The sequence below is a fragment of the Bacteroides sp. HF-4919 genome (assembly GCF_018860125.1).
In genome coordinates, this window is sequence record NZ_JAHKNF010000001.1 from 230,687 (window position 1) to 288,357 (window position 57,671).

Annotated in this window: 48 protein-coding genes, 5 pseudogenes and 1 riboswitch (1 of these 54 cut by a window edge); of the genes and pseudogenes, 14 read left to right on the plus strand and 39 right to left on the minus strand. The window is 38.2% G+C overall.

Annotation, left to right across the window (positions count from 1 at the left end; translation table 11 throughout):
• The 6 genes and pseudogenes from KO473_RS01005 to KO473_RS01030 all read right to left on the minus strand — a co-directional run.
• A protein-coding gene (locus KO473_RS01005; protein ID WP_005819859.1) for an RloB family protein crosses the window boundary here: on the minus strand, window positions 1–173 show its 5' portion. It extends 463 nt beyond the left edge of the window; only the first 173 of its 636 coding nucleotides appear in the window; its start codon is at window positions 171–173; the stop codon falls past the left edge of the window.
• 3 nt (window positions 174–176) lie between these two features.
• Window positions 177–1,397, minus strand: a complete 1,221-nt coding sequence (locus tag KO473_RS01010; protein WP_005819858.1) for an ATP/GTP-binding protein — start codon at window positions 1,395–1,397, stop codon at window positions 177–179.
• Window positions 1,398–1,651: 254 nt separating this feature from the next.
• A complete protein-coding gene (locus tag KO473_RS01015; protein ID WP_005819857.1) occupies window positions 1,652–2,035 on the minus strand; it encodes a helix-turn-helix domain-containing protein in 384 nt (127 codons plus the stop codon).
• Complete coding sequence (locus tag KO473_RS01020) at window positions 2,032–4,101, minus strand: toprim domain-containing protein (protein WP_005819856.1); 2,070 nt, start codon at window positions 4,099–4,101, stop codon at window positions 2,032–2,034. The genes KO473_RS01015 and KO473_RS01020 overlap by 4 nt, the downstream gene beginning before the upstream one ends.
• Entirely contained in the window at window positions 4,094–4,432 is a 339-nt protein-coding gene (locus KO473_RS01025; protein ID WP_005819855.1) for a helix-turn-helix domain-containing protein, read from the minus strand. The genes KO473_RS01020 and KO473_RS01025 overlap by 8 nt, the downstream gene beginning before the upstream one ends.
• A 369-nt stretch (window positions 4,433–4,801) precedes the next feature.
• Window positions 4,802–5,050: pseudogene (locus KO473_RS01030) on the minus strand (YWFCY domain-containing protein); the annotation flags it as partial.
• Window positions 5,051–5,394: 344 nt separating this feature from the next.
• Here KO473_RS01030 and KO473_RS01035 point away from each other — a divergent pair.
• The gene (locus KO473_RS01035; RefSeq protein ID WP_005819852.1) at window positions 5,395–6,714 is read left to right on the plus strand and encodes a hypothetical protein; all 1,320 of its coding nucleotides are present in this window, start codon (window positions 5,395–5,397) and stop codon (window positions 6,712–6,714) included.
• A 1,057-nt stretch (window positions 6,715–7,771) separates the two neighbouring features.
• Complete coding sequence (locus KO473_RS01040; protein WP_005819851.1) at window positions 7,772–8,983, plus strand: site-specific integrase; 1,212 nt, start codon at window positions 7,772–7,774, stop codon at window positions 8,981–8,983.
• Between the two features lie 488 nt (window positions 8,984–9,471).
• Here the strand turns inward: KO473_RS01040 and KO473_RS01045 are convergent, their stop codons facing one another.
• The 6 genes and pseudogenes from KO473_RS01045 to KO473_RS01070 all read right to left on the minus strand — a co-directional run bounded on the left by KO473_RS01045 (window position 9,472) and on the right by KO473_RS01070 (window position 14,489).
• Window positions 9,472–10,317, minus strand: coding sequence for an RteC domain-containing protein (locus KO473_RS01045; protein ID WP_005819850.1), 846 nt, complete (start codon window positions 10,315–10,317; stop codon window positions 9,472–9,474).
• 30 nt (window positions 10,318–10,347) lie between these two features.
• Window positions 10,348–11,037 carry an MBL fold metallo-hydrolase gene (locus KO473_RS01050; RefSeq protein ID WP_005819849.1) on the minus strand — a complete coding sequence of 230 codons (690 nt, stop codon included), beginning with the start codon at window positions 11,035–11,037 and terminating at the stop codon, window positions 10,348–10,350.
• A 485-nt stretch (window positions 11,038–11,522) separates the two neighbouring features.
• The gene (locus KO473_RS01055; protein WP_005819847.1) at window positions 11,523–11,834 is read right to left on the minus strand and encodes a hypothetical protein; all 312 of its coding nucleotides are present in this window, start codon (window positions 11,832–11,834) and stop codon (window positions 11,523–11,525) included.
• Between the two features lie 136 nt (window positions 11,835–11,970).
• Window positions 11,971–12,801 (minus strand): annotated as a pseudogene (locus KO473_RS01060) (DnaB-like helicase C-terminal domain-containing protein); the annotation flags it as partial.
• Window positions 12,802–12,986: 185 nt separating this feature from the next.
• On the minus strand, window positions 12,987–13,814 hold the full coding sequence (locus tag KO473_RS01065; protein WP_005819845.1) for a DUF6591 domain-containing protein: 828 nt from the start codon (window positions 13,812–13,814) through the stop codon (window positions 12,987–12,989).
• A 30-nt stretch (window positions 13,815–13,844) separates the two neighbouring features.
• Window positions 13,845–14,489, minus strand: a complete 645-nt coding sequence (locus KO473_RS01070; protein ID WP_005819844.1) for a DUF1643 domain-containing protein — start codon at window positions 14,487–14,489, stop codon at window positions 13,845–13,847.
• An 87-nt stretch (window positions 14,490–14,576) separates the two neighbouring features.
• Between KO473_RS01070 and KO473_RS01075 the strand changes: the two genes are divergently transcribed.
• On the plus strand, window positions 14,577–14,810 hold the full coding sequence (locus KO473_RS01075; RefSeq protein WP_005656981.1) for a helix-turn-helix domain-containing protein: 234 nt from the start codon (window positions 14,577–14,579) through the stop codon (window positions 14,808–14,810).
• 45 nt (window positions 14,811–14,855) lie between these two features.
• Here KO473_RS01075 and KO473_RS01080 read toward each other — a convergent pair whose 3' ends face one another.
• The 7 genes from KO473_RS01080 to KO473_RS01110 all read right to left on the minus strand — a co-directional run bounded on the left by KO473_RS01080 (window position 14,856) and on the right by KO473_RS01110 (window position 20,793).
• Entirely contained in the window at window positions 14,856–15,161 is a 306-nt protein-coding gene (locus tag KO473_RS01080; RefSeq protein WP_005656986.1) for an HU family DNA-binding protein, read from the minus strand.
• 23 nt (window positions 15,162–15,184) lie between these two features.
• Window positions 15,185–15,481: a DUF4406 domain-containing protein gene (locus KO473_RS01085; protein WP_005819843.1), complete on the minus strand. Its 297-nt coding sequence runs from the start codon at window positions 15,479–15,481 to the stop codon at window positions 15,185–15,187.
• Window positions 15,482–15,630: 149 nt separating this feature from the next.
• The gene (locus tag KO473_RS01090; protein ID WP_005819841.1) at window positions 15,631–16,632 is read right to left on the minus strand and encodes a hypothetical protein; all 1,002 of its coding nucleotides are present in this window, start codon (window positions 16,630–16,632) and stop codon (window positions 15,631–15,633) included.
• 121 nt (window positions 16,633–16,753) lie between these two features.
• Complete coding sequence (locus KO473_RS01095) at window positions 16,754–17,122, minus strand: hypothetical protein (protein WP_005819839.1); 369 nt, start codon at window positions 17,120–17,122, stop codon at window positions 16,754–16,756.
• Window positions 17,119–18,561, minus strand: a complete 1,443-nt coding sequence (locus tag KO473_RS01100; RefSeq protein WP_005819838.1) for a phage/plasmid primase, P4 family — start codon at window positions 18,559–18,561, stop codon at window positions 17,119–17,121. Before KO473_RS01100 ends, KO473_RS01095 begins: the two co-directional genes overlap by 4 nt.
• Before the next feature lie 6 nt (window positions 18,562–18,567).
• Complete coding sequence (locus KO473_RS01105) at window positions 18,568–18,855, minus strand: helix-turn-helix domain-containing protein (RefSeq protein ID WP_229088300.1); 288 nt, start codon at window positions 18,853–18,855, stop codon at window positions 18,568–18,570.
• A 603-nt stretch (window positions 18,856–19,458) separates the two neighbouring features.
• Window positions 19,459–20,793, minus strand: a complete 1,335-nt coding sequence (locus KO473_RS01110; protein WP_005656998.1) for a site-specific integrase — start codon at window positions 20,791–20,793, stop codon at window positions 19,459–19,461.
• Between the two features lie 217 nt (window positions 20,794–21,010).
• Between KO473_RS01110 and KO473_RS01115 the strand changes: the two genes are divergently transcribed.
• The 4 genes from KO473_RS01115 to KO473_RS01130 all read left to right on the plus strand — a co-directional run bounded on the left by KO473_RS01115 (window position 21,011) and on the right by KO473_RS01130 (window position 23,662).
• The gene (locus tag KO473_RS01115; RefSeq protein WP_005656999.1) at window positions 21,011–21,337 is read left to right on the plus strand and encodes a hypothetical protein; all 327 of its coding nucleotides are present in this window, start codon (window positions 21,011–21,013) and stop codon (window positions 21,335–21,337) included.
• A 174-nt stretch (window positions 21,338–21,511) separates the two neighbouring features.
• A complete protein-coding gene (locus KO473_RS01120; RefSeq protein ID WP_005657001.1) occupies window positions 21,512–22,075 on the plus strand; it encodes a hypothetical protein in 564 nt (187 codons plus the stop codon).
• 2 nt (window positions 22,076–22,077) lie between these two features.
• Window positions 22,078–22,611 (plus strand): ImmA/IrrE family metallo-endopeptidase, encoded by a 534-nt coding sequence (locus KO473_RS01125; protein WP_005657002.1) that lies wholly within the window; start codon window positions 22,078–22,080, stop codon window positions 22,609–22,611.
• Window positions 22,601–23,662, plus strand: a complete 1,062-nt coding sequence (locus KO473_RS01130; RefSeq protein ID WP_005819835.1) for a hypothetical protein — start codon at window positions 22,601–22,603, stop codon at window positions 23,660–23,662. Before KO473_RS01125 ends, KO473_RS01130 begins: the two co-directional genes overlap by 11 nt.
• Before the next feature lie 3 nt (window positions 23,663–23,665).
• On the opposite strand, the gene KO473_RS01135 is transcribed toward KO473_RS01130, so the two are convergent.
• Window positions 23,666–24,295 carry a sce7726 family protein gene (locus KO473_RS01135; protein WP_005657005.1) on the minus strand — a complete coding sequence of 210 codons (630 nt, stop codon included), beginning with the start codon at window positions 24,293–24,295 and terminating at the stop codon, window positions 23,666–23,668.
• A 413-nt stretch (window positions 24,296–24,708) separates the two neighbouring features.
• On the opposite strand from KO473_RS01135, the gene KO473_RS01140 reads away from it, so the two are divergent.
• The 4 genes from KO473_RS01140 to KO473_RS01155 all read left to right on the plus strand — a co-directional run bounded on the left by KO473_RS01140 (window position 24,709) and on the right by KO473_RS01155 (window position 29,512).
• The gene (locus tag KO473_RS01140; RefSeq protein ID WP_250735816.1) at window positions 24,709–25,521 is read left to right on the plus strand and encodes an AraC family transcriptional regulator; all 813 of its coding nucleotides are present in this window, start codon (window positions 24,709–24,711) and stop codon (window positions 25,519–25,521) included.
• Window positions 25,522–25,636: 115 nt separating this feature from the next.
• Window positions 25,637–26,728 carry a YhcG family protein gene (locus KO473_RS01145; RefSeq protein ID WP_005819833.1) on the plus strand — a complete coding sequence of 364 codons (1,092 nt, stop codon included), beginning with the start codon at window positions 25,637–25,639 and terminating at the stop codon, window positions 26,726–26,728.
• 11 nt (window positions 26,729–26,739) lie between these two features.
• Window positions 26,740–27,771, plus strand: coding sequence for an SIR2 family protein (locus tag KO473_RS01150; RefSeq protein ID WP_005819832.1), 1,032 nt, complete (start codon window positions 26,740–26,742; stop codon window positions 27,769–27,771).
• A gap of 13 nt (window positions 27,772–27,784) precedes the next feature.
• Entirely contained in the window at window positions 27,785–29,512 is a 1,728-nt protein-coding gene (locus tag KO473_RS01155) for an ATP-binding protein (RefSeq protein ID WP_005819831.1), read from the plus strand.
• 423 nt (window positions 29,513–29,935) lie between these two features.
• Here the strand turns inward: KO473_RS01155 and KO473_RS01160 are convergent.
• Window positions 29,936–30,888: pseudogene (locus tag KO473_RS01160) on the minus strand (transposase).
• A gap of 25 nt (window positions 30,889–30,913) precedes the next feature.
• On the minus strand, window positions 30,914–31,255 hold the full coding sequence (locus KO473_RS01165) for a hypothetical protein (protein WP_005819829.1): 342 nt from the start codon (window positions 31,253–31,255) through the stop codon (window positions 30,914–30,916).
• A gap of 244 nt (window positions 31,256–31,499) precedes the next feature.
• On the opposite strand from KO473_RS01165, the pseudogene KO473_RS01170 reads away from it, so the two are divergent.
• Window positions 31,500–31,625: pseudogene (locus tag KO473_RS01170) on the plus strand (site-specific integrase); the annotation flags it as partial.
• Between the two features lie 86 nt (window positions 31,626–31,711).
• Here KO473_RS01170 and KO473_RS01175 read toward each other — a convergent pair.
• From KO473_RS01175 to KO473_RS01195, 5 genes and pseudogenes are all read right to left on the minus strand, one after another.
• Entirely contained in the window at window positions 31,712–32,731 is a 1,020-nt protein-coding gene (locus KO473_RS01175; protein WP_005819827.1) for an HNH endonuclease, read from the minus strand.
• Window positions 32,728–34,773 (minus strand): AAA family ATPase, encoded by a 2,046-nt coding sequence (locus tag KO473_RS01180; protein WP_005776749.1) that lies wholly within the window; start codon window positions 34,771–34,773, stop codon window positions 32,728–32,730. Before KO473_RS01180 ends, KO473_RS01175 begins: the two co-directional genes overlap by 4 nt.
• A gap of 262 nt (window positions 34,774–35,035) precedes the next feature.
• A pseudogene (locus KO473_RS01185) lies at window positions 35,036–35,539 on the minus strand (conjugal transfer protein TraG); the annotation flags it as partial.
• Between the two features lie 35 nt (window positions 35,540–35,574).
• The gene (locus KO473_RS01190) at window positions 35,575–35,985 is read right to left on the minus strand and encodes a hypothetical protein (RefSeq protein ID WP_005819825.1); all 411 of its coding nucleotides are present in this window, start codon (window positions 35,983–35,985) and stop codon (window positions 35,575–35,577) included.
• Window positions 35,986–36,006: 21 nt separating this feature from the next.
• A complete protein-coding gene (locus KO473_RS01195; RefSeq protein WP_005819824.1) occupies window positions 36,007–36,261 on the minus strand; it encodes a hypothetical protein in 255 nt (84 codons plus the stop codon).
• Between the two features lie 159 nt (window positions 36,262–36,420).
• Here KO473_RS01195 and KO473_RS01200 point away from each other — a divergent pair, with 159 nt between their 5' ends.
• Window positions 36,421–36,732 carry a hypothetical protein gene (locus tag KO473_RS01200; protein WP_005776745.1) on the plus strand — a complete coding sequence of 104 codons (312 nt, stop codon included), beginning with the start codon at window positions 36,421–36,423 and terminating at the stop codon, window positions 36,730–36,732.
• A gap of 126 nt (window positions 36,733–36,858) precedes the next feature.
• Window positions 36,859–37,050: a hypothetical protein gene (locus KO473_RS23300; protein ID WP_232303439.1), complete on the plus strand. Its 192-nt coding sequence runs from the start codon at window positions 36,859–36,861 to the stop codon at window positions 37,048–37,050.
• A 369-nt stretch (window positions 37,051–37,419) separates the two neighbouring features.
• On the opposite strand, the gene KO473_RS01210 is transcribed toward KO473_RS23300, so the two are convergent.
• The 12 genes from KO473_RS01210 to KO473_RS01265 form a co-directional block, all read right to left on the minus strand.
• The gene (locus KO473_RS01210; RefSeq protein WP_005808712.1) at window positions 37,420–38,469 is read right to left on the minus strand and encodes a ribonucleotide-diphosphate reductase subunit beta; all 1,050 of its coding nucleotides are present in this window, start codon (window positions 38,467–38,469) and stop codon (window positions 37,420–37,422) included.
• A gap of 19 nt (window positions 38,470–38,488) precedes the next feature.
• Window positions 38,489–41,005, minus strand: coding sequence for a ribonucleoside-diphosphate reductase subunit alpha (locus tag KO473_RS01215; protein ID WP_005819821.1), 2,517 nt, complete (start codon window positions 41,003–41,005; stop codon window positions 38,489–38,491).
• A gap of 60 nt (window positions 41,006–41,065) precedes the next feature.
• A riboswitch (cobalamin riboswitch) is annotated at window positions 41,066–41,285 on the minus strand.
• A gap of 340 nt (window positions 41,286–41,625) precedes the next feature.
• The gene (locus KO473_RS01220) at window positions 41,626–43,902 is read right to left on the minus strand and encodes an SLBB domain-containing protein (RefSeq protein WP_005819819.1); all 2,277 of its coding nucleotides are present in this window, start codon (window positions 43,900–43,902) and stop codon (window positions 41,626–41,628) included.
• 80 nt (window positions 43,903–43,982) lie between these two features.
• A complete protein-coding gene (locus KO473_RS01225; RefSeq protein ID WP_005819817.1) occupies window positions 43,983–44,906 on the minus strand; it encodes a hypothetical protein in 924 nt (307 codons plus the stop codon).
• Between the two features lie 27 nt (window positions 44,907–44,933).
• Window positions 44,934–46,034: a fibronectin type III domain-containing protein gene (locus KO473_RS01230; protein ID WP_005819815.1), complete on the minus strand. Its 1,101-nt coding sequence runs from the start codon at window positions 46,032–46,034 to the stop codon at window positions 44,934–44,936.
• Between the two features lie 8 nt (window positions 46,035–46,042).
• Complete coding sequence (locus KO473_RS01235) at window positions 46,043–47,230, minus strand: DUF4856 domain-containing protein (protein ID WP_005776737.1); 1,188 nt, start codon at window positions 47,228–47,230, stop codon at window positions 46,043–46,045.
• Window positions 47,231–47,247: 17 nt separating this feature from the next.
• Complete coding sequence (locus KO473_RS01240; protein WP_005819813.1) at window positions 47,248–47,883, minus strand: hypothetical protein; 636 nt, start codon at window positions 47,881–47,883, stop codon at window positions 47,248–47,250.
• A gap of 21 nt (window positions 47,884–47,904) precedes the next feature.
• Window positions 47,905–48,930, minus strand: coding sequence for a DUF4302 domain-containing protein (locus tag KO473_RS01245; protein ID WP_005819811.1), 1,026 nt, complete (start codon window positions 48,928–48,930; stop codon window positions 47,905–47,907).
• Between the two features lie 5 nt (window positions 48,931–48,935).
• A complete protein-coding gene (locus KO473_RS01250) occupies window positions 48,936–49,940 on the minus strand; it encodes a putative zinc-binding metallopeptidase (RefSeq protein ID WP_216035073.1) in 1,005 nt (334 codons plus the stop codon).
• A 38-nt stretch (window positions 49,941–49,978) separates the two neighbouring features.
• Window positions 49,979–51,484, minus strand: coding sequence for a RagB/SusD family nutrient uptake outer membrane protein (locus tag KO473_RS01255; protein WP_005819807.1), 1,506 nt, complete (start codon window positions 51,482–51,484; stop codon window positions 49,979–49,981).
• Between the two features lie 10 nt (window positions 51,485–51,494).
• Window positions 51,495–54,872: a SusC/RagA family TonB-linked outer membrane protein gene (locus KO473_RS01260; RefSeq protein WP_005819805.1), complete on the minus strand. Its 3,378-nt coding sequence runs from the start codon at window positions 54,870–54,872 to the stop codon at window positions 51,495–51,497.
• A gap of 44 nt (window positions 54,873–54,916) precedes the next feature.
• Window positions 54,917–57,148, minus strand: coding sequence for a TonB-dependent receptor domain-containing protein (locus tag KO473_RS01265; protein WP_005819803.1), 2,232 nt, complete (start codon window positions 57,146–57,148; stop codon window positions 54,917–54,919).
• Window positions 57,149–57,671: the final 523 nt, after the last annotated feature.

Genomic DNA, 57,671 nt, shown 5'->3' on the forward strand with positions numbered 1-57,671 from the left:
CCGATAGCTTTCACATTGGCAGAAGTCAAGCGGAAAGCATTAAAATAGTCCGGCTCAGTATTAACCCCTTCGCAAATAATTAGAAATGTTTGTTTCACTTCACGCACACCACTAATACGGGTTATTTTTCTTTCGATACGCGGATTTATATTTTTCCTTTTTGTAGCCGCCATAGTTTATTTTTCTTGCGTATTAAACAAACGGGTTAAATCTCCGACAATTGGAATAGCTCCGTACTTTCCGGATAAGTAATCTTTTTCAAACGAAGCATCATTACGAACTTTATACTCTGCTAATGAATAAAGTTCGGTTGCCCCATAACGGTCTTTTTGTGTGAACCAAATCTGATCCCGTCGGAATATATTAGCACTCAACAAATTAGTATCGTGAGTAGTGAAAATCAATTGAGCATTTTTCGGATTTGTTTCTTTTGAATTAAACAAGGCAATAATTCTACACGTAAGAAGTGGATGCATCTTAGAATCAAATTCATCTATAATCAGACGCTTTCCATTATCCAAAGCATCAATAATAGGATATGCTAAAGAAAAATACTTTATTGTACCTTCCGATTCATTTTTCCTGAATGGGAAAGTAACAGCTTTGACTTCATTACCTTCATCATCGTACTGCGTATGCGTACTGACAATAGTATTATCAATTTTTTCAATATTCTCAATACCTAAATCAGCATAGCGTGAAAACTCTACGATTCTCTGTTTCATTTTGATGTCATCCAGTTGGATGGTGGCGGTATTCCATATCTTCTCATCATTAGAACCAGAAATAATAGTGGTATCGTTCAACCATTTCATTATCTCCACTGCTGTCGGATCATTAAATTGTGCCGCAACAGAAAGCAATAATGCATTCGCTCTCACCATTCGTTTACCTGCAAGCTCTCTACCAACGACAAACTTGGTATGAATATCGAAGCTATCTTTTTCCCGGTAGAATAGTTCCACCTCCTTAGCTCTCTTTTTATTAGCTTTTTGATAGAGCCATTCCGAATGTACCAAAGAATTATCAGCTTCAAATCCATAACGATATTGATTATCTTCATCACAGAATATGGCTTCAAAATAACTTGGTTCACCCGCAGTAAGTGAATTTAACCGAAAACTTTCTATATTAACACGTTCCCCCGCCTGAATATCCTTTGATGAATTTATCACATACCATTTAAAGAACTCAAAAGCCTTAATGAAATTGGATTTACCGGATGCGTTGGCACCGTAAACCACCGCACTTTTCATTAATGACAATCCGGTAGTCCCTACACTAAAAATTATATCTTCAGCCGGAACCTGTACTTCTTTCAAAGCCGATGCCGCTAATGACAATGTAAATTGTTCTTTAAAAGATAGAAAGTTTCCTATTGTAAATTGAATAATCATATTTTAATTGCTTTATTCGAGATTTTATCACAAATATAGCTTTTATTTTTCAGAAAAGGACACCTGTCAGATGAATTATATTATTTTATGCCTAATAACATGTATTCCTACTTTCATTTTCAAATTTTCGGCAGTATTTACCTGTTACTACCAAAACTTTGAAAAAATATCCCGCCCTATCATCACGACAGTATGGGATACACCCACAACGTCAGGTTATCGGCTAAATCTGCTTAAATGGAAATTATAACAACCTAAATATCTTCTGTAGGCTCGTTCTCATCATCGCATAGCATGCCATCCTCTGTACGTTCATCTTCTTTACATTCCTTCGTTTTACCTTTCCCTACATTCTCTCCATCGAAATACCTCCGTATAAACTCGTGCAAGTCCTTCTCCCCATAATACGTCTTATGCAGGATCGTGTGATACTTCAACCCATTATCCCTATACCGTTGCAACGTCCGTTTGCTGATGTTCAGCAACAGGCAAACGTCCTGGTTATCGTAAAGCCGTTCCCCGTTCAGGTAATTTTGCGGCTTCTTGTTCTTCTTGTCCAGTACGCCTACAACTCTTTCCACTTGTTCAAGCAACCGTTCCATATACGCCTCGAATGTTTCTTTATCCAATGGTATCATAACCCAGCCAGTTTTAAATTCCCGATGATATAATAGCTCTGGTTCGACGGGTCTTTCCGTATGATTTCCTTCTCCCGCATGAACTTGATATAACTTTTCGCCGTGCGTTCCTTCACGTCCAGTATCGCTTGAATCTGTTCCGCCAAATCCACATAAGTGATAAAGTCCTGCCGTCCGAAAATATCCCGTGCCACTGCCACAAGCTCATCCTCTTTCCGCTTCTCCTTTTCCTCTTTCGGTTTTTCTCCCAGATACACATGCATCCCGGCATTCTTATCCCATGCAAACTGCATAATAGGCACATCCAGCGGACTGCCGTCGCGCACCTTCAGCGCCTTCACCACCGACACCGACGGATCAGTATCTTTCTCAATAGAAAGAATTGCCGCCGCCTTTCGTTGCAACTCACTGCCCAAATGCCCCCGCAATTTCAGCCCCGAAGGAATAAAATGCAGGATAGTAACGATACAAGTATTGTAAATCCCCGCCAGCCGATACAATTCCTCCACCACGGCAATACTTTCCGTTTCATCATTTGCACCCTTAATCAAGTCTGCAATCCCGTCGATCACCACCATGTGAATCCCCCTGAACTGATAATGAAACTTATCCATACTTTGGATAATCGCCTGCAAACGCTCTTTCCGGCTCATTCCCGTCAGGCAATACGCTTTCAGGTATTCCGGCATCGTTTCCCGTCCGCAACGCCTTAAAAGGGTTGTAATGTTCTTGTACGTCTGCACCTCCGACTGTTCCGTATCATAAAACAGAATCGCCTTCCGCTTGCTGTTTTCACAGACCGACACCCCCAACGTATCCATCACCTTATCCTTATTCTTATCGGATTGTCCGATGGCACCGGCTATTAATGCCGTCACATAATTACTTTTTCCGGTTCCCTCACCACCGGTAATACAGAGGATATTCCCTTGCGTGCCTAACGGCACATCATTCACCGACACAACCATTTGTGCCACGGGCGGCGGATTATTAAAATCCACCTCACAAGATTTCAGAGCAGACATAGTTTCACTGTATATTGTATCCAGATAATCCAGAAATAGTTTAATCAAATCCTCCCGGCTATTTCCCAAACGGAAAAAGTCCGAAATATCCTTTTCCACCTTCGTTCCCGCCAGTGGTAGCAACAATCGTTTCACCCCATAGTTCTTCAACGCCAGTTCTTGTTTTGCCGAACTGTCCAGCCCCGCTTTATCCACATCATAGAGTAGGACAATATGTTTGAACCGGAAAGAGAGCCTATGAATAATTCCCACAGGAATAGTCACCGTTTCCGAATTGAAGCAGATAGCATGGAACCCGTAAACCGTCAGGCTCATCACGTCCTTCTCACCACCTGTAATAAAGAGCAAATCCCCCTTAGCAGGCAACTGTTCCAACCCGAAGCAGTAATTCTCCCCAAAATCCCCGGCATATAAAAAACGCATCTCCGAGTGCGGGCGGTACACCTTCACATATTGCTTCGCCGTATATCCGAACACCGGTTCTTTATCCGTCGCCGCAATGCTGAACGGTTTCCCTTCGTTATTTTCACTGCTGAACTTCTTCAACGAAACCACCCGGAACAATTTCAGCACCTCTTGCGTGATACCGCTTTCTCCCCAAAAGGCAAGTTCCGCAGCCGTAAAGCTCTTTTGCGCCAACGTATAAGGTCTTGCTTTCTTCCTTTTCGATACATGTGTAACTTCCGCAATCACCGGAACAGGTGTAGTAGAGGAAATTCTCATTTCAGGCTTGTCAGATAAGCCCAAGTGCATATCCCGGTCAATGATAGCCAGTATTTCCACAAAGTCTTTAGCCTCTTTACAATTCAACCCGTTTAGCTTGCCGACCAAGGCAAAACAGTCCCCTGAATAATCATCATTCCCAAAATCCTTCATTTTGTACATTCCGTTTCTTCGGTCAAAATACACATTACACGAAGCCTTGCTATCTTTGTACAGCGGATTTAAGAAATTACGTCCGAGCTTAAAAGGAAATGGGATATAATACTTGAAAACCGCCAAGCCTTTATTTGTTAGTAGAAGAATATCCTCTTTATTCATTCTCATTATCATTCAAAAAATAATTCCTCCGAAAATTCTCTCTGTCCTGTGGTTTGCATTTGATGATGCGTTCATTCAGTCCACGTTCTATTTCCGAAAGTTTATAAAGGCACCGTCCTCTCAACATAGAGTAGCTTATCAGGTTTTCGTTTCTCAATCGTTGTAATGTGCGTGTACTTATATTCAGGGTATCCGCCACCTGATTACTATCCAGCCACACCTCATTTTCCTCTTTAGGCATAACTTGTGCCTTTGCCACGAAGTCGGCTATTCGCTGAATTTTCCCGATAAGGTCTTTATACACCTTGCTATCCATTGTTATTACTTCCATATTACAGTTATCGTTTTAATTTGCTGCAAAGTTCATCCAATAGTGCCGGAGCATTTGCCAACTTGTTACCAACTTGGCATAACTTTTTTTCAATATCTGAATATGGAGCATAGCGGGAGGGAGGTACAGTGCAGTCAGAATCTGGTAAGCCTATACTTATGTATATAGGCTCGCACCAAGTATTCAACATCATATCTGAATTCAATATTGTATAGTTGTGTACCCTAATAAAATTTGCTGGAAGATTTATTCTATAAAATAGTGTGAACAACAGTAGGCTATCTCCTACCATAGCCAATCTCATTTTGCAAATTTGACTTTTCAGAAAACTTCCAAAAAACTTTTCAGAAAAGCAGCACTGGCAATCCCCCCTTGTCCCCATAAATAGTAGAGTGCCAGAAACACCACCGAAAACAGTTTGGTAAACAGAATATTGGAGAACAACCCGGCGGTATGCAGGAAGTTCAACAGGCTTATCAATCACCCCTATATTGATACCCATTTCCGGAACGACTGGTAACAAAACCAGTAAATGTTAATCACCACAAATAAAATACAGATAACCCGCATAAAATCCATGACCTTTGCCAGCCCTCTTAAATCATTTTCATTCTGCATAATTGATCTGTTTAGAATTAATAAATACGTCTTTTTTTCTTCTGGGGTGTCGAAAATTGGCTGTAATCCATTTAAGCAAAACGTTAGTAAATGCGGGAGATTCGTTTAGTATGGGCAAATATTGCCTGTGTAGGAAACAGCGGGCTTACGACAGGCTACCATCCGCACTATGAAATCAGGAAAGGCAACCACTTTTTGAATCCGACAGAATGGTGCTGGTGTTTGCTCGAAGTATTAAAATCTCAATAAGCAACTTTAGGCAACTTGCGGAAAAATACTTGATAAATAATTTCATCAGGTGTTCTTTTATAGGTAATTTTGCAGAAAATTTTAATTGCAACTTTATGGATGACAAGCGTTATCTCAATTTAGAAACATTAGGCTTCTATATGCCCAATATGTTCCATTTGCACATAAGAGGATCTGTTGATTTATCGAAATGGAAAGAATGGGATAAAGAAACGCAATGTACTTTCTTCCATGAATATATCCATTTCCTGCAAGATATAATGACAAGTACTGGATTATATAATATTTATGTAAATGGAGAATACTTGTCTTATGCTACAAATCACGTCTACAAACTACCTAAAGGAGAATTTGAAAGACCAATCACACCAAAACAGGGAGTTGATAATGTAGCATATAATATAGCTATAAATAAATTTGTCAATGGACAAATAGGCTTGCCTGAACATGTTGACGTAAATAATTTTAAAATAACGGGGAAACCGATTGTTAAAGACAATATTAAAAACTATAATGGGCAACAAATCAATCTAAAAAAAATATGCATTCCTTTTTCTGACAATGGAAACTTCCGTCTTTTTAGATTAGGTGGTTATCATATTAGTGAAAGTATGGCATATTTAGCTGAACAGATTACTTATGGAAATCCTTACATGGCTAAATCGCCCAATTATCCATACTGTATTGTTAAGCAATTAGTCGATTATTATATTCCTCAATTAAGCGATAACAAACAGTTTTTATTTGCATTATGCGACTTGGCGATGAATTATTCCCATCCAGCAAAAGTGCTGGTTGATTACTTGGAAATAATTGAAAAAAAGGGAATATATACAAAATGGGAGGATATTATAGGTGATTTTATTTCAAATAGCATAAACGTTTCGGGAAATGGTAATACTTTTTCGTATATTGATGGACTCTGTGAAATAAAGAATATGGCAATTAAAAGTCTTAACAAGCGATTTGCAACTATAGACCATTATCTTTTAAGAAAGTGGATAAACATTATTATTGAAACGGCTTTCGAATGGAGAAAAAATGACCCTTTGATTTTATCAAAACTTGTTTCAGGAGGTCAATTGGAAAGTAATAATGTATTTAATGATTTTATTACTTTAATAGGAACGCCACTTTTGTCTAACAGTAAAAATGAAACGTTTTTTTACAACAGTATAGACAAGAAGCTAACTAAAAGAAAACTGGCATGTATAACAGCCGCAGGCAGTATTATGTATATCATGAAAGGATTCAATGATTGCGATTTATACGAGTACTGTAAGGCTGACAATAGATGTGTAAGTGAAACTTGCAAAACAAAACCGTGGAAAAAAGCCCGTTTTCTATGTGCCTGCCCTTTTGGACATTTGTGGTATGGCTGGAAATTAAAAGAATATTTCCCAAAAATCAATTAATGAGAGCGGCTTTTTGTTTCTTTTTTACCGCATTATCTTTGGCTCATGGAAAAAGAAACGGGTGGAAAACCCGCCCGCACCTGTATTAGTCAATCCCCATCTCGAAAAGGTCATGAAAGAAGCGCAATATCTCATCCCGCTTTAGAGTGTCCCAATACAGGGAGCGGGGTGATAGGTTTCAATACGCCCGATTTCATAGCCCATATCCTCTTTTGTGAGCCGTTGCCCTGTTCCATTTTCGTTTGGTACTCGCCAGCAAATTACCCTTTCTTTGGCTTCTTTCCAGTTATTTTAACTGCTCCAACATAAAAGGCATGGTCTGCGATGGTCTTTGCCTATGATGTGACCGGATGAGGTCTTAAAAGGGCTGTTTTTGCACCTTTCGCATTATTCGATGGCGGCATCAAGGTTAGTCTGTTGTGGATTAAGGAATCAGATAGCATTACAAAATTGATAATTTCTTCTATTTAACCTGTAACAATTCCTTAAACACCTCAAACATCCTTGGACAATCCGGTGCAATGTGCAAGCCTATACCTATATATAGGCTCGCACATTGCACTGGAAAAATATTTTTATCTATTTAATACTCAAATGGTTTGGTAGATTAAAATGAAAGTTGTAGTTTTGAACCCAGAAAGTTAAGCAGACATAACGGTGTCATAAGCAGACAAATCAACATTTTGGAAATCGTTACTAAATCGTTACGGTACGATTTTAGTAGTTTAGAAAGCGTTTGTGTTTCAAACACATACAGCCATAAAGTGAAAATCCCAGGCGGATCACTGAAAGACAAGTCAAAACAAGACTTAAAGAAGACAACTCCTACAATATCAAGGTATTGCAGGAGTTTTTTCTTTGTATATGTCCGTGACCAAAGACACCAAAAGGTCACGAAAAGACACACTTCTATGACCAATTCGTGACCAATACAAAAGCATGGAAAAATAGGTCACGGAATGTCCCAAAATGGCTAATCTCTGTCCACATTTGTCTACCCTGCAAATATCTCATTTACAATCAATAAAATTAATTTTGCAACTAAAAAAATGAGATTATGAGGACTACTTTCAAGCTCCTATTTTTCGTCAAGCGAAATGCAGCGAAAAAGAACGGTAATGCACCAATTATCGCGCGTATCACCATCGACCAAATTGTGTCGCAGTTCAACACACAAATGGAAATAAACCCTGCCAACTGGAATGTCAGTACAGGAAAGGCTTCCGGTAGAAGTGCAGAAGCCGCAAGTATTAATTCAATGTTAGACAGCATCCGCAGTACCGTACACCAACATTACCATACTCTATTGGAGCAAGACGGTTATGTGACCTCTGAACGGGTAAAAAATGCCTTTTTAGGTAAGATTGAACGGGGTAAAACATTAATTGAGTTCTTTGAGATGCACAACGAGCAATATCTTCAAAAGGTAAAAATGAACACTACCGACAAAACGTATTCACGTTACGAACTAACAAAGAAACGTCTTATCGAGTTTATGAAGTTCAAGTATTCGGTTTCGGATATGCTTATCAAAGAGATAAATGTTGTGTTCATTGATAATTTCCTGTTGTTCATCAAAAACCATCATGGATGCAGCCACAACACAGCGATGAAGTTTATACAGCGTTTCCGCACGATTATAAACTTTGCCAAGAACACAGGGTTGGTTACTGCTGATCCTTTCGGGAATTATAGGGTTAAGTTTGAGCAAACCGACAGGGATTATCTGACGATGGAAGAGATAACCACCATCTACAACAAGAAGTTTGCTTCTAAAAGGCTGGAACAGGTACGAGATTTATTTGTGTTCAGTTGCTATACGGCTCTCTCGTACATTGATGTATGCGAACTTACCCAAGAAAACATTCGCACCGCATTTGATGGCAATCTTTGGATTATGACCAAACGCCACAAAACCAATGTTGCATCTAACATCCGACTGCTTGATGTGCCTAAAGCCATTCTTGAAAAGTACAAAGACCAGTTACCAAACGGGATGATTTTGCCAATTATAAGTAACCAAAAAGTCAATGAGTACTTGAAAGAGATTGCGTCTATTTGCTCTATAAATAAGAGCCTTACATTTCATGTGGCACGTCATTCATGCGCGACTTCTGTCCTGATAGCCAATGGAGTACCGATTGAAACGGTATCTAAAATCTTAGGGCATACCAATATTAGAACCACTCAAATCTATGCACGAATTACTGATGTGAAGGTTAGCAATGATATGGAATTATTGGTGCGTAAATTAGATATGGCTAAATGAATTTCAGGTGACTGAAATTGGTTATCGTCAGATAACAGCAGCAAGGTGTGTTCAGAGCTGCTGAGATTAATTCCAGCAGCTCTGAACTCTTTTAGAAAAGCACTCCAAAGTCGTGTTTCCAATGAAAGAAAAATTACTCAAATAAACATCTTTTTCGCTCATCGGGACGGGTGGTCCCGCCCCTTGCCGCTGGGCGTTCCCCGACCGATGAGTTTTTAGCATTGTATTGAAATATTGTTTTCTTGAAATATTGTTTTCTTGAAATATTGATAGCTTGATTTATTGACAACTTGTTTTCTTGCTTTCTTGATTACAAGATGTCAAGATTGCAAGGCTGTATGAAAGTAAGACTGAAAGAAAGAAAGGTAGGTAAACATCATTCTATCATTCATGTATAGACAAAAAAATATTTTCTCTTTTCAAAAGTCCATGTAATTTATGAGGGACTTGCGAAAAGAGAAAATAATCGGTAGAACCTTAAAGGGAGATTAATTGTCGTTTTCGTCCATCTTCCGAAGGAGTTTTTCTATTAAGCTGTTGAGGAAGGCTGTTCTATCCCTTTTGCGCTCCCTGATGGTGAGATAAGTACGATAGTAATCACCTAAGTCTATTTTGAAAGACGCTTCTATATAGGTCATTATTTCCTTTATGTCGGTATTTCCATTGTTCAGTACTCCGGCAGCATATATGGCATACCCCAATTCAATGGCAGCAATCTTTGTGCCCGTCCATCGAAATGGGTTATCAGGAAGAGAAGCTCGACTAGTTTCTACTACTTCTATCCTTTCTACGTCTTGTAATCGCTGTTGCAGGTAAATTTCTAGCATATCATAAGCCAACATCTTGGCTACTCTATGATCACAGCAGGTAGAAAACAAAGGATCTTTGTCCAATAGCCCACAATTATGGCACAACTTGTAGTTCTCATGCCCTCTAAGGAAATAGTATCGGTCTAAATGTGTCGCTTTAGAACGATAATACTGGTAAAAATCAAGATTGTTGTTGCAGAAATCTGTTATTGTAGTCTGTTTTTTCTTGTAATACTCCTTAACCACTTCTTTATTACCATTAGGCTTTCTCAATTCAAGCGTATAAATATCATTGTAATATATTAATTTACTTAGAATTAATGGTTTAATGTTTTTGAAGAAATCTATTTCTTCTTCATTATTCAGAAAGCTATATTTGTGAATATACTCTCTTAACTCTTCAAACAAAGGTCTGATGAAGTTAATCATATGCAGAGCCTTATCAGAAGGTATATCATTATCAATACAGGATGCTTCTATCTCTGCATTGATTTTAGTTCTTATTTCATCTGAAAATTGCTTCATTTAAATATGTTAATTATAAATACAAGTAAGTTACTCTATTGCATCTTCAATTATTTTTTTGTTTATAGGGTGTCCATGTGATGGAAAAAGCACAGTAGCCCCCAAGTTTAAGAGTTTTCTTAAACTATGCTTAACTTGTGAATAATCTTCTGCTTCTATTGGAAATGGTATATTCCCTATAATCTTCATGTTAGACATATTCATTACTAAATCTCCAACATAAGTATTTCCATTATCAAGCAATACAGAAATAGAGTCATGAGAATGTCCAGGAGTTGTAATTATCTTCCCTTGAACACCAATATCTCTTAAAATATAATCATCAATATCAGAATTGACTATAATATCCAATTCGTTAGGATTAATGGCTGGATATTGATATTTAATAAAAGGTCTTGTTATTCTATCTATCATCCATAATAGCTTATTATATTGTTTCAAATTCTTATAATTTGTAACTCCTTTTTCTATATAAACTAACTGATCTTTATATAAAATTAGCTTAGCACCAGTAAGTTCCTTTAATTCAGACACAATTGCAGTATGGTCATGATGATGATGTGTCAATAGGATATACTGAATTTGTAGAGGCTTAACTCCTATTTGATGTAGTTTTTTGAGAAAAACATTTAGTTGTCCCTTCCACCCCGCATCAATAAGCAAGAAACCACCCTTACAGGGCTCTAAATAAAAATTCGTCGAGTTATATGTTATTTCCATATCTTATTATTCGCTATTTTAAACTCATTTGAAATCAGGTGCAAAATTAATCTTGTTTCTAATTTGCCATATTGAAAAATATGCCATACTTTTGTCCAAATACGACATTTGAACTTATGTATATAACCGTTGGAGTATTCAATACAATTCTAAAGCAATTTGAGGATATTGATTTAGACAAGGATGATATTTTTTCATCATTCAATGTACAACTTGAAGTTCTGGTGGCACCACAAACGAAAGACGAAAAGCCTTGTAAGACAAGAACTTACAAGGCTTCTTCTTTTTGGGAGCCCAAATGGGTGCCCACTCCGATATTTCGGAATAATCTACTGATATACAACCTTTTATGCTTTGTATTTACACTTGTCTTGTAATGAATCAACCCTCAACCAGCAGGCTGATTAAGCCAATAACTCAGTTGCGTATTGGGCTCCGGCAGAGCCCGCACTACCCAACAGAGAAGGCATTCAATGCCTCTTCAGTCAGTACAACAAGAAGTATCCTACCAGATTCTCATCTTCTTCATTGAGCGGTTTCTCAATAATATCCCATGATAAGGGACTAGAGACAAGTGTTTGGATTTTCCTGCACAGATTATACAGGTCTTCAAGTTCCAGATCACAGGATTCATTTCCTATTATATGGAATTGATGCCTTACAAGCAATGAGCTGGCTTCTTGCTGCTGCATCCATGTTTTGATTTCTCTGATAGAGGTTTCCGTATTGTTCAATTGTAAGTCACTGCTATCTTTTGTATTGCAGTTAATGAACCTGATTATGTAGTCTTGCTTCATACCTTTTGATAGTTGAAAGAGCTTTATAATTCTTACCACATGAGATTGAGAGGTAATACATTGAATCCGAACAATCTTCCAAACCAAAGACCATCCGGATTCTACTTACCTATGATTATTTTATATATTAAGTCATATTCTGGAAGCTGGTTGTGTCACTCAAAAACTTTAATAAAGTATTTCCCGTCTTTCCATTACGATTCTTAGCAACTATGATTTCAGCCATCCCATGTAGGTCATTCCCTTTTTCATCTTGGTATATATGGTAATATTCGGGACGATGAATAAAGCAAATCATATCCGCATCTTGTTCAATAGTTCTGGATTCTCGAAGATCACTTAATTGAGGACGTTTTCCATTAATGCCTTCACGTGATTCTACACCACGATTTAACTGAGAGAAAGCAATGATAGGAATATTCAATTCCATAGACAATGCTTTGAGTGAACGAGTAATTGCACTAACCTCTTCTTCACGATTACCAAAAGTCATACCACCGGCATTCATCAATTGGAGATAGTCAATTATTATTAGCTTTACTTGATATTCTCGCACAAGGCGAAATGCTTTAGTACGAAGTTCATAAATTGATAACGCAGGCGTGTCATCCAAAAAGACAGGAGCATTGTCTATTACTTTTTCTGCCTCATCCAATAAGATTTGTTCTTTTTTATTGTATAATTTAGACTTGAACCGTTCGATACCACTTATGTTTGATAAAAACCTATTCATAAATTGTACAGTAGACATTTCAAGGCTAAAGTAAGCAACTGGAACCCTATTAAGAATAGCGATATTTTTTATCATCGACAATCCAAATGCCGTTTTTCCCATTGCCGGACGTCCGGCAATCACAATTAGTTCCCCATTTTTCCAACCGCATGTGATGTTATCCAATTCTGTAAAACCAGATTGTATAGCATCCTCACTTACATGTTTATACTTGAATATATTTAACCTTCTCATATTCTTTTCCTTATTTAGTCTTAATGTCGCAAAGTAATCATAGTGCATATATCATTTCCTACATAGCTCACAGAAAAAGCCGCTACAATGATGCTGCAGCGGCTTCTCTAAAAATATATCTATACCTTATTTTAGGATTTTTCAATAAGGTTTGTGGGGACGCCATAACTTCAATGTCTCGCTTCTCACAACTCGCTGTCATCATTCATTTCAGACATGGCATTCATCATTTTGACTTGAATTTTAGCCATCCGTTTCACTTGTTTTGAGCTTAATGATTTTGATGTTTCAGCTTCTTTCAAGCTCTTCTCTAACTTCTTTGCTTTTTCAAGTAAGTCGGGATAATCAAATAATGCGTCCAAGCTATCATCATCATTTACCTTTTTCATCATTGTTATATACTTATCAGCGTATGCTTCGTAGTCGTCTAGCATTTTGTCCCATTTTTTATCACCTGTATCAGAGAGTGTATCATCTTCATCGTTATCTTCGCTTTCATTATTACGACTTGCTAATGAGCCCCTCTTATCTTTTTCAATCTTTTTGCTAGTGATAAAAAATGTAGCAGCATCTTCGGGTAGTATGTCCTTTAGGAAATCTTTAAATAGTATCCAATTTTCATCCCCTTCTTTAGAGACCATATCTTTTAGAAGCCCATCAGCCTCAAAACTACTTGGTATATCCGTAAAATTAGCTATAGGTTGTCCTTCCTTATTACAAACGGTTAAGAAGAGTGGTCCATGATTGCCATCATGGAATCCATAATCTGATGGCTCTCCTTTACCTATGGATTTAATTTTTATTTGTATTTGTCCTTCAAGAAACATATTGCGTTTGCATTCCATTTTATATGTACCTTCAACAACCTCAAAGACATCCGACAAATAACCTTTTACTTTTTTCTCATAAGGTTTCAACTCAACAGTCTTATCTTCCGATTTCGTCTGTTTATTACCTCCACAAGAAGCTAAAAACAAAGCTCCTACAACCATAAAAAACACTTTTACTTTCATAATTTGTTGTTTAATAAATTAATAATTTTATTAGTTATCGTATAATACTTTTTTAATTCTATCTGATAATTCTTCCAATCCCACTTCGTTTAAAACTTTCAATTTGGCTTCTTTTTCTATCAAAAGGGGATGCTTGGGATAGCCCTTTATAGTAGCCCCATATGCTTTGAAATGATAATTTCCACTGAACAAACTGATTATACCTTGTATGTTCTTATCTTCATTTCCGAATAACAGTTCAGACAAGTATGTCCGTTTTGTATCGTCAATAACCGCACCCCAAGCGCACCACACATCTGCCTGTTCAATAGTAGATAACAGTTCTTCTATGGCTGCAAGATTACGTAGATGAATCTCCATGCAATAATTATCATCTGTATCCATATTATTTGGATTAGTCGCTCTTTGCGGATAGACATTCAACATGTACCATGCTCCATATTCACCGCTTTTTTTTGTATAGGCTTGCACTCTCCTTAGTGTTGGATCAAGGAAGTTTGGCATTGCCATACTAGGATTGACGCCAATACAAATCAATACATTCCGTTTATCCGTATCGAATTGTTCCCCTAACACGTAACGCACATCTGTAAGTTCGCAATTATAGCTTCTTCGATATTTTTCTTCAACCTCATATTCATAAAACCAACCCTTTTGCATTATTTTTTTGTTCATACTCATAGTTTTTCTTGCGTCGCTTAGTATTTCTAAGCACAAAGATAAATCTTTTTTTCATCTTTACAAATTCAAAAACAATGTTTTATGAAGTCAGAGATCGATTTATTTGTGATTAATAAGATTAAAGAAAAGAGGAAAGAACTAAAAGTATCTCAGCGAGGTATGGCTGAGATATTAGATTGTTCCGCTGGTTTCATAGGACAAGTTGAAAGTGAAAACTCTGATACTAAATATAGTGTACATCAACTTTATCTCATTGCTAAAGATTTTAATTGCTCACCTGCTGATTTTTTCCCTCCGATCAACTCTAAAACTTAATAGCTTACAGGAGCGGCAAGACACAACTGGTTCAGCAAATAAACTTTAGTTTCTGACTATCCGCTTTCGTCCTCTTTTTCGCTTCAACAAAGAATTCAAATAAGCGCTAGGTCTAAAATACACAACTCTCTTTGCAGGTATCTCAATAGGCACAAAAGTGCTAGGGTTCATTCCCCTCCTTGCAGGCTTTTGTTTTACAAAGAATGTTCCGAACCCCATAAGAAGCAGTTTCCCATCTTTTTTCATCTCTTCAATGACAATACCAATTATTACGTTAAGTAGCTTTCGAGATTCTTTTTTATTCATTCCCGTTTCCTCTGCAATGGCATCTACCAATTCCTTTTTATTCATACAATAATGTTTTTAGTTAATAATTATTCTATAGTCTCTATTATACTCATTCCAAGCTTTTTCGCAATATAATATTCGATTCTTGCCCCTTTAGACATCTGCCAATTATCAATAAGATAAATCGCCTCACAATCAAATAAAAGCCTCAAATCATCTATCATGTAATCTTTCCATGATTTATTTTTTATCGGAGGATTGATACGCATTGGATTTACCGGATTATAACCTTTTTCTAGTAACATTTTTTCAGCTCTGTCAAAATAGATTTTTGCCTCTTTTTCTTTCAGTCCTGTTATCTGTCCTGAGATGTATATTTTCATTAGTTATTGCTTTATATTCAGAGAAGATTTTCAAGAATCGTTCCGTCTTTATCAGATATGACGAGGCGTCATATTGTGATTTTCAAGTATATGACTTTACTAATCCAATATGACGCCTCGTCATATGTAGCACGTTTATACCTTATTAGTTATTGGCTTAATAGACAGCGTACCTTTTCAAGAACAACATCCTTTTCCATTTCCTGATTACCCCATATTTGAGCCATTTCCTTTATCCGTTTCATTGTCCTTCCGAAAGCGGCTCTTGATCCTTTTCCATAAATTCCCAAATCTTTTATTTCTTGCTCAATAGCCTTTAGATTTCCATTATGATTACAGACAATATTCCATATGCCAAAGTCCAAAAGGGTTTCTATTTTCACTTTGTTTGAGATGGCTCTTTCCGTAAATATCTTATCAAATTGAGAAAGAACTACATTTTTCTTTACACTAAACACTGATTTTAAGCTAGTATCTTTAATTCCTAGCTCTTTCTTTATTTTGCTCATATTTTCAAGTTTAACTTCAAAGCGGGTTTTCCCAACAAAATATTCAATAATCTTATCAGCATTTTCTACCAACCCCAAGAATCCTCTATTTTTAGCTTGCACTATTTCCACTCCCTTATCGTAGATACTTATCGCTTCTTTACTATTCGATGATTTAACATTCTTGGAGAACAAAATAGCTGTTTTATAGCGTTTCCAGTCATATCGCCGAAAATTGCCTGTACAAAGATTCAGGCTATCCAATATAGCTGGCGTAAGTTCTAATTCAACATCTTTAGTAATATGTAATTTGGTAACATAGCAGTCTTCCATGATACGGTCAATATCCAATGCACAGATTCCTGTTTCGTTTATATTCTGCAAACACTGAGCAAATGTTTCAGAAGATATTAATTTAGGATAATCTTCCCATAATACTTTAGAAGAAAATTCAATGCTCATCTTTCCTGATAATAAATTGGCATGGATATACAATTCAAATGGAACAATAGTTCTATTTCTCTGAGAATTAAAGGTTACTGACCTTATAGTTCTTTCATCCGACAAATCAATATCAGTTGTAAAGGCTGATTTATCCAATGCTTTGAGATAGGTACTATGTGTCACAATCTTTATTGTATCAAATACTAAGAATTCATTCATAATAATCATAGGTTTTTACTTATATATTTGGAGAGTAAAAGGATTAGATCACACGTTACCGAAGAAGATACGAATGTTAAACTTGATAGGGAGAATGAAACGCCTCATTCTCCCTATCTTTTCAATCATACCACAAGTATTGATAGCTTTCATCCGGCAGAATCAGCTCCATTGCAACAGCCTTTAGCTTATCTCTATTTTCTGAGACAATGTACTTTGTACAATCGTCAACAATCTCAATTACTGCATCTTTATCAAATCCGCACCCCTTAGTCAATACGTGAATATATTGCAGGATAATATAAGGAGGCAATGTAATCTTTTTCCTATTGCGATCTAAGCAATAATATCTTTTAGCCTTTTCACTTCGGTTTACATGTCCACATTCACTTCTCCTTATACAAGCAACACAAGATTTAGTATGCTCGCACTCTGTTTTAATATCCAATATCTCACTTTTTGCAAGCTCATCATAGTAATCTCTTTTCATATAAATATGTTTTTTAATGAATAATCTTCTTCTAAAGTCCATTCCTTATTCGATTTAATTTCTTCTGCAGCAGTAACATCAAGAGGTACTTTTTTAATAAAAACAAACATGCCCTGTGACTTACGAACTAATTGAAACCCCAGCCCTTTTAAACGTGACGAAAATGTCTTGCGTGAACACGCATGGCAGTTTGATTCGCTACAATAATTCATGTATTCCTCAAACAAATATTTGAGCGCCATACAGTCTTTGTTTTCTGTTGATTTTTCATAGTTACTATCATCAATGAAAGACGCTACACTATCAGCGTCAACCCGATACTCGGCTAACGCTCTATCTACCAATTCACTTTTAGAGAAACAACCTTGTGCAAGCAATCGCTCTGCACCTTTGATTATCCAATTCAAGATTCCGCTCAGTTCATTTTGTATAACTCTTTCGCCAAGTGTTCTATCTTGCTTTTCTACCGGAATTTGATTGAGAAAAGGTAGAATCATCAATCTTCTAAAATACGCATTCGTATATTCTATATTCTTAGGTAGTTCATTACAAGCAAACAGTAGGCTTGCATAATCATATATAGTATACGGATCCATATATAGGCGCTTGGCAGTCATGGGTTCTTTGGATACCAGCCTTTTAAAGTTGGATATATTAAATTTAGAACCCATTTCATAGCATATATTCAATAGTTTGTTTTCCAAATCAGCAACTGTACGGCTCTCTTCTGCACACAAACTCTCAACAGAACGCTCTACAACATTATCTCGCCCTAAGGCAGCAGAGATAATATTTATTATCAAACTCTTACCTTCTCCACCATGTCCATATAAAAGCAAAGCCTTCTGATGGTTGAAACGAGGAAAGAAAATGCTGGCAATATATTCTTGTAATATCATTTGTCCGTCCAAAGGCAAAGCTTCATTCAAAACTCGCTGGAATTCAGGAGCAGTGGCATCAGGTTTATAGCTATAATTCAACTTATAAAAGAAACAATCTCTTTTATCAAAAGGACGTAGTTCTACAAAATTAACTCCAAATACAACTGTTCCATTGTCGCAATTTATTTTAACAACGTCTGTATTTTGAGTCTCCATGTCTTTCACGACCGAGCGGAATTGCTTATACAACTCTTCCCCAAACCGATGGTGTTTTGCCTTATACTCATGGATTTCCCCAAGATTAGCAACAGTTGTAAGAAGCTGAGTTATTTCTTTAGAAGTAATCTGCTCCCAATGGGTTTTCACATATATATAATGTGTACCACCTCTCCACACAAAATCAGATTCTGCTTTATCAGCCAACCACAAGACAGTATTTACCACCTCTACGATCAAACCAGCTTTACTTTTATCATTATCCAGACTTTTGAAAGAGATGTTATGTTCTTGGACAAGTCTACAGAGCTCATTCAGTACGTTTCTTTTTACTGCATCCATTGTTGTTTACTGATTAAGCGTTAGCACTACTTTTTCTAAATCTGAGAGAAGAAAGAGAGACCTACGACCTACTTTTCTACATTTTAGATGTCCTTGTTGGACTAACCGTCCTAAAGTAGAGAGGCTAATTCTTAACAGTTCGGCTGCATCATTGCGCCCCAAGTAAGCGGGAGCAACATTTCTCTTTTGAGATTGCTTGTTTTGAGCACTCAATACAGCAGTAACAGCCGCTTCTACTTCCGCTCGTACTAGAGCTTGAAGTTCTTTTGCATCGCATACAATAATATTTGCCATAAGCATTTTAATATTAAATTTTTGATGCAAAACTACAATAGTAAAAAATAGCAAGCAAACATTTATACACTCTTAAACACTAATACAACGTCTGATAATCAGACACTTAAACAGGTTGCATTAAAGTCGAAGCGCCCAGCGGGAGCTAGAGAAAACAAATCCAATGTTAATAATAATTAAATAATTTCCGTTTAACAAAAAGAAGCATTTAAAAGGTCATAATGGTTGATATTTTACTCAGCAGAGTATCCTCTTTCTTCATATGAACTTCATTATCATGCAGGAGAAAGGAATTGTTCAAGATGAACATTCTATATTATCCATATACACATCTAATTTTTCCAAAAAGGAAAAGTACATACCAATGATTAAGCCGCTCTCTCTTTGAGAGACCGTCAGAACAGATTGTAGACGTAGAACGCCTTTGGGAAATAGGAGATATTAATTAGGGCAGGTTGTGCGGCGTTCTACGCCCACAACCTGCCCTCCGCTCTCTCAAAGTAAAATTAATATTAAAAGAAAAAACACTTTATTTTGGAAAAAGAAAAAAGAATAAGTATAAGAAAAAAACTACATTTGCTACATTATCTACATCAATGAGGATTAGACGAAGAATTCGTGTGTTTGCAACAACTGGGCATTTTCCTCTTTACTAATGCGGATGTACTTCATGAATGAAGTTTCAGTCTTATGCCCAGTAATTGCCATTATTGCTAGCGTAGGCACGTTTCGTTTATACGCATTGGTAGCAAAACTCCTACGGGCTGTATGGGTAGTAACTTTGTCACATTTACGGGCTGTACATTCCTTATGTGTTCCACCAACGGTTTCGGTATATGATATAATTTCCGTAATACCAGCCTGTTCACATAACTTTTTAAGCATTCGGTTCGTTGATTGGTTACATTGCGGTTTCGGCAGTTTGTTTCCATAGCGCTCCAATATCTCCTTTACAATTCGATGTATCGGGATCACGACTTGATTACGTGTTTTATAAGTAACTATTGTTATTGTGTTTTTTTCCAGATTAATATGCTCCATACTTAGTCTGGATATGTCAGAATATCTTAGCCCCGTATAACACGAAATCAAGAAGCAATCCCTAACCTCTGCCTGATTAGTTGGCAATTCAAGAGCATACAAGGCAGCTAACTCGTTTTCGGTAAGGTAGATTGTATTTGCTTCTTCCTTTAACGGAACGAAGTCCTTCTTGAATACACTATTATTTGTAGTGACATTGTTATCGAAAGCATGGCGCATGAACACCTTAATCGTCTTTATAAACTTACCAATTGAGTTCAGTTTGTATTCACCGTTATGATGCTTTATATCATATAGAAAGTTTATGAAGTCATTACGAAATTCTAGATTAACAGCTTCTATCTTTATCGTTATATTACGGGCTGCTGCATATTTCTTTAAAATATTCCTTGTGGATTTATAGGTAGCTAAGGTAGCTGGAGACAATTTTGTACCATCCACATTTAGTATTTTACCTTGTTTGCATAAATCCATGTAATAGTCTATATAAGATATAAAGTCGGGGAATATCGGTTTCTCTTCTTCCTTCTTCTTCTTAAGTGCCTTTATTAACTCTTCCTTTATCAGACTGGCTGTCGGAGTTATGTCCCGACTTTTGTAGCTCTCTATTATTTTAATTAAGGTATTAGTCGTTTTTTCAATTTCTTTATTGATGTTACGCAGCGCAACTTGCAGCATGGGATTGCCTTTTAGCTCGTTATTCCTTTTGACATCTTCTATGGCTTTTCCTGCTTCCTTATCCCAATATGAAGATTTGATTTTGTATTCCACTGGTAGGCAGTAGCTAAAGCGAACCCCACCAATCGTCATACGCAGACGTATCAAGGAGAACTCTTGCGTTGCATTCTTCAGTGAGTATTTGACGCAGTTCTGAGTAAAGATATTCTTATTATTCATATATTTGTAGGTTTATAACTAACAGAACTTTTTCAAGAGTCGTTCCTTTTTATATAGACCTTAATTTCTGTTTTCAAATGATTTGCGAACAATGGAACTCCACAATATGACAGATACGTCATAGTGCCCCAAAGTTACACATTTATTGCATAAAAAGTTAGAAACCTATCAATCAAGTCCTTGTTTTTTCATACTTTTACGGGAAATATGAAATGATATGTCTACAATAGAATTAACAGAACAGGAATTGACTATCAGAAAGCAACTTATTAAGGTCGCTTCTGAGGGGAAGACATTATATTATTCCGACTTAGTGAAAGAAGAAGATGCTACTCTTGTATATAGTCTGGGAACAATATTAGAAAAGATTACCCGATACGATATAGAGAACAAACAACCTATCTTGGCATCTATTGTTGTACTCAAATCCACAGGTTTACCTAGCGAAGGATTCTTTGAGCTCTGCGACACACTGGTTATAGATGTTCGTTTAAGTGATTTACAGAAAGAATGTTTTGAGTATTGGAATAGACACAATATATAGCTTGATATTTAGAAATGGAGGAAATCACATGCAAAGAACTTTTGAGCTTCAACAAACAGGCAATTCTAATTTTACAACTTGTTCTGCTAAAAAGTAAATTGTAAAAGAGATAACTAAAATATGGATAAACCAAAATTATAATTATCTTTGTGATTAGGTATAAAAATAATAAAAATGAGAGGATTTGTAGGTGGTTTTATCGGAGGTATAGTTTTCATATGCATTGCTATAGCAATATGTCTATTTTGTCATAGACATAATTCTGTCATACACCCTATACACATTGCAAATATTGAAGCTGTGCATGATTCTATTTCAATCGAAGAAATTAATGCAAAGATAGAATCAATAAACAAACTTAAAGAACAAGGTGTATTGTTAACGCCACAAGAGTATACAAACAATGTTGTTAATTACTATAATACAGTTATAACATTTTTAGTTGCTTTACTCGCAATATTTTCTTTGGTTACATTTTTTCATTTAAAATTCATTACTGTAGATGAAGTAAAGAAGCAAGTAAAAGAGCTATTGAGGAAATCCCCAGATATACAAAATGTAATTATTGAAAATACAAAAGGCAAGATAGAAGAACTTCTTTTTGATACTACAGAAAGAATTAACAAATTAGAAGCCGAGCTGAAAGACCTAAAAGAGTCATCAGAATGGGATGAATTTGAAGATGATAGCGAAGTTAAAAATAAAGCTGATTTAAAAAGATTGAAAGTAAAAAAATAATCATGGGAGTTCGAGGAATAAGACGAAAAGGAGCTTCTCCAATTAAATTGAATGCAGAAGCGATGTTAGATTATGCATCTCATAATGATTTGATTATTAATAATCAATTAGATATAGATCGCTTAATTAAAGATTATAATATAACAATTAGGAAAGCCCCCTTGTCACCTGAAATATCAGGTAAATTGGAAAAAGAGGGGGAACAATGGACAATAGTAGTGAATTCTAAGCATAATGACGCTAGGCAAAGATATACTTTAGCGCACGAATTCGCCCATTATTGTTTACATCGGAATGATTACTCAGTATTTGAGGACACGGCTTTTTTTAGAAAAGAGGAAAATAAAACTATGATAGAGTATGAAGCAAATCAATTTGCTGCAGAATTACTTATGCCTGAGAAATCTATAAAAGCAGCAATATCAGAAGATATTTTATCTTTAAAAGAGTTAGCTAAAAGGTTTGGAGTATCTCTTATTGCTATGAGAAACAGACTTATTGATTTAGGTTATAAATTGATTGACGATGAAGAATAAATATGGACTTTTGTTTAAGACTGGAGATTCAGAGATAAGGGCTCTTAGAAACTTTTCTAATAAAAAAGGAATATTTCCTATTATAGAATTAACAAGAGGTCGAAAAACTAAGAAAGACACGATTGGAGATATTCAAAAGCGGATAGATCAGTTAGCAGAATGTTTTGGCAACATGGATATTATTTTAGATTTAACTACGGAGCCAGCATTGTCCAGTACTCAAATTGATATGTTTTATATACCAGATAACGGATATAAAAACTGGATTAACTTTTTAATAGAAATAAAGGAGAAAGATATATTCAAAGACATTTATCCTTCAATATTATTAAATGTTGATGATGATTATTTTGAAGATAATTTAGAAAAACAAGTATCTTCAATTTTGAAAAAATTTAGCGGAATTTCCTATAGATGTAATATTGAAGATGAAGGATATAGCGATGATATAGATATTATATCAAAATCAATATCAAGTGACAAAAAATTCTTTTTTATTATTGATTGTAGCTATATCCGAGCTTCTGAATTATCTTCATGCAAAGAACAAGCTGTGAGGATTATTGAAGATGTTTATAATAAAATACCTCATGTAAACTTCATATTGGCATCAACATCATTTCCTGACAAAATCGGTGAGGATGATTCATCTACACTTCAACTAACAGAAATCCGCTTATACCGAGAGGTTTCAAAGGCTATTCCAGATATAAGTATCATGTATAGTGATTATGGTAGTATAAATCCTATTAGAAATGATAATGTCATAATGGCAAATGGCTGGCGACCAAGAATTGACGTTCCTTTAGAAACAGAAATTTTTTACTATCGGAGAAGAAAGGTACCTAAAGGATATGCTGTAACCTATTCCTTAGTAGCTGTAGATGCAACAAGAGATAGGAGATTCCCGTCTGAAATTAAAAATTGGGGAATAAACCAAATTATTATTGCAGCAGATGGCGCTTCTCCAGGTTCATCACCTTCATTTTGGATATCTGTCAGAATGAATATTTACATCGAGCAACAATTAAGACGTCTATCGTTAAGATAATATTCATTTTAAAACAGAATAGTTTCTTAAAGAAAGGATTGATACATCTTCAAAATGTACCACCTCACCTTTATTCTCAATAAAGTTTTCATACTTATATGATATTATACTTTTCATATAAGAGTGAAGGCTATTTTTCACTATTTCTCTTTTACAATTCATCAATTTTCCTCTTACTTGATCTGCAGTCAATGTAGAAGGGAGTGAAAAATATTTTTTTAAAAAAAGGGCTGGAATTGTATTTAAAGCATCTTCTTTGGAGAAGACTTTTTGTTCAAGAGCTCTTCTCTTTTCTGAGATTGTACCGTCAGGATTAAACACATAAATTCCAACTTTTTTTTGATGAATATTTCTAATATTTGCTAGATGATTTTCTGTAGTTATTACATATATGAAATCAAATATTTTTCTATAATTAGCTAGCTGGTTCTCTATTCGTCGTAGATCATCATTGTATGCCTTTATCTCAAATGCATATAATTTGCCATCAGCAACTAAAACCAAGTCAGCCAAAAGACGATTAGTACCATACATTACTTCTTGCCCAATACAAATATTATCAGAACAGAAAGAATTTAATATATGGTCGATAAAACGAGCTTTAATAATGAAACTATTACTATCTAAATTCATACTACAAAATTACATAGAAAATATAAGGGCTGCAATAAAACATGGAAAAGAGAATATACTTTTAACATCTTGCTAGTGGAGCTCATATGATACTTTCTGCCTCATGGCAATGGAATAGAAGAAACAAAATTTCACACAAGATTTAGAACGTATCACAAACTTTTTTTGCATATATTCATTGCAATCAACCATGAGGTAGTGCCCATTATGGTGCTCAATTCCATAGTCCTTTATGACTTATTATGACATTTCATGCACTCGTTCCAGCAAACTAAAGCATTTCTGTAAAGACCAATAGTGATCAATACAACTCAGTTCGATTCCCATTTATCTCTCTGCATGAACCATTGGCGCTATTACCAAGTGGTATAGTTGGCACATACCTTGAACGTGTTGTAAACAAATGTAGCTGTTTGAGTTTGGGGTTAGAAAAAGGTTTTCTTATTCCAGTGACAATAGCGGGAGTTATGTACAACCTCTATCTAAATTGTAATAGTGTTAAAGATATTTTTGATAAGGCTAATATATATACCCCAGTTGCTAACCCTCTTTATAGTTATAAGAACTATGTTGAAAAAAGTTTCTTTTACCATGAAATCTACATTGATAAGACATTTGCAGAACAATATCCTTTAGCAACAAGACAACTGTACGAGTGTCAGATAGGGCTCACTCTACAAATACTCTATACACTTACGGGGAAACGTATAAAGCCTTTAAATGTGTATTCTATGTATGTAGGAGAAAGCAACAATGACGATTTGAACGAGTTTATTGACTTCCCCATGATTTATAGCAAAGATAAATTTGTATTATTATTTGATAAATCAATTCTTAATTTACCAATTCTGATGGCTAATAGTCAATTATTATCAACTGTAGAAAATATAATCAATTCTATTTCGCAAGGAAGTTCCCACCCACCTTTATCACTTTCTATTCGAGAGCAACTACTACAAAATATGCCGCTAATGGACATTAGCTTAAAAACACTTGCTCGAAGAATGAATATAGGGGAGAGAACGCTTCAACGTAAATTGTTTCATGAAGGCACTTCATTTCAGACTATCCTAAATGAAGTTAGAGTAGAATTAGCAGAAAAATATTTAGAACAGAACTTTAGATTGGTTGATATTACTTATTTATTGGGGTTTGAATCACAGAGCGCATTTAACAAGTTCTTTAAAAAGCAGTTTAAAGAACAACCTACCAAATATAGAAAGTAGACACAAGTTATACAAACTTTAGGTGCAAGGTGCTTTCTTCTAAACCGTGCTAAAAGAATGTATTTCAAAAACATAATATCATAAATTTATTTACCTTTGTAAAAAACATAGTTACATGAAAGATTATCCTATAAACTCAATAGATAGCGAATATAGAGGGTGGCTAAAAGCCATCAAGCAGCAAATTCGTTCTACCAAAATACGAATGATAAAAACAGCCAATACGGAGTTGATACACTTTTATTGGCGATTGGGACAAATGATCTCTCAGAAGCTGAAAGAACAGAATTGGGGTGACAAGGTAATAAACAAGCTTTCAGTAGACTTGCGCAATGAGTTTCCTGATATGCAGGGCTTTTCCCGTCAGAACCTATACTACAGCAAGAACTTCTATGAGTTCTACGCAGAGAAAATACACTTTTCATCTAATAATGTAATTGTCCCCCAAGTTGAGGGACAATTACAAGTAGCTGATAACTATAGAATTATCTTCGATATACCTTGGGGACATCAAAAGGTGATAATTAGCAAAGCCCAAAACGTAGAAGAAGCATTATTTTATGCGCACCAAACCCTATCTAACGGCTGGAGTAGAAGTGTTTTAGAGAATCAGTTGAAGCAACAATTCTATGAGCATTACGGACAAGGACAAACCAACTTCTTGCAGACCTTACCTGCTCTAACAGCAGATATGGCACAGGAAGTAGTAAAAGACCCGTATTGGTTTGATTTTGTATCTGTATCTCAAAAAGCACGGGAGCGAGATATAGAAAAGCAGCTTGTCACGCACATCACTCAATTTCTTCTTGAATTAGGCAAAGGCTTTGCCTTTGTAGGAGAGCAATACTGTTTGAACTTGAATAATAAAGAATATTTCTGCGATCTCTTATTCTATCATATCCCGTTACGGGCTTATGTTGTCATAGAGTTGAAGAACGGCAATTTCAAACCTGAACACTTAGGACAGTTGAACTTTTATCAAAACCTAATCAACAATACTTTAAGGGGCGAGTACGACAATCCCACTATAGGAATGTTACTCTGCCGAGATAAAGATAGGATTGAAGTAGAATATGCATTACAAAATATTTCGTCACCGATTGGAGTAAGTGAATTTAATGTTAAGGAGTTACTTCCTGAAAACTTAAAAAGCAAACTACCAACAGTTGAGGAAGTTGAGGAGGAGCTAAATAAATTAGTAGAATAAGCTTGGAAATCATGATTAACAAGGAGAAATTATTTACTCAGATTCAGAATGTAATAAATGCCAATCCCGTTATCGTTTTAGGTTCGGGAGCATCTATTTCATACAACATATCAAGTATGTGGGATTTAGCATTAGAACTCAAAACTTTTTTCAAAGATAATCCATATTCTAATGAGGAATCTCAAGATTGTATCAACAAATTCATTGATAACTTAAATGCAGGTTTAGGCTTAGAAGAAGCTCTATTAAAAATCAAGGTTACAATGGAGGTTGAGCTAAAAATAGTAGAACTTGTTTGGAAAAAAATAATAAAGCAGGACAAGGAAATATATGAAAAAGTAAAGCAAGGCGAAGAAATAAATTTAGTATCTTTGTTTAATCACATTATATATGGTAGAGATTCTGCTATCCTTAATATTGTGTCTACCAATTATGATAAAATAGCAGAATATGCCGCCTCGCAAACTGATGCATTCTTAAATACAGGATTTTCACACAACCTAAGAGGTGTCTTTTTCACAGATCTGAACCCTAAGCTATATGCTAAATTGAAGCCTTATACAGGATGCATAAATATTTGGAAGGTACATGGATCATTAGATTGGTTTTATAGAAATGAAGATATTTTCTGTTTCCCTAATACTTACGATATACCTTTAGGATGTACACCATGCATTATTACACCAGGTACTAATAAGTATGAAAAAACACAGAATGACCCTCATAGAAGTTTATTATCCATCGTTGATAATATATTTAATGAAGCTAGTGGCTTCTTATGTATTGGTTATGGATTTAATGATAGTCATGTACACCCTAAATTAATTAACCACTCAAAGAAAAAAAGAGTACCAATTCTTATAGTTACTAAAAAAGCAACAGATTCAATAAAAGAGTCAGTAATGAAGCAATGTAGCAATTATATTATTATTGAAGATGATAATCATAATGGTACTAACTTTTGGATATCTAATGAACCCGATGCTTTAAACATCCCAAATGAAATATATTGGACAATAGAAGGTTTGTGTAAAATAATTTAAAAACAATAATACGATGAAAGAAAAAACAATATTTAGTTATAATAAGAATGAAGCTATTGCCCTCATTAATAGTGTCGATACAGGTACTGCTACCGCTGTTGTTGAAAATGACAATAATTTATCTACATTACAAATTAACCAACTAATAGCTATAGAAAGTCCTTTTTCAAGCCGCAATATAGTTGGTATGATTGTGAAAATTGCTAGAAAATCATCAACTAACAATGATGATGAAATGGAAGATTTTACTCCAGTAAACACAATCAAAATGGTATTTGTAGGTGAACTTCATGATAGACTTGGGACATTCTCTAATGTATTCAAACGCAATGTTACAGCATTACCTTACATCGATGCTAAGTGTTATAAAATCGATGGTGAAAAGTTATCCGAATTAATGAAAACAATTTCTGCCGAGATAGAAAAAGGAATTAACCCGTTAAACCTTGGAAAATATTCTATGGATGAAAGCTCTGTAGCTTACCTTGATGGAGATAAATTTTTTCAAAGGCATGCAGCTATTGTTGGTTCTACAGGAAGTGGAAAATCATATTGTGTAGCAAAATTGGTTGAGCAAATATCTGATTTAGAAATGGCGAATGCAATATTATTTGATATACATGGAGAATATTCAAATGAAAGTTTTTTAAAGTCTGGAATTAAGCAATACAAAATAGCCTCTCCAAATGATTTAATATCAAAAGATAAATTATCGAATAATATTTTAATGATTCCTTACTGGTTACTGAACTATGAAGAAATGCAAGCATTACTTTTAGATCGTAGCGATATGAATGCTCCCAACCAAGCCATGCTTTTATCTAAACAAATTCTAACTCATAAAGAGAGCAACGTTGAGGGAACAATATATACAAAACAAATAACATTAGATAGCCCTGTTCCATATGATTTGAAGGAAGTACTGCAAAAACTTCAAGAATTAGATGAAGAAAAAGTCGAAGGCAGTAGAGGAGAAAAAGCAGGTCCATACAATGGAAAGCTAACAAGGTTTAATCAAAGATTAGCTAATAAATTAGAGGATAAACGATTGGGATTTATGTTTTCTCTAACTTCTGAAGAAATGGATGTAGATTGGTTAAAGATTTTTTGCACAAAATTAATGGGAACGGATGATGGTACTGGGAAGGGAGTGAAAGTTATAGACTTTTCTGAGGTTCCCTCTGATATTTTACCTTTGGTAATTGGTTTAATGACAAGAATAATATTCTCTGTCCAGCAGTGGAGTGACAAAAGTTCCCGACACCCTGTTGCATTGTTATGCGATGAAGCACACCTCTATGTTCAGCAATTAGATCATAGTGATTCAGTAGCTGAAATTGGATTAAAAAGTTTTGAACGCATAGCTAAAGAGGGAAGAAAATATGGAGTAGGGCTTGTCATCATTAGTCAAAGGCCATCAGAAGTAAACCGAACAGTCCTAAGTCAATGTAATAACTTTATCAGCCTTCGGCTAACAAATGTAGAAGATCAAAGCGTGATAAAAAGACTATTACCAGATAATCTAGGCAACATTGCAGATAACTTATCATTGCTAGATATTGCAGAAGCCATCATCGTTGGTGATGCTACTCTACTCCCTTCTAGAATCAGGATTGATGAACCCACTATTAAACCATCTAGCCAAACGATTAAATTTTGGCAGATATGGGGACAAACTGAAGGTTCTCAAAATCTATTATCTGCCATAGATAATATGATAAAACAATATAAAGCAGAATAAACTAATCTGTAAAGTTTTTCTAGGACAAGATAATTTTAGGTGCAAGGTGCAAGCATATATATGTATATATAGCTTGCACCTTGCACCTAAGTTGAAATATTAATAATCAAAGACTTGCGTAATTTGAAAAGAATGCATACTTTTGAACCCAAGATATAAGCAGACAGACACCGGACAGAAGCGGACTGTTTTTAAGGACTAAAGCGTGACTGATACAAAGCTTATAATTCCGAAGATATTGATTTTTAGGAGAATATACCGCAAGGTTCACAAACCAGGCGGATCACATAAGAACAAAGCCAAACGGCGACAAAAAAGAGACAAGTCCTACAATATCAACGTATTGTAGGACTTTTTTTATTGTTTCAGTCTTGCTTAAAAGACAAAAAAGGGATCAATGTAAAAATCTGAGGGCTTTTCTTTTTATGCATATAATTTGGCGAGTCTGTACAAGAAAAATGCTTTATCTCTTACTCCTCTGAACTGTGCCCTAAACGCTTTGATTTTAGCATTAAATGATTCTGCTGCTGCATTGGTAGCCCTTCTTTCAAAGAAGTTTATTATATTCAGATAGTGCGTTTGTATAGAGCGCGCTACCCTTCCAAAGGTGAGGAACTCCGATTTGTCTACTTCATCATACCACCTTGCAAGCCTTGTCAAAGCAATATCTTTAAACTTACACTGATGATAGATTGAGCCTAACCGCATGGCCAGATAATATCCCTTCTTTATATCGGGATATTCTTTAAATAGAATCTCGGCCCGTATCCTTTGTGACTGAGTCCATAGCGATTCTTTTTTGTAAAGCAGATAAATACTCCTTGCCAGCAACTGTTTTCTTGTATCTCCATTAGCGAAAACGGGCGCATGATACATCTTTCCGCAGGCCTTTGCGTAAGCAATCTGTATGGACTCTTCGTCCAAAGCCTCCCAGCGAACTTTCACGCGCATCTCCTGAACAGCTTCATAAGCTAATTTCTGTACATGGAAACGATCTGTAACGCGTTTGGCGGCAGGGAAGCAAGTCCGGGCAATCTGTGCCATATGGGGGCCATATCCAATGTTATCTCACGTACCTGGTAGCGACGACGACGGGAAAGTTTAAGCAGGACAGAGGTGACTGTACAAACAGCCGTACCTTTAATGATAGCGATAATACTGCCTTTACCACCGTGAGCCTCTTTATTAATCAACACAGTATAGAGTTCTCCACGAGAGAGAGCCACTTCATCAATGCAGACGTAGGCACCAATGTTCTTTTCAAACAAAAGCCAGTTCTCTGCGTGGGCAAGCTGCTCCCAGTGGAGGTAGCCACTTAAATGGTTACGGTATTGACGTTCAAATAAATCCCCGTCAACGCCATATAAAGTACCCAATAACTTGCAGCTGATCGGATAATTATCAATATAGTTCTTTTAAAAAAAACGCAAAATCCTGCGTCATACGAGTACCCTCAGCTAACATGCGCCAGTTACGGCAGATATACTCATTGCTCTTCTTTAATATCCAGCGACGACGGCGAATGTTCAGATACACTTTCTTGCCACGAAGGGGAAAGTCCTGAACAACCACTGGATCATAAAAGCCTTTGCTCTCAGTGCCCTCACCGGCATACTGCTCAGGAACCAGATTCTTCTCTTCAAGGTAAATCACAATCTCATTCATGCTTTCCTTCACATCAACAAGAGCAAAGCAATCCAAGGTGCCTTCAGGAAGAAGAAGGCGATAACCATTTAACTCCATTTTCTATAAATTTGAAGGCAAAGATAAGAATTTATAATTTTACCCCTCAGAGTTATTCATTGATCCCCAAAAAGGGGCACGAAAAGACACGGTTGAGTATCCAAATCGTATCCCCTTCCCCCAAAAACGATTAGGGGGGTACGATTGTCGGAAAATGGCTTACTTTTGACGTGATTTGTCTATACTCTATTTATCTCATTTACAGTGATTAAAATTAGTTTTGCAATCTAAAAAAAGTGAGATTATGAAGAATGAAAAAAGTACTTTCAGCGTATTGTTTTACCTGAAAAAAGACAAGATGAAAAAGAATGGTTTAGTACCCATTCATGCCCGTATCACAATTAACGGCAAACAGACCCAATTCAATACTCTCAAATCCGCATAAATTTTAAAAGACACAGAATCATGGAAGCAGTGGATTAGTAGTGTTAAAAGTAAAATAATTTTGATCGATAATTATTTATCAACTAACAATCCCATTTTTTTTGCAAAATCCTGCATCAGTTTTGTTAAAGGACGTTTTAGTATATCTTCCTCTCCAATATAAAATCCATAAAAAAAACGGGAGAAATCTATCATTCCGTTAGCAAACAATTTCTTGAATTCACTCATAAGTTGCTCACGATAGGTTTTGTTATAAATTTTTGCTTTCCAAATAATTTCTTCAGCTGTATCCGTAAATTCAGAATAGATTTGATCTATATGAAATCTATCCTGATGGTTCTGCAATAACTTCAGATTCTGGGCATTTTTGGTGTGTACATCTAATCTAATATCCAGACAATCACAATTATGAGACAGCATATATTTGGCAATGCTTGCAGGATCAATATGAAAAAAAAATGGGTAAAGTTCATTATAGTCTTCCGTGTAAAGTCTAAATAACGCAGGATTATCAGATTTACTCTGGTTACAATGTCCACAGCTTGGCTGGAGATTAAAAAAAGAAGTACACAGAAATGGATATTCGGATTGAGGCTTGAAATGATCAAGTTGGTAAGTAACTCTCTGTCCCTTATTTTCCGATGTTGTAATAGCATACTGCGCGTTACAATAGACACAAGTCCTGATCCCTAACTTTTTTATATAGGGACGAAAGTCTTTCTTTTGCAGCCCATCATAGCGCATCGCATTAACAACCAATTTATAGAATTGAATCTTCTTAATACCGTCTACTTTTGAGAATCCAGGCACTGGTTTTCTAAGTTCAGCATCAGTCAAGTTAGAAAAATGATTTGTCTTATAATTCTCAAATTCGCTTGGCTTTAGTCTTAGGATATCTGAATATTTATCGTATATTTCATGCACATAGTCCGCATATTTACACCCTGTCCGTTTTGTCCTTAATGTATTTTCAAGTAACTGCAGTTTGTCTTTTGGCATGTCAAATTTAGTAAGATTTCTATCCGTAAATAATGTCGTGGAGAAATCGTAAGCCATCCGTTCTATTTTCGGAGTTATAAAAATCCTTTTCATATTTCACGTTTTAATTCATCAATTCTTGCTTGCAAATCATCAATTAATTTTTGCCGTTCAATCTCAATTATAAATTTCCTGTCAAATAAAACCTCCAGTTGCACTTTCAAGATTGGTTCTCCAATACACTTTATCAGTTTTTCGGCTTTAAACTTATCCCATTCTTTGGTCTCCATTTTTTCTGAAGACAGAAAATTTATCAGGCTTTTAATCTTTTCCTGTGCAAAAGCTCCCATAAAGCCATTTTCCAGAAAGAAACTCTGATATAAAATATCATTCAAGTTAGCGCCAAATGGATTGATAAAATCGTTGTTATTTTGTTCTATACCCTGTTTGAGGTAGAGGATATTATCAGATGGAACATCTGACAGGATAAAAGGCGAATGGGTAGTGGTGATAATGTGAAATGAAAGAAAAGTGTTCAGGTGCAACCTTTCCAACAAATCAATCAGTCGTTTAATGAAAGTACGTTGATATTCCGGGTGAAAACAAAGCTCAATTTCATCCAGTACCAACAATATATTTCGGTAGTGAATCCTACTGATAGGAACCGATTTTATATTGAATATATGATAGATAAGTGTACTGACAGCGAAATAAAACTGCCTCTCTCCCGAGCTTAATGATTCCATCGAAACGCCTTTGGAAGGCTCGGTTTCGGAAGGATCACTGTTGTTGGGTTTTAAATAAATATGAGGCAGAAAAAACGGAGGCGGTGTCTGGCTCATCAGAAATTCAATCGTAGTTGCTCGCTTTTTCTCTCCTTTTGCTGTATTCAGATTTTCATATCGTTCATATGAAAAAGGCGTTTCTGAATCCTGCATGAATGAACAGTCAGGACTATTGTTCAGTTTCAGGATATAATTTATGGCTTGTGTTACTTTTGTGGTGATGTGAGAATGGTCTGTATTCACCCTTTTAGCCAGTAATATTGCTCTTACCCGTTCTTCTTTTTTTACTTTTTTAATACACAGTGATGTATCGCCGATGTCATCAAATTCCCGATATGAAGGATATTTTGACGCAATACTCAGTACTTTGTACACGATGTACAGATAACCATATAACTTTAAGTCTGAGTCCGGATCAATCTTACCAATTGGGAATTGTTGCAAGATTCTTGTCGCTATCGTTTCCTCACTTCTAAGTTGCTTTCTGAACTCTTCCAAAAATTCTTCAACCGTCATCTCTGCTTTCTTTACCAGTCTGTTTCCGATCCATTCCTCATAAGTTTGATTAAATTTATCTTTGAATGTGGAAATATCAAGCTGATATTCAATCTTCCCATAGCTATATCCCTCAATTAGTTGCTGCTTCTTTTCCCTGGAATATAGTAATAGAGCAGCCATTCGCTGTCGTGCTAATCTAGCTTCTATCACCATGTCAATTTTTCCATTGTTTCTGAATGGATTAAGATTCATAGCCGTTAAGTAACCATCATTCTTATGAAATAAGCTGTTAATCCATATACCGGTTTCAGTCTTCTCTGTAAGTTTCCCCTCCTTTGTTATCTCACATACTTTCTCATTTTTGTAATCTTCTGCCGTATAAGCCTGTAATGAGTAATTGGTTACAATGGAATAGAAAAATTGTTTCATCAGCTCAATCTTTCTATCGTTATTTGTTTTGCTGCAATCTTCATAGTCCGTAAATTCCTCGCAGGGTTTACCAAAACAAACTTTTTCATCATTATATTCTAACCCCATGCTCATATCACGACTTTTCAGAATGCCGCACATCCCATCTATCTCGTAACTTAAATCCGCCCTTATACCTTTTACATAAAACATCTTTGCCGCTGATGGACGTCTGTTGCCAATAACCATAAAGGCACTCAGATTATTTATCATCCGGAATATCAGTTCTAGCAGGGACGATTTTCCACTACCATTTTTCCCAACAATGGCAGACACCATGATATTTTTCCCGAAAAATCCATTTGTATCTTCCACTCTGGAAACAAAAGTGTATTTTCCTGGCTTCACTACTTTTCGAAACTTACATTCTGAATATATTTCTATAGAATTAATGGTAAATGCCATACTAATATTTTTTATAAAAAACGTACAAAGGTATAATATTCTATCAAATATACTATGCGATTAACGGAAAAAGACTTGAGGAGCAAAATAATAACGAAAAAAGGTCTTCGCCTAAAGTGATGAAGAATTACTAAAATCAGGTTACTATTTGAATTTTAGAGATGAGATTTTGTAATTTATAAGGGCGTGCTTCATCTTAAGTTTCACAACCCAAAAGGTAAAAAATTAATGGACTTTTCTTACCTTTTTTAGTTTGTCATTTCTATTCCTCCTTTTTCGGCAACAGGTGGCACAGGTCGGGGTCGTCCGCAATGCGTTGTAACTCATTGGCAACGATCTGCTTGGTTTCGGCTTTGATGCGGTTATAATTCTCCTGTATCATTTCTTTCATGTGGTCAATGCCGTTTTCATCTACAAAGTTGGTGATAACGGGGATTTTCTTGTACGCTTTGGTTTCGGCGGCTACCCGCTCGTTATCAACGACAATTTCACAATGGAAAATTTTCTGCTCGATACACTCGTCGAAGTTGTCCGCCACCACACCGGCAAACCTCCCCTGTGTCAGATTTGAAATCTTGCTGGGGGAAATAAGAGAATCCATTGGGTTAGAGATGAACGTTGATTTGTTATTGCGGTTAATGGTCATCGACTGGCGTTTCTGCAACACTTTCCCAAAGCGGTCTGAAAGCGTTTTTGCCGTGTCGCCGACGACTTGCCCGAAAAAGATATTACCGACGGTGTTTATCACCACGGCGGCCTCTTTATCCGTTCACACTTCCACAACCAGTTAATGCGTGACAGCTATGTTACCTGTGCCCGGAGAGCAGTGCATAAGAACGCATAGGATTGTGTCAGGATATTGTCGTATCCCGAAACTTCCCATAATAAGCCGACGCACTCTCTGAAACATTCTTCTTCCTCTTTCCATCTATTCTGAACATTATAAGTGATTCCGGTAGCATAGAGCGCCAATGCCATCCCTGCCTTATCCTCCCGCTTCCTGGCACGGTCGAACATTAGTTCTGCTGCTTCGGCTGCTTGTTTATAATCCCCTTTCAGATTATAGGCAGTGATTAGCTGCATATTGATCTGATAATAGAATTTCCACAGTTCATGCCGAATATAAAAGTCAAGATAGCCGGACGCTTTTTGAATGATTTCATCATACTCCTTCCGGTTTATGTGGGATATGATGGTATTTCCATACACCATTCCCTGCATTTCTACATTTCCCTACTTTATGGCTTCGGCTTCAACCCGGCTGAACAGCCTCAGCAATGTATCCATTTTTTGGTCGTCGCCAACTTCCGACATATATAAATAGTACAATCTGTTGTATGACTTTAGTTTATCAATACCTTCAGAGTGTTCAATCACTTGCCGCAAAGAGTCTTTTTGATGTTGTAGGCTATTTTGTGCTAAAACAGGTAAGGTAAAACATAAAAGGCTTCCCCATAAAATAGTTATCAGACTGGTTTTATATTTCATATTGGTTGTGTGTTTACGTAAGTTCTTGATTTATAATTCTTCAAAAATACAAAAAATATCATCAGGTGGAACAAACATGAAAGAATTTATAATAAATCACCAAATTATGCCACAAGCAGCCACTTTAGTGCCACTTGGTGCCACGCTATTCAGGTTCCATTGAATTACAGACACTTGCATCTACTTTCGCCCCGCATTACGATAGATGCAAGTTACATAAAACAAATTACAATGAAAGAAAATCAGAATGAAGAAGAAGTATTACTCATGGCCGACAAGGACGACGACAGCAAACTCAAAGCAGTGGACAAGTCCGCTGCAAAGGAAGGGATATGGCGCTTGTTGCTGCCCTCAATGGAAACTACCGTATTCCCGTCTCCTTTCCGGATACGACGGACGTGTTTACCGACATGCTGGGATATCCCGAAGACAACAGGATCTCATCGACCTGTACAAGATCAATCCGAATGATTATCCGATACTGGTGCAGGAGCAGAAATCTCCCACCGCAACGGAATAACAGTCGTTTACCGGTTCCTCCCCCGGACAATCCGAAGCAGGGGAACAAGTCCGCAACCGTTGGGCTTTGAGAACCGCATGGATTGGGAACAACTCGCCCGTCTGGGCTTCACGTCGGATTGTTTAGTGGAATATTCTATTATAACAGTGGCTACAGCCTCGCCTGTTTCGCCTTTGGCGCAGCAGAGCATTTGCTATAGTCTTTACCAACTTCAGGATCAACTGGATTGTGGGCACACAGTCCTGCGAGTTCGGGATGAATCGGAATAGCTTGATTATCTTTTTTTCTGCCACCAGAGTAATTACCGGAACCGGAGCGTAGTGCAGCGATGCAGTCCGTTGAAGGAGGTGGTTTCTTTGATGATGGCATTTATATTGATGGCAGTTCCGGGAAGTGTTGTATTACCGCAGGATCTACGTTATGAAAAAAACTGCTTGAAGGAAGACTACACCGGAATTCAAACCATAAATTTGGTCGGGGTTCCGGTGTTTTGTCTTCTACGGAGAGTTACTATCCTTTCTTATCTTCTGCCCTGTCTTCTGCGGCAGAACCAGGTTCGGAAGCGAATGGAAAATCATCGAAATGGAAACTTTTGTGAGGAGTGAAGTGAAAGATTATATCTTTCATTTATGTACCAATTACAAATCATCTTCCAATGCTGTACTTTTTGCATAAGCAGTACTCTTAGCCTCAAAGAAATCAGTCTTTACCATATTGGCATTGGAATATTGTGATACCCAACGCATGCTTTCGGGTTCTTTTAAATTGTCTTCATACAATGGAGTAAATCCAAGACTGGTCCAGCGGAGGTTTCCTAAATAACGAATGTAGTCTTCTATCATTTTCTTATTCAATCCCTGGATCTCGTCACCTATCACATATTGCCCCCATTCTATTTCCTGTTTCACTCCTTCACGCATCATCGCTTCGTATACTTTCACCCTATCAGAAGTAAACAATTCCGGCTCTTCCTTCTTCAATTCCAGAATGATATTACGAAACAGCCAAAGATGGGTATTTTCATCCCGATTGATATAACGGATTTCCTGAGCAGATCCAGACATCTTTCCGTTACGACTCAGGTTATAGAAAAACATGAAGCCACTGTAAAAATAAATACCCTCCAGTATATAATTGGCTATCAATGTTTTCATCAACGTAAAGCTGTCCTGGCTTTCCTGAAATTCATTATAGCAATTACCTATAAAAGTGTTTCTTTTTAATAGATGCTCATCTGTTTTCCATTGATACAGAATGTCATTGCGCTCCTCCGGACTACATATAGAGTCCAGCATATAACTGTAACTTTGGCTATGGACGCACTCTTGAAAGGCTTGAATATGCAGGCAGAGATTGACTTCATTTGCTGTAATGTATTCACTGATAGTAGGCAGATTGTTACTTTGCAGGGAGTCAAGGAAAACAAGGAAGCTCAATATCTTGTCATAAGCTGTCCGTTCTGCCTTATCCAGATGTGGATAATCCTTTGTATCCTGAGTAAGATTGATTTCTTCGGGTATCCAGAAATTATTCATGGCCTGACGATACCAGTCACTCACCCATTTGTAATGCATATTGTTGAAATCATTCAAATTAGTTGTATTCCCGCCAATCATTTTTCTGAGACGGAGTTCGGTATCACCCTCGGGATTGAAGAGGGCATTCTTCTTTAATTTCTTTATTTCCATATTTATTATTTAATGTTAGTCAGGATGCACAACTTTCACATTCTTCCACTTCCAGCGATTTACTGCGTACATAGTACACTGTCTTCACTCCGCATTCCCATGCCAACAGATAAAGGTTTAATACCTGTCTCATGGTAAAATCATTGGTGATATACAAATTCAAGCTTTGTGCCTGATCAATATGCAATTGCCGGATACCCGCAGCACGTATGCTCCATGTCTGGTCTATCCGGTAAGCTCCCTTATACAACCAATACGTCTTATCAGACAATGACGGAGCCACTCGCGGAAGCATGGCACCCTTCTTTTCTTCAAGAAAAAAACGTTTCATGACCGGATCTGTTCCGGCTGTTGTTCCGGCAATGATACTAGTGCTGCTGGTAGGAGCAATAGCCAGAAGATAAGCATTTCTCATGCCATCTGCCGCAACTTTGGCCGCCAAATCTTTCCATTGAGGAGAATCATAACCACGTTTCGCAAAATAAGCTCCGGTTTGCCAGTCACTTCCTTCGAAATAAACATATCTTCCTTTTTCCTTAGCAAGCCCGGTACTTGCTTCGATGGCGGCATAATTGATACACTCAAATACTTTATCAATGAAATCAAGATGCTCCACGCTTTCCCAACGGATACCGCGCAATGCAAGTGCATGATGGTAACCGCTCACCCCTAAACCGATGCTACGGTACCGATGGTTTGTTATCCGGGCAAAAGGGATAGGATAGAAATTCAAATCAATCACATTGTCGAGCGCACGTACTACAACAGCTATTTTTTCTTTCATCTGCCGTTCATCCTCCAATGGAAGATGTCCAAGCGACAAGCTGGCAAGGTTACAAACGACAAAGTCACCGGGACGGACGGTATTGACTACAACCGTATCACCACCTTCCGTACGGACCTCAGTGGAAACTGTTTCAATGGATGACATATTCTGAGCTATTTCCGTACATAGGTTAGAACAATAAATAATCCCCCGATGCGAATTAGGATTAGCCCTATTCACTGTATCCCGGTTGAATGTGAAAGGCGTCCCTGTCTCTACGGCAGAGCGTAGTATCAACCGGACAATATCTTTGATGTTCAGAACCCGCTTAGAGAGAAGGGGATCGTTTACACAATCCAAGTATTTTTGCTCCCACTCTTCTCCATAATAATCCTCCAGGCAATACCCTTTGACATTCATAATTTCGTTGGGGCAGAACAAGTACCATTGCTGATTCAGGTCTTCCTTTGCCATACGCCAGAACAAATCAGGATAGCATACGGCAGGAAAGATATCATGTGCCTTCATCCGGTCGTCTCCATTATTGGTGCGGAGTTGCAGGAATTCGGGCAAATCTTTGTGCCAGACATCCAGATATACTGCTACAGCTCCCTGACGCATACCCAGTTGGTCGACAGCTACGGCAGTGTCATTTACCAGTTTCATCCAGCGTATTACTCCGCCTGCCACTCCCTTAAACCCTCGTATATTTCCTCCTGCCGCACGCACCTTACCAAAATACATTCCCATTCCTCCGCCAAACTTACTGACCATGGCAAAATTATCGATACTGCGATAAATCCCCTCCAGGCTATCGGGCACTGTATCAATAAAGCAACTGGATAACTGGTGATAAGGCTTGCGGGCATTGGACAGTGTAGGGGTTGCCATGGTTACTTCTAACCGACTCAGCATATCATAGAACTTCTTTACCCACTGCAATCTATCACACTTTTCGGACATACCCAAATGAAGCGCAATCCCCAAATACATTTCTTGTACCGATTCCATTGGTTCATGTGAGTGCGTACGGATAAGATAACGTTTCGCGAGAAGATCCAATCCCGAATAATTGAAAAGTTTATCACGTTCGGGACACATAAACCCGGCAGCCACTTCTATTTCTCGTGGAGAATAAGCGCTCAGGATATAGTCACCATACAAACCTTCATCCGTCAAATAGCGCAGCTTGTCATAAAAAGAATAAATACCGGCAATTTCTGCCTGTACCTTTAACTTCTGCGTCAACTGAAAATTAAACAAACGGGCAGCAATAAATTCCCAGTCAGGCGCCTCTTGCGTAGTAAGCTCTACGGCAGCCTTAATAAGAGTCGTCAACCTCTCTTCAACTGTCATATCGGTTTTGCAGAGGTTTACAAACTTCTCTGCCAGGATCACCAAACTATATTCATTGGCAACAAAATCCTTTTGAATATCTTTCAATGTGTCAGCCAACGCTTCAGAACCTATACTACTGACAATATGGTTAAAAGCTTTTCTCCGTTCCGTACGTTGCCAACGATAAAGTATATAGTTTTTAGCTTCGGCATAAAAGCCATGTTCCATCAAACCACGTTCTACCTCATCTTGAATCTGTTCCACGCTACGGTGTACTTCATCACACAAAAAGAGTTCTACTTCATCTACAATTGTGTAAACGGTTTCGTCCGGTACTTCTCTTCCGGTACTGGCAAAACTCTTCCGTATCGCAACGGCTATCTTTTCTCTATTATATGGTTCCGTAGCCCCATTCCTCTTGATTATTTGCATGAAATGTTCTTGAAATGAATTATTTTATCGTTTCGCACTGTTTCCCTACCCCCCGAGTAGAAACAGCCTTTGATGAATGGCAGGTCTTCTGACTGACTCCTCCTTTCCGATGCCTTCCCACACTTCTCCTCATCTACTTGGGCAATGCAGTGGCAATAAGTTTAGTATCGGTAAGTCTACCGGAGTTTCACAGCAGCGGGACTGTTCGGGATTTACACCCGATTCCCTTTTAATCACTTATGCAGAAAAGCATAAGTGAACCAATTCGCCACAAAATAACGAAAGACTTCAGTAATATACAAATAATTCCGTAGTTAAAAAAAGTTGCCATAAGATGTATTATGCACAGATTATCCATCCTAACTGAGAAGGCAATTAAAGTTCATCTCAGTAGCCGAGATGTATATCTCAGCAGCCAAGATGCACATCTTAGCACGCGAGATATACATCTTAGTGCGCAAGATGGAAAAAATTACGTATACCGTTAATTTGTTTTAGGCTGATTGTCCCTTTTCTTTGTTACTGACTGACATTTTTTCCACTAACTCTGTTATAAGTTGCCTCCTTATTTAATCTTAAGGGTACAAAAAGCTGTCGGATTACTCTTTTTATTATGAACATTACTTTGTCATACCAACCATAGCAGCCACCATTGCGGCAATAGAGGCGATGGAAGTATTCATCCCTGTAACGTCCGCCGCCACAGTTTTTTTCCTGCCCTTTTTGCTTGGCACTATTATTTCACATCCGGGTTCAATTGCATTGCCCATTCTCCTTTTCAGACGAGAAACCATACCATTCATATATATTACATAAACACGCCGCTTCAGTGCCCGGTTTCCAAATCCACCTGCCTGCTCAATGTAATAACTAAGACTGCTCCCCTTCTGATAAAGTATCGTATTAGGATACATCACAGCTCCATTGATTGTTACCGTGCTGACATATTTAGGAACGAAAAGTACATCTCCTTCGCGCAAAACCATATCTTCGTCAGAGCCTGGATTTACCAATGCTTTCTCAAGTTCTATGCCTACCGGATAAGTGGAAGAGGCTTCCAAAGTAACCGGAGATACAGAAGCCTTTTCACTTCCTCTGACCGACAAACGTAGCACATCCTTTTTCTGACGCATTTCATCCGCCGTCATTCTGCGTATCAGACGCGCTCCTTTTACATAAGCTTCTTTCGATAGTCCGCCGGCTCTTGCTATCAGACTACTCAGCCTCTCATTACTTTGGATTAATGTATAATTACCGGTGAAGGCCACTTCGCCTTCAACTGTTACATTGGCCTGTTTACGATATCCCGGACTTCGGCGAATGAAAACGATATCATAGGGTTCCAGTTCAAATCCTTTATCCTCCCCCATCACCAGCCCGTTTTTAAGTTCAACCGTAAAGCTTTTTCCGATAACAGTGGAAGATGATATACTCTTAGGATCTCTAATCCGCCGCGAGACATCGATCCGGACCATAGAAGCAGATTCCAGCAATCCTCCCGCTTTTACAATCAAATCCTGTATGGACGTATTTTTAACATAAGGGAAATCTCCCGGATTCCTTATATCACCATAGATAGATAAAGTACCTTCTTTCTCAATGTCTTTCACACTCGAGATATAAAGAACATCATTTTTCTGTAAACGTAGGTCGGAGACTGCGCCAGCCATCATTCTTTTCAAATCGACCGGGATCATTTCATGTGTTAGGTCTTCATGCTCACGTCTCAACAAAGCCCTGTTGAGAAAAGCATCTCCCCGAAGTCCTTCTGCTCTGCCGATCAACTGCCTGACAGTTCCCGTGATACTATCGTCCAATTGATATACGCCGGCACGGTACACAGCACCACGAACTTCAACTTTGTTTGAGAAACGTTGCAATACCGCCTCAACAGACAATTCATCACCGTCGGTCAAAACAAAAGATTGGTAATCATCCTGCCCTACATTGTATATCTGTTTCTCTTTCCCATTCAGACGAAACAGACGTATCGCGTCCCGGTAAGCATCTCCCGTGAAACCTCCCGCATAGCTGAGCAGAGTTGTTATGGTTTCTCCTTTTTTCATTTCATACGCCATCGGACGTTTGACTTTTCCGGAAATACTAACCAAATTCTCATAAGGAGGAATCAAAATGACATCGCCTTCCGATAAACGGATGTCGTCCGTCAACTTTCCTTTCATAATGTAATCATATACATCAATGCAAGCGACCTCTTTTCCACCTCTCACAACACGAATATCACGTAAACTTCCAATACCACTGACCCCACCGGCACGATACAAGGCATGGAATACCGATGCAAATGCCGACAAGCGGTAAGTACCCGGTACCTGTACTTCACCCATGACATTGATCATGATGGTACGGATTCCCCCTAATGATAACTTGATATGAACCGATTTTCCGGAAATAGCGGCATAAATCTTACTGAATTCACGTCTTAAGCTCCGTTCGGCATCCTGTATACTCATTCCATCCAGAAAGATGGGACCTATACCTGCCACGTGAATAGTACCTTCAGGAGAAATAATTTCTCTGACTGTATTTTCGGAAGTGCCCCACACATCGATAATCAATTCGTCTCCGGACCCTAACACATAATTTTCAGGGGTAGGGATATCCAGATTAGGTTCAAAAGATAAATTCCGGTCAGTAAATATATTGCGTCCAAAAACTGCAACCTGCTTACCACGGATTATAAAATCCTCTTTTCTATGTTGCCTTGCCCTGCTCCCGCCCGCCAATAGAATGAACAGGGCAAATAACAATGCTCCCTTATCATTCACCCTGCCGGATATCTTATCAATCAGACAGCTTACTTTTTTTGTGACGCAAGAAAGCGACTGACAAGAAAAACCCACAGCAACGGTTTGCAACAATATTTCTATACTCATAAAACACAGTTATTAATTAATCATGTAGATTCTAACACAAATAATGAATCCCATAAATTAACACAATCCACATCCATATTTCACTTCTGATAAGGAAGCAGAAACTTGAAACCTCTCCCCCGCAACATGACTTCAGACTCACGCACTTCTTCTACAAACAACCGATGTATCCCTTCTGTTATTTGCGGTTTTTGGGATTCATAACGAAGAATATTCAGATCAACAGAATCACCCTGTATGGGGTTCACAATGGGAGCTAATTTTATATAAGAACTACTATAAGTCACTCCTCCCCCTCCATAAGGACGGGCGCTGTTTGCAATCCACGTACCTACTCCTTTTCTTTTGACTACCATTTTATTATTCAAAATCAAATAATATGAACTTGCATTGGTACTATACCAACCCGAAGTCTCCAGTTCTCCTTCCGGTCTCACTTTAATATGGATGATTTTCTTCTCTTTTGCATCTTCAGAAATAGCGATAACTTGGGCTTCTCCCTCATATTTGGGATTTATCTCAAGCATCCCGGTAGAGCCGTCCCATTTGATATCCATGATATCCGCCGGGTCGTTCTCTTCCAATTTGGTCAGTTCCCCTCCTCCGAAGATACTTACGTATTTACTTTTAAATCCGGGAAGGAACTGAACCGTTGAATGGCTCACTTCCAAGTCGGGAAAGACCACGCTGATTTTCAGCCTTGCACGCTTGTCATGCGAAATGATAGTGGCAAACGTTTCACCTTCCAACAGACCTTTTACCTTAAGCGTGTCCATACTTATATAGGCAGTAGCTATCTGTGCGTTTTCTACGTTAACTATATATTTCCCGTTTCCGCCTGAGAGAAGGAGTCTTTTTTCCGTTTGTTTATTCAACAACAATTCTTCGACACTCTTCTCTTTTCCTATCCGGATATCGGGAAGTTCTTCTTTTTGTTTTTCACATGCAAAAAAGCAAATAAGGCAAAAAATGATACACAATTGGGTTATTACATTCTTTATCATTGGTTTATTTCCTATTTAATTGTATTTTTATTCTTGAATCTTTTCTACACCCAGTTGGGGATATAAAATCTCCCATTCACGACCTTCTCCCTCATCAATATAGATTTCCAGTCGAAACTGTTTGTAAAATCCTCCGAACTCCGGGAACTCTAAAGTATCATCTTTGGGGTTAACTGTCATTCCGTTCAATTTATAAGAGATTCTCGCATCAGGATTGGCCAGTTCATTATAATAGAGCTTTAGGAAACGCCCCTTGCAACTCCCGTCAGGAGTGATAGTACGCAGGTAAGGAATCCGATCTTCAGAGTTTTCTGCTTTACTCATTCCTTCCGTCACTCCTTTTCGTTCGGCATATGGTGAAAACTCGTTACCCTTTACTGCTCTTACTTTAACGTGGTGCTCACTTCCCGGTTTAAGTTTTGTCTTCATATATGAATTTCCGGATGTGGTTGTTTCGGTTTTGCCATCAAACATAACTTCCCATCGCATTTCTTCATCCATGACTTTATTCCAAGAGATCTCCATTTCGCTCTGATACGCTTTTATACTCAGATTGCGGGGAGCTTTCGGGACGGAAGATATGTCCGGTCCGGTCCCTTTGGGCACTATCGACATATCGTCGAACAGCATATAGCCCTCCTGATAAACCCGAAGTGTTTTTATGCCCATCCCCATACTATAAACATTTTTCGGAATTGTTACGACACCCTCCGCTTTTTTCCATTCATCTTTAACTGTTCTTACCGAAAGTATTTTCTCTCTACTTTTTACCCTTCCATCATCATACCACAATAAAGTTACTGCTATTTCAGTGTTTTTTATATTCGTTTTGTACCAGAAAGAGAATGCATATTGTTTTCCCCCTTCTACCGGTGTAGGTTGAGCCAAATAGATAGATCCTCCGTTGAGCCATATCTTAAGTGCATATGTACCCGGACTCTCGGGACGCCTCTCCTGTACTTGTTCCGGACTAAAGTCGCTTGCTATACGCCAGCCAATGGGCTGTCCCCCATCTCTCCACTCTTCATATCCTCCATTGGGAATGATATTTTCTTTTTGAGCTTTGACTTGGATTGTTGCCGACATGAATATAATTATCGGTAAAAGCAGTTTATGTATCTTTCTCATTTTTCTCCTTATTTTTTAATGTCTTCCAATGAAACTCCAAATATTTTTCCAATGCGAGTTGCCAAATTATATAACGCCCCTTCAGTTTGCTCTCTTCCCAATAAGCGCTCTTTATCCCATAAACCATCGTTCTTCTCCAGTTCATGCAATAAGTTTCCGGTTTCTTCGTTTGTAATGAATGGCTTTCCTTGCGTATTACGTGCAAATTGTGCAGCATAGATCAACCCGTAAGCTTGGGAGAGCAGGCGGAATGCACGTCTGGGATTCTCTTTTAGATTGGCAAATGTATTAGGGCCGACAAGCAGATTCATAGCTCTTGCGGCAACCACCCGCGAAAGCTCTTGTCTGATGGTATCGGCCTGTAGCCTCATTTCATCATATCGGGAAGTCTCCATAAAGGTCCGTCCTTTTACAAATGAGCGGAAGATGCGTAAGTGACAGTCTTTTAGGGCAGGTAAGCCATCGGCCTGAGCCAATGTTTTCCAGAAGCTGTAATATCCATAAGCCAGATCCCAATGATGCTCTAACTCTGTATAGTTATGACCGGGTAAGAGTTGTGTCAGGTCGTTTCGGACAAGTATCTCGTTATTTCCCAATATTTCCTCACCCAGATGTATATTCAATATTTTGTCCAGATATATCGCCCCCATAACAGCATATTTGTAAACCTCGGCCACGGCAATCCCTTTCTCATCTACATAACAGATATCTGAATCGCTTATATTATTGCCTACATATCCCGTCGAACCTTTCGCAGCTTCCCTGTTCCTATGTTCGTAAGAGGGAATGTTCGCCCCTAAACCCGCAATGCGTGCAGAAGTTTCAAACCAATTGTCAATGTCTCGCAGAATCTTTTCTCTATCGTTCAGATGTACAGGAGAAGTGGAAACTTCTTTCTGGGGTTTCAGTCCGAATGTCCCTTCATGATAGATACGGCGTGCTTCGTCATAATCTCTTTGAGTACTCATACGCGCTTCATTCATATATTCCGAAAAAATTCGGTCAATGGGAGATTTCAGAAATTCACATTCCAGCACATTTACAGAACTCTCCCCGTTTCTTGAGAATTTGTATGAAGGTTCAGGAAATACCGGAAGTTGGTACGCACTTTCCACTGTTTCATTTATCCCTTCGGTACAAGCTGCGACACTCGTCAGCAGACAGAAAGAGAGTATATATTTCAGTAAGTAATTCATCTTTTTGCTATTTTTTCTTAAGGTAAAATCAAATATTCACAATAAGGATACCTCAGTGGGTTGATCCCTTCCTCATTTTGATATTGCTCTGTTTCCAAACCGGGAATTTCAATCAGTCCGTCGATAGAAACGGCTTTGATACTTGCTTTTATGTTGGAAGACCTGGGTCCCTCCCCGGTAACACACAGATATAAAGGAAATCCCGAATGGACATTAAAAGAGATTTCCAATTTCTCTCCATTATACATTACGTTAGGGATTAACCGGCCTGTATCCTCTCGTGCCACTCCCGCACTCTTCTTTCCACAACTGATTGTAACCAGCTCTTTCTTCTCATTAATATATTTCACTTTGTACTGGGCAATGACATCATTTGTAAGGTTTCCATCCCAACTTTTTTCCTGAAACGAACATATCAGGGTTATCTTATATTGTTCAGCGTCATCCGGTGTTTCCGTACCGGGGTATTGGTAACTTTCCAATGCCTGATTAGGATCGCACAATTGCACGAACAGCTCTCCACGCTTGTTTGCAGGTTTCTCTATCTCTTTGGGTGGAAATAGTTTTTCATAATCTTCATTCACTGCGAAATCTTCTTTTACTGTATTGCAGCTGCATACAACCAGCAGGCAAATTATCCATATATGTTTCATATTCATTCTGGTTTTTAATATTTAAATTTCATCCCGGATTTCAGCTATTACTCCGGTCTTTTCTCCTTCGGGGGCAAGGTGTCTGCTTACCCAACGCATTGTTTTACTGTAAGGGTCAAATACTTTGACAAGTTCACAAACGAATCTCCCCCCCTCTCTGCGGAAATCATAAAAAGTGTATGTTTCACTATACCGTATACCGGGCCTGAAAGTCAAGCCGTCAGCTGTACCTACATATCCCGATCCCAAGCCTTTCACCTTATTCCCAAGCCATCCCTGAGGAGCAAAGTAATCTATGGCAAGAAACAGACGATAGCGTTGATATACTTCCAGTGGTTGTTTCGTATTTCCATCCGTGCTATAAGTGGCATTCATACGCATGTCGCTTCGAAAATAAACCCGGTCAGCCTTACGGATACTTAGTTGAGGATTTTTCATCTTCTCAAAGAACAGCTTATTGTCATATGACTTTCTGATATCCTCCTGCCAACTTTCATCACTCTTCAGTTTTGTAAATACAATATACTCCCGTGCAGGCTCTATATATGAGGATGTTTTAAATATCAGATTTCCATCAATATCTTTTCCTGTATAAAGAAAATCCGAAGAACCGGTGAACCGGTCGTTCACCAAAGAGTGCAGATAGTTATAAGTAGTGAAACTCAGTTGTGTGAATGTATTTTGGCTCACTTCAAACTCACTTTGCCGAACTTCCTGCAAACTCTGCTCGGTATAATCGGCCACAGCCTCTACAATTCCATTGTCAGAGAACCTCATCAGGAAGCAGTGTCCGCCATATCCATATTTATACTTTTCTTCGAATATCCCTTTGGGAAGAGTTATCAATTCGTTCACGTTCGTAAACAGCAGAGAGTCTGTTCGGGGAAAGTAGGTGACAGACCATCCGTAAGGAGCGTTTACAAGCTCCTTTCTCAGTTCGCTAATGTGTTTTGCATTTCGTTCAGAAGGAGATAAATCAAATGTTTTTTCATCCTTACATGAAAAAAAAGCCATTATCAGAATGAGTATTCGAAATCCAGTTTTCATGCTTTTTATTTTTGTTTAGTAAATGCTTTTAATTGCTTTATACTTCTTAGTTGAAGATAATTAAGCGAAATCTTAATTTCTTTATTGAAGTAGTCCTCTACCAATGTTTGCTTTTCTATTAGCTCTTTGTATGCCTGAACAGCTTGTTCGTCATATTCATTCTGGAGGTACTGATCCGATCCGGCTGTATAAGGAGTTTTTGCTTCAGCCAAAGCTTTAAGTATATCTTTTGGAGTATGTGTCAGCTTTGAACTGATAATTTCCGCAAAGTCCTTTTCGGGCGATAGAAAAGAATGGTAAGTGAAAAAGCCTTTCTTATTGGCATACCTAGCCAGAACAAATACTCTCCGCCCTTTCGTCTCTCCTTTGAAGACCCATGCAATGGGGGTGGTCGATTCGATATACTTATTTCTACTGATAGATAGAAATCTGTCTCTGTCGTAAGGGAAAAGCTCCATAAGGTGTCTGGCAAACTGGTGATGTACGCTTCGCATTAAGACAAAAACTTTATCTTCATCTTTAGGATCGAACTCGTTGACGTTGTACAGAAACATCTCATTAGTCGTCGACTTCGGGTTATCTAATAATTCCATCCCGTTTCCATCTACATTTCTTCCTCCATACATATATATTTTAAGAGGATTCTTTCCCAATAAGAACTTTTCTCCTCCCAAATCGGGGCTTGTGTAGAGATCAATCCATAAGGCCTTAATAGCCATGAGCACACTTTTTACATTGGCGACTTCGGGAGGATAGATATAGCTCCCGTTTTGCACTACATTTTTGTCCCACCGATATTCCACTTCGATGCCGTAAGGGAGGGTGAATGTATCCAATATCCATTTGTCCAACTCTGTTTTTTCATGCTCTACCGCACCCGCTTCCACTACACTCCGATCAGATAAGGGTGCTTCCTTCTCACAGCCTGCCAATAGGAAAGAGGTAACGAGAAAATACAGACTTCTCCGGATAAAATATCTGAATTTCACTTTTTTGATTATTATTTTCATACGCTCGGTTTTGTTGTTTAATTATCTTTTAGAATACTTTATCGGGGATTAGGAACCAATCCCCGGTTAACTGCTTCTGTCGGAATTTGCAGAAGCTTTCTGGAATCTTCTTTTTCCAGTTGCCTGTAAAACTTATACTTCGATGTACGTTTGACCGATATATAAAAACGGCGAATGTCAAACCACCTCAGACCTTCGTGCAGGAATTCCTGTCTTCTAAAACCTAAAAAGATTTTTATCAGCGCCAACTGATTGATACTCATTCCATAGAATGGAGTATAAGTCTGGTAATTGTCGCCACTTGTCTGCGTATAAGCCGAACGGTTGCAAGAAGGGTACACTCCATACTTGGCAGATAAGTAGACCAACAAATCATCTATTGCTTTATCATACTCTCCAAGCATGGCATACGCTTCCATCCGGTTGAGCATAACTTCGTCGGTAGAGAATAAAACATTGGTAACATACAGCCCTCTGGGACGTATACCTGTATAACCGGATAATGACAGTTCATCGAATTTTGCTATATATTGTCCGTCGTCTATACGCCCATCATTATAGTTGAACAGAAAGTACGGCTGCATCTTCATTTTCCGGAAATTAAAACATCCGTCTATTCCGTGTTGATTATACACCTTTTCGGCACTTTGGGTTGTTACTCCATATTTTTCTGAGGGGATATTACGTGCTACTCTTGATTCTGTGGTAGTTAACAATAAATTGGCTGGTTCATCAACACTTGCATACCGAATATAGAGATACTTATTATTGGAGTTAAATTCCTTTTTATACTTCTGCCAGTTTCTTAAGACAGGCTTTGGATCGACACCAAGTACATAATCAGAATATGAGACCACCCGGTCCCATTCTCCCTTAATCAGATAAAAGCGCGAAGCAAAAGCATAGGCCGCTTTCTTATTGAAATGAAATTTAGGCTTGATGTAATAAGCATCATCCACCAACGAAAGACCCAGTTTCATATCTTTTTCAATCTTTTCATACACCTCCTTCACCGTTCCGCGCTCATAGTCTACCAGTGCATTTTTTTCAGGTCGACTTAAATAAGGTATGCCCGGGGCTGTTGCCGATTTGGCGGTTCCGTAAGGCTCGGCCCAGATATTTATCAACATGAAATGCAGATAAGCACGCAAGAGAAACGCTTCTCCATACAACGCTTTTACCCGATCTGTTTTAGGGTATTTACTGAGTAACTCTAATGCCTGATTGGCTTGAGCGATTCCGGCATAACATGCATTCCAATAATTCAGCGGAGTATCTAAATCTTCCTGATCGTAGTCTTCCCAATAATACATCGCTTCGTTCAACCGCGAATGAATGCCGTTTACCCTTTCTTCCACATTATCCGTACGTGCTTCCAGGAAAGCAAAATAACTGGCTTCGGGATAGGCTCCGGTAAGGAGCTCGGCTATTTTGTCCTCGCTGTCTATTTGTACATCAAGGGTAGAATCCGGATTTGTTTCCAGATAGTCCTGACACGCCGTCAGCAGAAGGATCATGATACTTAAAAAGATTGTCTTCTTCATTTTTGTCCAATTAAAATTCAACATTCAATGTCATCGTATATTGTTTGGGAGTAGGTAGTGCAACTCCCCCTGATCTATAAAACTCAGGGTCTTGCCCGTTTAGTTTCTTATCCGAATAGATCAGGAATGGATTCGTCACGTTTACCTTTACATTCATCTGCTTGATTTTGAGAAAGGAAAGGAATCTTTGAGGCAGACGATATCCCAACGAGATGTTTTTCATACGCACGAAACTGCCATCGGCCACCCTATTTTGTGAATAGTTATAGGTGTTATAAGCTTTTTCGATATTTTCTTTTCCGATATTCCGTATCAGATCCTGTGAAGGAATAACGGGAATATTTGTTTTCCACTCATCACCGGGGTTCAACCAGCGGTTGTAGTACTCTTTGGAAAATACATTAAGGTCGGCAAATGCCGGATCAAACGACGGGTTCAGCCGAATCTTATTACCTGCTTGCATGGTAACGAAGCACGATAATTCCCAGTTTTTATACTTAAAGGTATTGGCAATACCTCCTATATAACTCGGTTCAATAGGTCCGTGGTAAATAAGGTACGACTTTGAATGCTGGGCATCCAGAAAGTCTGCTCCTGATATTTCACTGTTCACTCCCTTGTTCGAAGGATAAAGTCCGAAATCGAAAGTAGGCAGACCATCACTGTTAAGCCCCTGAAAATTGAAAGAAAACAGAGATCCACGTGGAAAACCGACAATGTTGCCACGTCCGGTTCCGGCCACCATATCGAAGGTGTTAGGGGTATTCAGCAACCGGGTAATCTTCTGTTTCATTCCGCTGATAGTAAATGTGGTAGACCAACTGAATTTCTCACTCAATATATTTTGGGTCTGTACCGCCAACTCCACTCCGCGCGTACGCATATCCCCGAAATTAGCATATTTGTAATACTGTCCTCCCACACCGGAAGTACGGATAAGATCTATCAGATCGAATGAATTGCGTTGGTACACATCAAATGTTGCACTAATGCGATTGTTGAACAGTCCAAGTTCAAGACCGAAGTTCAACTCATACATTTTTTCCCACGTCAGATCACGATTTTCCAAATGTAAAATACGCAACGCATTCTCCCTGTCTTTCAGAAGAGTACGGTTGACTATAAGATGGTTGAAAACCGCAGTAGAGTTAATAGCTTGTTCATTCATTTTGGCAGTTAGTCCATAACTTGCACGCAGGGCGAGTCTTGAAATGGTAGAGTATTTTTTCATATACTCCTCCTGATCCAGATTCCATTTGGCTCCGATATTCCAAGTCGGCAACCAGCGAGAACGACTATATTTACCCGCAGTGTTGGATCCTTCATAATTGAATACCCCATTGAAAATGTATTTTCCGGCATAACCGTAAGTAGCGCTGCCCGATAGCGTCACTCCCCTTTCATAACGTTCGGTCAGAGAAAAATAGGTATCTCCTTCATTGGTCAACTTTTCAAAAACCAAGGGGTTGGAAAAGACCTGATTCCCTCTATCATACTGTATCCCATAACCTTGAAAGGGATTGATGCTGCGATCGGCATATCGTATTTCAGTAAATCCGAAAGCGCGTATATTATGCTCGCCCAGTTGCTTATTATAATCCAAAGCCAGACGTCCCAAATAACTTCGCAAAGAAGTTTCCGTTTTATTGAATATACCTCCATGTGTCAATGCCACCCGGGGCAGTTGCATCGGATCATCTTTATTCTTCAACAGATAAATGTTTTCCCGGGCCACATAGGGAGTCTCGTTGGCACGAAAAGCCTGTATCACATTAGATCCTTCAGTTATAAAATGCGAACTTTTGGTAACCGCATGACGTATCGTAGCCAATCCTTTTACTTCAATGTTGTTATTAAGCCTGTATGAGAGTTCGCCCTGCAATTTGAGATCCAACACTTCGGTTTTAAGGTAATTGTTTTCAAATTCATTCAGGATGTTGAACGGAGCCCAGTTGTTCCGATAGTACTCTCGCTCGCCATCCGCACTATGAGGACGTAAAGTGCGGCTCGTACTTAAAGCATAGCTAAAAGGATTAATATCGAAATCACGTTCGAATGTTCCGATAACAGTATTTTTACGTTGCGAAATCGTTCCCGGCGAGTTTTGGTTGCGCAGATTTCCTTGTGCGGATATAGTAACCTTTATCTTGTCCTCGTTCCAGTAGAAAGAGTTCTTGATATTGGCAGTAATCCTTTTAACATTGTCAGCCAGTGTCCATCCCCTGTCATCATAAAAGCCGATAGAAGCATACATAGCAGAATTCTCTCCTCCTCCGGAAAAAGTCACCGTATGTGTATGGATAGGCTTATATGTAAACAACTCTTTAAACCAATCAGTATTAGCATACTCTCTTGCGCGCATAAACGTCCGTTTAGCATCATTCGTATTCTCCAGATAATATCGCCCGGTAGTCGGATCAACTGTGTTGAGTGCTTTATACATTTGATAATACACTCCACTGCGACGCCCATATAGTGTATTTTGCAAAGAGAAATATCCCTTTCTGTCCATCTCCTGATAAATAGACATACTCTCCTGAGAATTGAGCAGATCGAAATTCGTATAGGAAGGAACAGAGCGCATGCTTAGTTCGTATGAATAAGAAAATCTGTTCGGCGAACTCCTTTGACCGGATCGAGTGGTGATTACGATCACTCCATTCAGTGCTCTGGCACCATAGATCGAAGTTGCCGAAGCATCTTTCAATACCTGTATATCTTCAATATCAGATGCATTCAGCCCAGCAACAGCCGAACTGATGAGGGTTACAGCATCACCCGAAGCCAGCTGGTCAAGTGTAAGCGAGACAAGATCTTCGTATACTGCTCCGTCTATAACCCATAGAGGCTGTACATTCCCCATTATGGAAGCACCGCCCCGTATATTGATCCGGGGTGCCGCACCGAAACTTCCTGTTACATTCTGTATGGAAAGTCCCGCGATACGTCCTTCGAGCATGCGCGATACATCCGATATACCGTTTAGCTTGATTTCATCCAGTTTTACCGAAGCTGCCGCCCCTGTAAAAACCCTGTTTTTAATCTGTTGATAGCCGGTGACCACCACTCCCTCTATCTCTTGTACATCGTCTTGAAGTATTATATTCATTATATCGGACGTGATTTTGACTACCCGGGTTTTCATTCCCACGAAACTCACTTTCAGCATCTGCCCTTTCCGAGCTTTAAGGGAGAACTTCCCTTCCACGTTTGTAATAACCCCTCGTGCTGTTCCTTCCACTACCACCGTAGCTCCCGGCAGAAATTCTCCAGTTGTAGAACGTACTGTACCTTTTATCTCTGCCGGCTCCTGTGCCAGACAAATCTGAGAAAAGATTGCCAGCAGCAAACTACTAATTACAATTTTTATAATCGATGTTGCATTCATTGTTATTTATTCTTTTTGTTGTTTATCACAATTGAATTTTAATATCAGAACTGTACATTAGCTCCCGCATAGATTCCAAAAGGATGTCCTGCTCTCAGACCCGCAGGATGGCGGGATGTAAGGTAAACCCTATTGGTCAGGTTGATCGCGTTTAACCTGAGCGTCAGATATTTATTTACAAGTACATTGACCGAAGCGTCGAGTATAAGGTTCGCCGGAACTTTCTCTCTCTCCGCAATTGTTCCCTGCCCGGGTGAGGTGCGCATGTCACTGTTATAGCGTGCACCTATATTTGCGTAGAACCATTTATATTCTATCCCCAATTGCATGTTCAGAGCGTGTTTGAAAATGTAAGGTATTTCATCACCTCTAACTACATTACCCCATGAGTGGCTTTCGAACGAGTTCCTCATTTCCGTATCCGTATAAGTATATGATAACTGCAAAGGCAATCTTAGGCTACAAGTATGAAGCAGAGGCTGATATTGCACCAGAAACTCCGCACCTTTTACCCGGGCCTCTCCCACGTTGAACTGCTCAAGCGTTCCGGATCCGCCCGAAGCGGCCAGATCGCTTCCCAGCATATTACTGTAATTGTTGTAGAAGCCTATTAGCTCTGCTTTGAATTTCCCGATAGAAACACGTGTGCCCAATTCCATATTCACACTGCTTTCAGGCTTTTGATATAATTCCGCGCTTGGAGGAGCAAACCCTTTGTGGACCCCAAAGAAAACAGAAGCGGCCGGAAGCAATTGATAGTGTACGCCTATTCCCGGAATCAGTACACGTGCATGGTTCGGGGTCTCAATACGTACTTTACCCGAACGCGCCAAATCTTCTTTCGTATAGTCTTTTTTCAATAAGTCTATGTCCTCGTATCGTAACCCGGCAGTAATAGTCCACACGTTATATCTTAATTTGGCAAGCAGGTAACTGGCTAAAGCGTTGGCAGAAGTAACACGGTTGGCATTTGTACCGTGAATACCTTCCATGAATAGTACCATCTTCTTATTTTTCATTGAGTAAGAGTCATCCCATTGAAAACGATCTTCCTCATCGGCATGATAACGAAGCCCGAACTCCAGGTCGAAGAAGAACTCTTTCACGTTGAAACGGTATTCAACTCTGGTTTGTATACCTCTGGAACGATAAATTCTGTTATTGGCTCTTACCAATAAGGCCTCACCCTCCCGGTCTGTTTTTCCTGTTAGAATATCAAAATAGCGGATATTAGTTTCCGGGTCTATAAGTACATCGGCGACGGATATTTTCTCTTTCGAGGTGATTCCTGCACGCACATCATTTAGTTTGTACCAATTCCGGTGAAAATAGTTATAGTATGCGTTGGTAGTTACTTTCAATTTGTTGGAAAAAGTCAGAAGATAAGTAGCAACCCACTGCTGATGATCAGTTTTAAGTTTATCCATTTGCGAACCTGCATACCGGAGAAAAGGAGTTTTCTTAAAATCATCTGCGGAAAGCCCCACATAAGTTTCATCCGAATTTTCGCCTGCATATCCGAATTTCAGTTCCAAAGCATGATTCACTCCCCTTACTTTATCCGTTTTTACCACCATTTTGGCTATAATGTCATTTCTTTTAAATCCTTCGGCTGCATAATCTTCGTATCTCTTGAAACCATCCGATTGATAACGCAGATATTCCACCATATATCCAAAATGTTTCCAGTTACTTCCGATAGCTGCATGCGATTTAAACGTATTCTTACTTCCGTAAGAAATGTTTGCTTTACCGGAAAAGTTGTTCGGAATAGGAGTCGATACCAGATTAATGGCTCCTCCCGTAGTGAACGGGCCGTATTGTACCTGACTACTCCCTTTCAGTACCTCAATAGCTTCCATTCGGGCAACATTTGGAAAATAATAAGCCGCCGGAGCAGAATAAGGAGCCGGTGCCGCCAGTACACCGTCCTCCATAATAGAGATACGCTCACTTCGCTCGGCCTTCGTTCCTCTCAAACTAATGTTCGGACGAAGCCCGAAACCGTCTTCTTCATACATATTAACTCCCGGAACGGCTTTCAGCATGCGGTTGATATCCGTATATCCAAGCTTGCGAATTTCCTCGGGCGAGATATAATATGCCGAGCCTGTACGGTTTCTTGCTTTAAACTTACTTCCAAGTATTTGTTGGGATGATACTACTACCTCTTGTAACTGGTAGATGGAGTCACTCTTCACCTGCTGTTCCTGTGAGTATATAGCTGAATATCCCAAAGAAAAGAGGATGATAAATAAAGGTTTTCTATTTGTCATATTAATAAAATTGTAACACTGTCAGGGGGCTTCTATTAGATTTACCTCCACAAGAGATGCGCTTTGCAGAAATCAAGCTACGAATAGCGGTATAACCTGCTTACTTAACACCCATATCGACTCTTTTAGAAAAGCTGTAGTGCCTGCATGGATAGGAAAAAAAGGAAAGCAAAACTCTAATGTTTGTTAGGGTATAGAAACTGTATTCCTTAATATAGTTTAGTTGTTTGTTTATTTACGGCGGCAAAGATAAAGACACTAAAATTAACCCACAATCACTATATTTAGGTATTTGCACTAGACCGAAAGCCTTCTTAATCTTGCGTAGAAGCGGTTGATTACACAAAGATTATCAACATGATACGGTATTGAATTCACAGAATCATTAAAGAAATAAAATATCACTGGACGGGTACAAACCACTAAAGAAAACTAAAAATTTAAAGTAATAAAGAATGTTCAAATGATGAAACAAGAATTTGAAAACCGGAGTAATCAAGCCCCCCTACCCAACAAAAAAGAA

Bases quoted from the DNA above. Each gene is read 5' to 3' on its own strand.
- KO473_RS01265 (WP_005819803.1), bottom strand. From the start codon at position 57,148: ATGACAAATAGAAAACCTTTATTTATCATCCTCTTTTCTTTGGGATAT.
- KO473_RS01210 (WP_005808712.1), bottom strand. From the start codon at position 38,469: ATGGAAATAAAGAAATTAAAGAAGAATGCCCTCTTCAATCCCGAGGGT.
- KO473_RS01070 (WP_005819844.1), bottom strand. From the start codon at position 14,489: ATGAACAAAAAAATAATGCAAAAGGGTTGGTTTTATGAATATGAGGTT.
- KO473_RS01180 (WP_005776749.1), bottom strand. From the start codon at position 34,773: ATGGCATTTACCATTAATTCTATAGAAATATATTCAGAATGTAAGTTT.
- KO473_RS01125 (WP_005657002.1), top strand. From the start codon at position 22,078: ATGGGAGTTCGAGGAATAAGACGAAAAGGAGCTTCTCCAATTAAATTG.
- KO473_RS01145 (WP_005819833.1), top strand. From the start codon at position 25,637: ATGAAAGATTATCCTATAAACTCAATAGATAGCGAATATAGAGGGTGG.
- KO473_RS01120 (WP_005657001.1), top strand. From the start codon at position 21,512: ATGAGAGGATTTGTAGGTGGTTTTATCGGAGGTATAGTTTTCATATGC.
- KO473_RS01050 (WP_005819849.1), bottom strand. From the start codon at position 11,037: ATGGAAATAACATATAACTCGACGAATTTTTATTTAGAGCCCTGTAAG.
- KO473_RS01220 (WP_005819819.1), bottom strand. From the start codon at position 43,902: ATGAGTATAGAAATATTGTTGCAAACCGTTGCTGTGGGTTTTTCTTGT.
- KO473_RS01105 (WP_229088300.1), bottom strand. From the start codon at position 18,855: ATGGCAAATATTATTGTATGCGATGCAAAAGAACTTCAAGCTCTAGTA.
- KO473_RS01190 (WP_005819825.1), bottom strand. From the start codon at position 35,985: ATGGTGTATGGAAATACCATCATATCCCACATAAACCGGAAGGAGTAT.
- KO473_RS01090 (WP_005819841.1), bottom strand. From the start codon at position 16,632: ATGAATGAATTCTTAGTATTTGATACAATAAAGATTGTGACACATAGT.
- KO473_RS01195 (WP_005819824.1), bottom strand. From the start codon at position 36,261: ATGAAATATAAAACCAGTCTGATAACTATTTTATGGGGAAGCCTTTTA.
- KO473_RS01015 (WP_005819857.1), bottom strand. From the start codon at position 2,035: ATGATACCATTGGATAAAGAAACATTCGAGGCGTATATGGAACGGTTG.
- KO473_RS01020 (WP_005819856.1), bottom strand. From the start codon at position 4,101: ATGAATAAAGAGGATATTCTTCTACTAACAAATAAAGGCTTGGCGGTT.
- KO473_RS01255 (WP_005819807.1), bottom strand. From the start codon at position 51,484: ATGAAGAAGACAATCTTTTTAAGTATCATGATCCTTCTGCTGACGGCG.
- KO473_RS23300 (WP_232303439.1), top strand. From the start codon at position 36,859: ATGGATTGGGAACAACTCGCCCGTCTGGGCTTCACGTCGGATTGTTTA.
- KO473_RS01230 (WP_005819815.1), bottom strand. From the start codon at position 46,034: ATGAGAAAGATACATAAACTGCTTTTACCGATAATTATATTCATGTCG.
- KO473_RS01240 (WP_005819813.1), bottom strand. From the start codon at position 47,883: ATGAAACATATATGGATAATTTGCCTGCTGGTTGTATGCAGCTGCAAT.
- KO473_RS01080 (WP_005656986.1), bottom strand. From the start codon at position 15,161: ATGAATAAAAAGGAATTGGTAGATGCCATTGCAGAGGAAACGGGAATG.
- KO473_RS01035 (WP_005819852.1), top strand. From the start codon at position 5,395: ATGGATGACAAGCGTTATCTCAATTTAGAAACATTAGGCTTCTATATG.
- KO473_RS01260 (WP_005819805.1), bottom strand. From the start codon at position 54,872: ATGAATGCAACATCGATTATAAAAATTGTAATTAGTAGTTTGCTGCTG.
- KO473_RS01025 (WP_005819855.1), bottom strand. From the start codon at position 4,432: ATGGAAGTAATAACAATGGATAGCAAGGTGTATAAAGACCTTATCGGG.
- KO473_RS01100 (WP_005819838.1), bottom strand. From the start codon at position 18,561: ATGGATGCAGTAAAAAGAAACGTACTGAATGAGCTCTGTAGACTTGTC.
- KO473_RS01055 (WP_005819847.1), bottom strand. From the start codon at position 11,834: ATGAAGCAAGACTACATAATCAGGTTCATTAACTGCAATACAAAAGAT.
- KO473_RS01215 (WP_005819821.1), bottom strand. From the start codon at position 41,005: ATGCAAATAATCAAGAGGAATGGGGCTACGGAACCATATAATAGAGAA.
- KO473_RS01155 (WP_005819831.1), top strand. From the start codon at position 27,785: ATGAAAGAAAAAACAATATTTAGTTATAATAAGAATGAAGCTATTGCC.
- KO473_RS01010 (WP_005819858.1), bottom strand. From the start codon at position 1,397: ATGATTATTCAATTTACAATAGGAAACTTTCTATCTTTTAAAGAACAA.
- KO473_RS01065 (WP_005819845.1), bottom strand. From the start codon at position 13,814: ATGAAAGTAAAAGTGTTTTTTATGGTTGTAGGAGCTTTGTTTTTAGCT.
- KO473_RS01095 (WP_005819839.1), bottom strand. From the start codon at position 17,122: ATGAAAAGAGATTACTATGATGAGCTTGCAAAAAGTGAGATATTGGAT.
- KO473_RS01110 (WP_005656998.1), bottom strand. From the start codon at position 20,793: ATGAATAATAAGAATATCTTTACTCAGAACTGCGTCAAATACTCACTG.
- KO473_RS01245 (WP_005819811.1), bottom strand. From the start codon at position 48,930: ATGAAAACTGGATTTCGAATACTCATTCTGATAATGGCTTTTTTTTCA.
- KO473_RS01045 (WP_005819850.1), bottom strand. From the start codon at position 10,317: ATGAAGCAATTTTCAGATGAAATAAGAACTAAAATCAATGCAGAGATA.
- KO473_RS01040 (WP_005819851.1), top strand. From the start codon at position 7,772: ATGAGGACTACTTTCAAGCTCCTATTTTTCGTCAAGCGAAATGCAGCG.
- KO473_RS01165 (WP_005819829.1), bottom strand. From the start codon at position 31,255: ATGGAGTTAAATGGTTATCGCCTTCTTCTTCCTGAAGGCACCTTGGAT.
- KO473_RS01115 (WP_005656999.1), top strand. From the start codon at position 21,011: ATGTCTACAATAGAATTAACAGAACAGGAATTGACTATCAGAAAGCAA.
- KO473_RS01225 (WP_005819817.1), bottom strand. From the start codon at position 44,906: ATGATAAAGAATGTAATAACCCAATTGTGTATCATTTTTTGCCTTATT.
- KO473_RS01085 (WP_005819843.1), bottom strand. From the start codon at position 15,481: ATGAAAATATACATCTCAGGACAGATAACAGGACTGAAAGAAAAAGAG.
- KO473_RS01075 (WP_005656981.1), top strand. From the start codon at position 14,577: ATGAAGTCAGAGATCGATTTATTTGTGATTAATAAGATTAAAGAAAAG.
- KO473_RS01150 (WP_005819832.1), top strand. From the start codon at position 26,740: ATGATTAACAAGGAGAAATTATTTACTCAGATTCAGAATGTAATAAAT.
- KO473_RS01130 (WP_005819835.1), top strand. From the start codon at position 22,601: ATGAAGAATAAATATGGACTTTTGTTTAAGACTGGAGATTCAGAGATA.
- KO473_RS01175 (WP_005819827.1), bottom strand. From the start codon at position 32,731: ATGAAAAGGATTTTTATAACTCCGAAAATAGAACGGATGGCTTACGAT.
- KO473_RS01135 (WP_005657005.1), bottom strand. From the start codon at position 24,295: ATGAATTTAGATAGTAATAGTTTCATTATTAAAGCTCGTTTTATCGAC.
- KO473_RS01250 (WP_216035073.1), bottom strand. From the start codon at position 49,940: ATGAAAATAATAATCAAAAAAGTGAAATTCAGATATTTTATCCGGAGA.
- KO473_RS01235 (WP_005776737.1), bottom strand. From the start codon at position 47,230: ATGAATTACTTACTGAAATATATACTCTCTTTCTGTCTGCTGACGAGT.